67 protein-coding genes and 2 pseudogenes are annotated in these 55870 nt (G+C 44.8%); 43 read left to right on the forward strand and 26 right to left on the reverse strand.

The genetic code is table 11. The features are described 5' to 3' along the window. Both K2P83_RS02850 and K2P83_RS02855 read right to left on the reverse strand, forming a co-directional pair. A partial coding sequence (locus tag K2P83_RS02850) for a hypothetical protein (RefSeq protein WP_292926367.1) occupies window positions 1-488 on the reverse strand: 488 nt, incomplete at its 3' end. 171 nt (window positions 489-659) lie between these two features. Beyond that, window positions 660-1121, reverse strand: coding sequence for a YmfL family putative regulatory protein (locus K2P83_RS02855; RefSeq protein ID WP_292926368.1), 462 nt, complete (start codon window positions 1119-1121; stop codon window positions 660-662). 152 nt (window positions 1122-1273) lie between these two features. Between K2P83_RS02855 and K2P83_RS02860 the strand changes: the two genes are divergently transcribed. Beyond that, window positions 1274-1693 (forward strand): hypothetical protein, encoded by a 420-nt coding sequence (locus tag K2P83_RS02860; protein ID WP_292926369.1) that lies wholly within the window; start codon window positions 1274-1276, stop codon window positions 1691-1693. Between the two features lie 19 nt (window positions 1694-1712). Here K2P83_RS02860 and K2P83_RS02865 read toward each other — a convergent pair whose 3' ends face one another. Continuing rightward, a complete protein-coding gene (locus K2P83_RS02865; RefSeq protein WP_292926370.1) occupies window positions 1713-1979 on the reverse strand; it encodes a hypothetical protein in 267 nt (88 codons plus the stop codon). Window positions 1980-2055: 76 nt separating this feature from the next. Between K2P83_RS02865 and K2P83_RS02870 the strand changes: the two genes are divergently transcribed. The 27 genes from K2P83_RS02870 (at window position 2056) to trmB (ending at window position 18573) form a co-directional block, all read left to right on the forward strand. Further along, a complete protein-coding gene (locus tag K2P83_RS02870; protein ID WP_292926371.1) occupies window positions 2056-2478 on the forward strand; it encodes a hypothetical protein in 423 nt (140 codons plus the stop codon). A 332-nt stretch (window positions 2479-2810) separates the two neighbouring features. After that, a complete protein-coding gene (locus K2P83_RS02875) occupies window positions 2811-3185 on the forward strand; it encodes a hypothetical protein (RefSeq protein ID WP_292926372.1) in 375 nt (124 codons plus the stop codon). Between the two features lie 18 nt (window positions 3186-3203). Further along, window positions 3204-3512 (forward strand): hypothetical protein, encoded by a 309-nt coding sequence (locus tag K2P83_RS02880; protein ID WP_292926373.1) that lies wholly within the window; start codon window positions 3204-3206, stop codon window positions 3510-3512. A 285-nt stretch (window positions 3513-3797) separates the two neighbouring features. Then, the gene (locus tag K2P83_RS02885) at window positions 3798-4169 is read left to right on the forward strand and encodes a DUF2513 domain-containing protein (RefSeq protein ID WP_292926374.1); all 372 of its coding nucleotides are present in this window, start codon (window positions 3798-3800) and stop codon (window positions 4167-4169) included. 683 nt (window positions 4170-4852) lie between these two features. Then, window positions 4853-5179, forward strand: coding sequence for a hypothetical protein (locus K2P83_RS02890; RefSeq protein WP_292926375.1), 327 nt, complete (start codon window positions 4853-4855; stop codon window positions 5177-5179). An 11-nt stretch (window positions 5180-5190) separates the two neighbouring features. Continuing rightward, window positions 5191-5523, forward strand: a complete 333-nt coding sequence (locus K2P83_RS02895; protein ID WP_292926376.1) for a hypothetical protein — start codon at window positions 5191-5193, stop codon at window positions 5521-5523. Next, window positions 5520-5654 carry a hypothetical protein gene (locus K2P83_RS02900; protein ID WP_292926377.1) on the forward strand — a complete coding sequence of 45 codons (135 nt, stop codon included), beginning with the start codon at window positions 5520-5522 and terminating at the stop codon, window positions 5652-5654. Before K2P83_RS02895 ends, K2P83_RS02900 begins: the two co-directional genes overlap by 4 nt. Beyond that, window positions 5647-6195 carry an NUMOD4 domain-containing protein gene (locus K2P83_RS02905; protein ID WP_292926378.1) on the forward strand — a complete coding sequence of 183 codons (549 nt, stop codon included), beginning with the start codon at window positions 5647-5649 and terminating at the stop codon, window positions 6193-6195. Before K2P83_RS02900 ends, K2P83_RS02905 begins: the two co-directional genes overlap by 8 nt. Further along, complete coding sequence (locus K2P83_RS02910) at window positions 6188-7144, forward strand: lambda-exonuclease family protein (protein WP_292926379.1); 957 nt, start codon at window positions 6188-6190, stop codon at window positions 7142-7144. Before K2P83_RS02905 ends, K2P83_RS02910 begins: the two co-directional genes overlap by 8 nt. A 9-nt stretch (window positions 7145-7153) precedes the next feature. Beyond that, a complete protein-coding gene (locus K2P83_RS02915; RefSeq protein ID WP_292926380.1) occupies window positions 7154-8134 on the forward strand; it encodes a recombinase RecT in 981 nt (326 codons plus the stop codon). A 6-nt stretch (window positions 8135-8140) separates the two neighbouring features. Then, a complete protein-coding gene (locus tag K2P83_RS02920; protein ID WP_292926381.1) occupies window positions 8141-8416 on the forward strand; it encodes a hypothetical protein in 276 nt (91 codons plus the stop codon). Window positions 8417-8445: 29 nt separating this feature from the next. Continuing rightward, on the forward strand, window positions 8446-9141 hold the full coding sequence (locus K2P83_RS02925; RefSeq protein ID WP_292926382.1) for a ribosome modulation factor: 696 nt from the start codon (window positions 8446-8448) through the stop codon (window positions 9139-9141). A gap of 2 nt (window positions 9142-9143) precedes the next feature. After that, entirely contained in the window at window positions 9144-10913 is a 1770-nt protein-coding gene (locus tag K2P83_RS02930) for a hypothetical protein (RefSeq protein WP_292926383.1), read from the forward strand. 21 nt (window positions 10914-10934) lie between these two features. Further along, window positions 10935-11192, forward strand: a complete 258-nt coding sequence (locus K2P83_RS02935; protein WP_292926384.1) for a hypothetical protein — start codon at window positions 10935-10937, stop codon at window positions 11190-11192. Between the two features lie 230 nt (window positions 11193-11422). Then, window positions 11423-12001, forward strand: a complete 579-nt coding sequence (locus K2P83_RS02940) for a hypothetical protein (RefSeq protein WP_292926385.1) — start codon at window positions 11423-11425, stop codon at window positions 11999-12001. Further along, complete coding sequence (locus K2P83_RS02945; RefSeq protein ID WP_292926386.1) at window positions 11998-12540, forward strand: HNH endonuclease; 543 nt, start codon at window positions 11998-12000, stop codon at window positions 12538-12540. The genes K2P83_RS02940 and K2P83_RS02945 overlap by 4 nt, the downstream gene beginning before the upstream one ends. Beyond that, on the forward strand, window positions 12537-12917 hold the full coding sequence (locus K2P83_RS02950) for a hypothetical protein (RefSeq protein WP_292926387.1): 381 nt from the start codon (window positions 12537-12539) through the stop codon (window positions 12915-12917). The genes K2P83_RS02945 and K2P83_RS02950 overlap by 4 nt, the downstream gene beginning before the upstream one ends. 183 nt (window positions 12918-13100) lie before the next feature. Continuing rightward, entirely contained in the window at window positions 13101-13283 is a 183-nt protein-coding gene (locus K2P83_RS02955; protein ID WP_292926388.1) for a hypothetical protein, read from the forward strand. A gap of 133 nt (window positions 13284-13416) precedes the next feature. Continuing rightward, a complete protein-coding gene (locus K2P83_RS02960; RefSeq protein ID WP_292926389.1) occupies window positions 13417-13812 on the forward strand; it encodes a hypothetical protein in 396 nt (131 codons plus the stop codon). Next, window positions 13805-14122, forward strand: coding sequence for a hypothetical protein (locus K2P83_RS02965; protein WP_292926390.1), 318 nt, complete (start codon window positions 13805-13807; stop codon window positions 14120-14122). The genes K2P83_RS02960 and K2P83_RS02965 overlap by 8 nt, the downstream gene beginning before the upstream one ends. Next, entirely contained in the window at window positions 14119-14274 is a 156-nt protein-coding gene (locus K2P83_RS02970) for a hypothetical protein (protein WP_292926391.1), read from the forward strand. Before K2P83_RS02965 ends, K2P83_RS02970 begins: the two co-directional genes overlap by 4 nt. Window positions 14275-14278: 4 nt before the next feature. Then, window positions 14279-14494: a hypothetical protein gene (locus tag K2P83_RS02975; RefSeq protein WP_292926392.1), complete on the forward strand. Its 216-nt coding sequence runs from the start codon at window positions 14279-14281 to the stop codon at window positions 14492-14494. A 15-nt stretch (window positions 14495-14509) separates the two neighbouring features. After that, a complete protein-coding gene (locus K2P83_RS02980; protein WP_292926393.1) occupies window positions 14510-14833 on the forward strand; it encodes a hypothetical protein in 324 nt (107 codons plus the stop codon). Between the two features lie 765 nt (window positions 14834-15598). Then, window positions 15599-16453 carry a PA4780 family RIO1-like protein kinase gene (locus K2P83_RS02985; protein WP_292926394.1) on the forward strand — a complete coding sequence of 285 codons (855 nt, stop codon included), beginning with the start codon at window positions 15599-15601 and terminating at the stop codon, window positions 16451-16453. Window positions 16454-16799: 346 nt separating this feature from the next. Further along, window positions 16800-17003, forward strand: coding sequence for a sulfur carrier protein ThiS (gene thiS, locus K2P83_RS02990; RefSeq protein ID WP_292926395.1), 204 nt, complete (start codon window positions 16800-16802; stop codon window positions 17001-17003). 47 nt (window positions 17004-17050) lie between these two features. Next, window positions 17051-17875 carry a thiazole synthase gene (locus tag K2P83_RS02995; RefSeq protein ID WP_292926396.1) on the forward strand — a complete coding sequence of 275 codons (825 nt, stop codon included), beginning with the start codon at window positions 17051-17053 and terminating at the stop codon, window positions 17873-17875. 32 nt (window positions 17876-17907) lie between these two features. Further along, window positions 17908-18573, forward strand: a complete 666-nt coding sequence (gene trmB, locus K2P83_RS03000) for a tRNA (guanosine(46)-N7)-methyltransferase TrmB (protein ID WP_292926397.1) — start codon at window positions 17908-17910, stop codon at window positions 18571-18573. Between the two features lie 52 nt (window positions 18574-18625). On the opposite strand, the gene K2P83_RS03005 is transcribed toward trmB, so the two are convergent. From K2P83_RS03005 to K2P83_RS03025, 5 genes are all read right to left on the reverse strand, one after another. Further along, entirely contained in the window at window positions 18626-19825 is a 1200-nt protein-coding gene (locus K2P83_RS03005) for an HD-GYP domain-containing protein (RefSeq protein WP_292926398.1), read from the reverse strand. A 205-nt stretch (window positions 19826-20030) separates the two neighbouring features. Next, window positions 20031-20399: a hypothetical protein gene (locus tag K2P83_RS03010; RefSeq protein WP_292926399.1), complete on the reverse strand. Its 369-nt coding sequence runs from the start codon at window positions 20397-20399 to the stop codon at window positions 20031-20033. Continuing rightward, entirely contained in the window at window positions 20396-21703 is a 1308-nt protein-coding gene (gene pepP, locus K2P83_RS03015; protein ID WP_292926400.1) for a Xaa-Pro aminopeptidase, read from the reverse strand. The genes K2P83_RS03010 and pepP overlap by 4 nt, the downstream gene beginning before the upstream one ends. Before the next feature lie 40 nt (window positions 21704-21743). Beyond that, window positions 21744-22442 (reverse strand): N-acetylmuramate alpha-1-phosphate uridylyltransferase MurU, encoded by a 699-nt coding sequence (murU, locus tag K2P83_RS03020; RefSeq protein ID WP_292926433.1) that lies wholly within the window; start codon window positions 22440-22442, stop codon window positions 21744-21746. Window positions 22443-22461: 19 nt separating this feature from the next. Then, complete coding sequence (locus tag K2P83_RS03025) at window positions 22462-23466, reverse strand: phosphotransferase (RefSeq protein WP_292926401.1); 1005 nt, start codon at window positions 23464-23466, stop codon at window positions 22462-22464. Between the two features lie 222 nt (window positions 23467-23688). Here K2P83_RS03025 and K2P83_RS03030 point away from each other — a divergent pair, with 222 nt between their 5' ends. Together K2P83_RS03030 and K2P83_RS03035 are read left to right on the forward strand one after the other, a co-directional pair. After that, window positions 23689-23994: an accessory factor UbiK family protein gene (locus K2P83_RS03030; protein ID WP_292926402.1), complete on the forward strand. Its 306-nt coding sequence runs from the start codon at window positions 23689-23691 to the stop codon at window positions 23992-23994. A 77-nt stretch (window positions 23995-24071) separates the two neighbouring features. Further along, window positions 24072-25583 (forward strand): YifB family Mg chelatase-like AAA ATPase, encoded by a 1512-nt coding sequence (locus tag K2P83_RS03035; RefSeq protein ID WP_292926403.1) that lies wholly within the window; start codon window positions 24072-24074, stop codon window positions 25581-25583. 347 nt (window positions 25584-25930) lie between these two features. On the opposite strand, the gene K2P83_RS03040 is transcribed toward K2P83_RS03035, so the two are convergent. Beyond that, window positions 25931-26377: a hypothetical protein gene (locus tag K2P83_RS03040; RefSeq protein ID WP_292926404.1), complete on the reverse strand. Its 447-nt coding sequence runs from the start codon at window positions 26375-26377 to the stop codon at window positions 25931-25933. Between the two features lie 157 nt (window positions 26378-26534). Here K2P83_RS03040 and K2P83_RS03045 point away from each other — a divergent pair, with 157 nt between their 5' ends. Further along, window positions 26535-29111, forward strand: coding sequence for a hypothetical protein (locus tag K2P83_RS03045; protein ID WP_292926405.1), 2577 nt, complete (start codon window positions 26535-26537; stop codon window positions 29109-29111). 59 nt (window positions 29112-29170) lie between these two features. Here the strand turns inward: K2P83_RS03045 and K2P83_RS03050 are convergent, their stop codons facing one another. Together K2P83_RS03050 and K2P83_RS03055 are read right to left on the reverse strand one after the other, a co-directional pair. Beyond that, window positions 29171-30667, reverse strand: coding sequence for a hypothetical protein (locus K2P83_RS03050; RefSeq protein ID WP_292926406.1), 1497 nt, complete (start codon window positions 30665-30667; stop codon window positions 29171-29173). Window positions 30668-30746: 79 nt separating this feature from the next. Then, window positions 30747-31027, reverse strand: a pseudogene (locus tag K2P83_RS03055) (IS5/IS1182 family transposase); the annotation flags it as partial. A gap of 487 nt (window positions 31028-31514) precedes the next feature. On the opposite strand from K2P83_RS03055, the gene K2P83_RS03060 reads away from it, so the two are divergent. From K2P83_RS03060 to K2P83_RS03070, 3 genes are read left to right on the forward strand one after another with little or no spacing between them, the layout of a single operon-like run. After that, window positions 31515-31697, forward strand: a complete 183-nt coding sequence (locus K2P83_RS03060; protein WP_292926407.1) for a hypothetical protein — start codon at window positions 31515-31517, stop codon at window positions 31695-31697. After that, window positions 31697-31876 carry a transposase gene (locus K2P83_RS03065; protein WP_292926408.1) on the forward strand — a complete coding sequence of 60 codons (180 nt, stop codon included), beginning with the start codon at window positions 31697-31699 and terminating at the stop codon, window positions 31874-31876. The genes K2P83_RS03060 and K2P83_RS03065 overlap by 1 nt, the downstream gene beginning before the upstream one ends. Before the next feature lie 14 nt (window positions 31877-31890). After that, the gene (locus tag K2P83_RS03070) at window positions 31891-32094 is read left to right on the forward strand and encodes a hypothetical protein (protein WP_292926409.1); all 204 of its coding nucleotides are present in this window, start codon (window positions 31891-31893) and stop codon (window positions 32092-32094) included. A gap of 1004 nt (window positions 32095-33098) precedes the next feature. On the opposite strand, the gene K2P83_RS03075 is transcribed toward K2P83_RS03070, so the two are convergent. From K2P83_RS03075 to K2P83_RS03085, 3 genes are read right to left on the reverse strand one after another with little or no spacing between them, the layout of a single operon-like run. Further along, window positions 33099-34208, reverse strand: a complete 1110-nt coding sequence (locus tag K2P83_RS03075; protein WP_292926410.1) for a carotenoid 1,2-hydratase — start codon at window positions 34206-34208, stop codon at window positions 33099-33101. Continuing rightward, the gene (locus K2P83_RS03080) at window positions 34208-36757 is read right to left on the reverse strand and encodes an FtsX-like permease family protein (protein WP_292926411.1); all 2550 of its coding nucleotides are present in this window, start codon (window positions 36755-36757) and stop codon (window positions 34208-34210) included. The genes K2P83_RS03075 and K2P83_RS03080 overlap by 1 nt, the downstream gene beginning before the upstream one ends. 3 nt (window positions 36758-36760) lie before the next feature. Continuing rightward, window positions 36761-37420 (reverse strand): ABC transporter ATP-binding protein, encoded by a 660-nt coding sequence (locus tag K2P83_RS03085; RefSeq protein WP_292926412.1) that lies wholly within the window; start codon window positions 37418-37420, stop codon window positions 36761-36763. A 179-nt stretch (window positions 37421-37599) separates the two neighbouring features. Between K2P83_RS03085 and K2P83_RS03090 the strand changes: the two genes are divergently transcribed. The 3 genes from K2P83_RS03090 to K2P83_RS03100 all read left to right on the forward strand — a co-directional run bounded on the left by K2P83_RS03090 (window position 37600) and on the right by K2P83_RS03100 (window position 40513). Continuing rightward, complete coding sequence (locus K2P83_RS03090) at window positions 37600-37881, forward strand: peptidylprolyl isomerase (RefSeq protein WP_292926413.1); 282 nt, start codon at window positions 37600-37602, stop codon at window positions 37879-37881. A 39-nt stretch (window positions 37882-37920) separates the two neighbouring features. Then, window positions 37921-38439 carry a toxin-activating lysine-acyltransferase gene (locus K2P83_RS03095; RefSeq protein WP_292926414.1) on the forward strand — a complete coding sequence of 173 codons (519 nt, stop codon included), beginning with the start codon at window positions 37921-37923 and terminating at the stop codon, window positions 38437-38439. A 310-nt stretch (window positions 38440-38749) separates the two neighbouring features. Continuing rightward, a complete protein-coding gene (locus K2P83_RS03100) occupies window positions 38750-40513 on the forward strand; it encodes an ABC transporter transmembrane domain-containing protein (protein ID WP_292926415.1) in 1764 nt (587 codons plus the stop codon). A 44-nt stretch (window positions 40514-40557) separates the two neighbouring features. Here K2P83_RS03100 and K2P83_RS03105 read toward each other — a convergent pair whose 3' ends face one another. Then, the gene (locus K2P83_RS03105; RefSeq protein WP_292926416.1) at window positions 40558-40998 is read right to left on the reverse strand and encodes a helix-turn-helix domain-containing protein; all 441 of its coding nucleotides are present in this window, start codon (window positions 40996-40998) and stop codon (window positions 40558-40560) included. A gap of 138 nt (window positions 40999-41136) precedes the next feature. On the opposite strand from K2P83_RS03105, the gene tmpT reads away from it, so the two are divergent. Then, window positions 41137-41787, forward strand: a complete 651-nt coding sequence (tmpT, locus tag K2P83_RS03110; RefSeq protein ID WP_292926417.1) for a thiopurine S-methyltransferase — start codon at window positions 41137-41139, stop codon at window positions 41785-41787. Window positions 41788-41793: 6 nt separating this feature from the next. Continuing rightward, window positions 41794-42603 carry a sulfite exporter TauE/SafE family protein gene (locus K2P83_RS03115; RefSeq protein WP_292926418.1) on the forward strand — a complete coding sequence of 270 codons (810 nt, stop codon included), beginning with the start codon at window positions 41794-41796 and terminating at the stop codon, window positions 42601-42603. Between the two features lie 339 nt (window positions 42604-42942). Here K2P83_RS03115 and K2P83_RS03120 read toward each other — a convergent pair whose 3' ends face one another. The 6 genes and pseudogenes from K2P83_RS03120 to K2P83_RS03145 form a co-directional block, all read right to left on the reverse strand. Continuing rightward, window positions 42943-43281 (reverse strand): Plug domain-containing protein, encoded by a 339-nt coding sequence (locus K2P83_RS03120; protein WP_292926419.1) that lies wholly within the window; start codon window positions 43279-43281, stop codon window positions 42943-42945. A 40-nt stretch (window positions 43282-43321) separates the two neighbouring features. Then, window positions 43322-43695 (reverse strand): annotated as a pseudogene (locus tag K2P83_RS14295) (HupE/UreJ family protein). Window positions 43696-43993: 298 nt separating this feature from the next. Continuing rightward, window positions 43994-44731: a phosphorylase gene (locus K2P83_RS03130; RefSeq protein ID WP_292926421.1), complete on the reverse strand. Its 738-nt coding sequence runs from the start codon at window positions 44729-44731 to the stop codon at window positions 43994-43996. Continuing rightward, complete coding sequence (shc, locus tag K2P83_RS03135; RefSeq protein WP_292926422.1) at window positions 44722-46731, reverse strand: squalene--hopene cyclase; 2010 nt, start codon at window positions 46729-46731, stop codon at window positions 44722-44724. The genes K2P83_RS03130 and shc overlap by 10 nt, the downstream gene beginning before the upstream one ends. A 151-nt stretch (window positions 46732-46882) precedes the next feature. Further along, complete coding sequence (locus tag K2P83_RS03140) at window positions 46883-47737, reverse strand: VacJ family lipoprotein (protein ID WP_292926423.1); 855 nt, start codon at window positions 47735-47737, stop codon at window positions 46883-46885. 473 nt (window positions 47738-48210) lie between these two features. Then, window positions 48211-48819: a MotA/TolQ/ExbB proton channel family protein gene (locus K2P83_RS03145; protein ID WP_292926424.1), complete on the reverse strand. Its 609-nt coding sequence runs from the start codon at window positions 48817-48819 to the stop codon at window positions 48211-48213. A gap of 366 nt (window positions 48820-49185) precedes the next feature. On the opposite strand from K2P83_RS03145, the gene xseA reads away from it, so the two are divergent. From xseA to K2P83_RS03160, 3 genes are all read left to right on the forward strand, one after another. Then, the gene (gene xseA, locus K2P83_RS03150) at window positions 49186-50535 is read left to right on the forward strand and encodes an exodeoxyribonuclease VII large subunit (protein ID WP_292926425.1); all 1350 of its coding nucleotides are present in this window, start codon (window positions 49186-49188) and stop codon (window positions 50533-50535) included. Window positions 50536-50589: 54 nt separating this feature from the next. Beyond that, on the forward strand, window positions 50590-50964 hold the full coding sequence (locus tag K2P83_RS03155) for a DUF423 domain-containing protein (protein WP_292926434.1): 375 nt from the start codon (window positions 50590-50592) through the stop codon (window positions 50962-50964). Between the two features lie 259 nt (window positions 50965-51223). After that, on the forward strand, window positions 51224-51544 hold the full coding sequence (locus K2P83_RS03160) for a hypothetical protein (RefSeq protein ID WP_292926426.1): 321 nt from the start codon (window positions 51224-51226) through the stop codon (window positions 51542-51544). 250 nt (window positions 51545-51794) lie between these two features. On the opposite strand, the gene K2P83_RS03165 is transcribed toward K2P83_RS03160, so the two are convergent. Beyond that, on the reverse strand, window positions 51795-52148 hold the full coding sequence (locus tag K2P83_RS03165) for a hypothetical protein (RefSeq protein WP_292926427.1): 354 nt from the start codon (window positions 52146-52148) through the stop codon (window positions 51795-51797). Between the two features lie 249 nt (window positions 52149-52397). Between K2P83_RS03165 and K2P83_RS03170 the strand changes: the two genes are divergently transcribed. Beyond that, window positions 52398-52709 carry a DUF2934 domain-containing protein gene (locus K2P83_RS03170; RefSeq protein WP_292926428.1) on the forward strand — a complete coding sequence of 104 codons (312 nt, stop codon included), beginning with the start codon at window positions 52398-52400 and terminating at the stop codon, window positions 52707-52709. 178 nt (window positions 52710-52887) lie between these two features. Here K2P83_RS03170 and amrS read toward each other — a convergent pair whose 3' ends face one another. The 4 genes from amrS to K2P83_RS03190 all read right to left on the reverse strand — a co-directional run bounded on the left by amrS (window position 52888) and on the right by K2P83_RS03190 (window position 55771). Next, window positions 52888-53985, reverse strand: a complete 1098-nt coding sequence (amrS, locus tag K2P83_RS03175; protein WP_292926429.1) for an AmmeMemoRadiSam system radical SAM enzyme — start codon at window positions 53983-53985, stop codon at window positions 52888-52890. Further along, window positions 53978-54571: an AmmeMemoRadiSam system protein A gene (gene amrA, locus K2P83_RS03180; protein WP_292926430.1), complete on the reverse strand. Its 594-nt coding sequence runs from the start codon at window positions 54569-54571 to the stop codon at window positions 53978-53980. The genes amrS and amrA overlap by 8 nt, the downstream gene beginning before the upstream one ends. A 13-nt stretch (window positions 54572-54584) precedes the next feature. Further along, window positions 54585-55367 (reverse strand): AmmeMemoRadiSam system protein B, encoded by a 783-nt coding sequence (gene amrB, locus K2P83_RS03185; RefSeq protein ID WP_292926431.1) that lies wholly within the window; start codon window positions 55365-55367, stop codon window positions 54585-54587. Window positions 55368-55648: 281 nt separating this feature from the next. Next, window positions 55649-55771, reverse strand: a complete 123-nt coding sequence (locus tag K2P83_RS03190; RefSeq protein WP_292926432.1) for a hypothetical protein — start codon at window positions 55769-55771, stop codon at window positions 55649-55651. Window positions 55772-55870: the final 99 nt, after the last annotated feature.

The following is a 55870-nucleotide window of genomic DNA, read 5'->3' on the forward strand; positions in this document are numbered from 1 at the left end:
GGAATCAGAGAATCAGGAATCAGAGAATCAGGAATCAGAGAATCAGGAATCAGAGAATCAGGAATCAGAGAATCAGGGCGTTTATGTTCCGTTAATTCACGGCAGTCTAACGGTGAGATAACGGTTAAAGTATTTTCCCTATTAATTTCAAGATGTTCCGAAACATAATCAGGAAGCGTGCTAGCCTTTTCAGTGTTGTGAGGAGATTGATGCTCTTTGAATTTAACTACCTGGATTACCGCCAAACCACTAACCGAATAACGTCGAATGAAACCATGTTGAACAAGTTTCGTTAGATAACCGTTAATGTCTATATTTTCACGGTATGGAAATGTTTCAGCTTTGATTCTTAACGGTCTATCCTCTAACTTCCCTTCCTTGTCAGCTAAACACCAGAGGTTAACGAACAACAAAGTTAGCAAAGGATCTTCTACACCAAGAATTTCATTCTTGAACAAAGAAGGTTTTATATTTCTAGCGCGTGCCATTATGTTTTACCAAAAAATAGCCGGTCAAGGAAAGTGAGGGAACCATGACCGGCTGCAAGTGCGGTGGGTGCCGCGAGTAAACTTTGAATGAATCTGCCCATCCGTCTACGCAATGTAGGTTGCGCTGGGCAGTGCTGTGGCCTCGTCATGAAAGGAGAACAGGGTGAATTCTTAATCATCTGAGTCTTTCTCAGATTGACAATAAACGGTGAATGTAAGCGCCAAAAGTTCCTGGACATGCCGATGTATTAATTGACCTGTTTCGTTTAAATCTGCGCGCTCTTTCTTTGTTACGTGACCATCTTTGGTATGTACCTTGAACTTTGCTGAAAGCATCCCGATTTCTGCATGAAGATCGTTAAATTTACTTAGCAGTTCTTCCCGGTCGCAAATCTCAGATTCAGGCAATTGAATAAACACACCACCGGATTCAGCAGCGATTGCATCAGCAAAGAAAGTTGTTTCTGAAATCTTCTGCATTTGCAGTGAGTCATGCACAGAAACCGATTGATTCTTACGCTCATACACGCGGTTTTCCAGTGAATCACGCGACATGCCGAGAGCCGCCGCCATAGTTGGCCACCCCCCTTTGTTAGCAGTACACATCTTCCGATAAGAATCTCTCAGCTTCACAATATTCACCTAAATCCTGTGGTTATTTTTCTAAAACTCATTCGGTAAACTGCAGGCATGAAAAATCATTTCTCTACCTCACCAATTGGAAGCTTCCCCAATGTTGATAAACTAGGAAGTTCCACCAACCTAGAATCAACAAAGGAGAAACTATGAACATTTTTGAAGCTATTGATAAATTGATTACTGAGCACGGTTCAGCCTCGATACTTAAGGAGCACGTCTCTTTTCTGAGAAACAAGATTGACATGCTCACTTCTGAGAACAACGTCCTCAAAGACGAAATCAATTCGATGAAACTCAATACAACTTCTCTTGAAAAACAAATACAAGGCATTAACGAGGACAATAAAAATCTTGAAATTAATAATTCCAATCTCGAATCTCAACTTAATGCTGTTCATGGCAATAATCCTGATAAACATGCATGTGACCATTGTGGATCTGCTCGCTTAAAACGATCAGGTAGTCGACATTCTGGTAAGAAATTGGCAGGCATAACCATAAAAGACGCGTTATATACATGCGATGACTGTGGGAAAGAATCTGCTTTCACGATAATCCCAAAGTGATTTCTATATTAGCCATGACCTACGCCGCCTTATCTGAGTTTGTTTTGCCTTGCTGGAGAAGCTCTGGCCATAGCTCAGACCAATCATTTGGTCTCAGCTCTCGCCGATCAATTATTCCAGAAGATCGTTCTTCCATTTTTCTGCAAATAATTGGGCCGAAAAGCAACGAACCCTTTGAGCTAATTACTTTTCGAACGTAGCCAATAGTGGTGCCGCAAGATTTCGCGAATTCGACTCTCTCATCAGGAGATGAAAGAGATTTTAAATATTTTTTTAAATTTTCCATACAAAGTACATTACCAAATGGTAATCATTATGTCAACACCATGTGGTCATTTACTTTTTGGTAATGGAATCTCAATATGATGAAAATGGCATCCAAGAAAAAACCGCACAGAAATGAAAAGTTCAGGCAGCTTTTGCGAGAAAGATTTAATAACAACCAAAGGGCTATGTCAGAAGAACTGAATATAGCTCCCAGCCTCGTATCCAGATACGCGAAAGATAAAGGTGTTGGAGAAGATATGCGCATTCATATCGAAGATACATTGAGGCTTGGCTCAGGATGGTTTGATCAGGAATATTCTCCGATTTCAATCAAGGATGACAATTCATTGTTGAAAATGTTAGGGGCAACAAAAGATGGGATTTCCGTAACAGAGGTAGAAAAATTAAAAGTTTTCCTAAGCTCATCACCAGAACAACAGAACAAAGCTATAAATTTAATTGAAGAGATGAAAACAATTGGAATCCAGGATTCAGGAAAGGGGAACAAAGGTAAGTAGCATCAGGAATTGGTGCTACGTTGATAGCTGCTACTGTAAAAATTTGGAATAATAATGAATAATCTAATTGTTACACTTATTGTGCTTACCCTGCTTTCATCTTGCGCTAGCGTCCCCTTATCGGCTGGTGAAAATGCCGTTCGCATTTTACGCAAATCTGATCCACCACTGCACTGCAAAGAACTCGGGAAAGTATTTGCTTCTGGACTAGCATCTATGAGCGAAGTAGGCAGGGAATCAGATCTTAAAAGGGACACTTACAGGATCGGCGGAGATACGGTTACAATGGATCGCAGAGACGAACACCGAACTATCTACGGGACGGCGTTCAAATGCAATTAAACAAGGCATTAATCGCGATATCATTGCTTTTGTCATCGATGCAGTCATTCGCTGCTGGCCCGTATGATGGGATATGGATAGTTGATCCGATTGGTTATGCAACTATAAACGAGAATGATGGCGTGATGATTGTCGTAGTTGTATACCATGAAGATTATGGCGACATTTGGCGCGCATATCAGGGGGTTAGAACAGACAATAAAGCTAGGATCACAAATATTACAGGTGAAGGAAAATTAGTCCATGATATTGAAATAAAAACGGACATGATCGCTGAAATAACACAAGTATCTTGCATTCCACCGCCAGGATATGAGTGCTTACTGCCAAATGGTTACAAATTAACGGCGACAAAAGTATGGTGAGTATGAAGAAAAATTGTTATGAATGAAAATGATATTGATAAGCGATACCTGCTTCTGCTAAATACTTCAACCGTGCAGCCAGAGCACGCGAAAATTCAGACAACATTAAGCAAACTATCGAACGACACAAGCAAGCCAATTTATTTTGATAAGCACGGTGGGGCGTTTTTATTTGTAACAAAATTAAATGCTGGCCAAATTTCTGCAAGACTAGAAGGAATACTACTCAACGATGATAACTATATAATCGTTGAGGTTGGTAGTGACTGGTTTACATTTGGCAATACCAAGGCAGCAACATGGTTTCAGAAATATATTAATCGTTAATCTTTTTGAGCCTGAGTATTTGCATTATTGTTGGCTTTTCTTCTGCAAACAGAATTCTTACCTGCATATCTCTTAAATGCCCAATGAAATCCAAAAAATTCAATATCCTTGAGACAGATCTGCGTAATAAAAACCAATGTAGAAATTTTTTCATTTAATACTCCTTTTTAAAAATCAACCATAACCCGCTCCGGCGGGTTTTTTATCGCCAATAGCCAGCGTCCTGCTGGTTTTTTTACGTCCCGAGTTTGGTACTATCATGTTTCATAAAAAGGATAAATTAATATGAAACGTGATTTAAATCTTGTTCGCGAAATATTGCTTTGGGCTGAGGATCATAAGGATGCCAAGATTCACGAAAAACCTCCAATAAAAGACTACACAGACGCACAGATTTATTATCATATTCATATAATGTCTCAAGCTGGCTTGGTTTACGCTCTTGAATCAACTGAAATGAGCAGAAATCCGCAAGTAACTCTGGTTAGCGTCACTTGGGCTGGTCATGATTTTCTGTCAGCAGCAAGAGACGATGTTTTGTGGAAAAAAGCCATGAAAACAGTCTTAAAAGAAGGTGCTTCATTTACTTTTGACTATGTAAAGAATTGGCTGCGTGAGAACATTGATCAGATTCCTCAGATCCCTCCAATTGTTTGATTTCTCTTTCCAGTTCCCATGCGCAATTTCTATAATTCATTGCGCCATGTTCAATAAACTTTCTTCCGAATTCCCCTTCCTGGTAATTTTTTGCTGATGCAAATTTACAATTAGCTAGATGATGCCATTGGGCAGCAATCTTATTCAGTCTATCAATCACTTCCTGCCTTAATTTCTTTTGTTTTGAGTCTCCCTTAGTCGATAAATCCGCATCTTCAGTCATTTTCTCTCCCAAGTAATTTAGTCGCATTCAGCTTTTTTTCGTACAAATTTCACGATGAGTTTGGAGTATAGCAAAAAACATTACCATATGGTATTGACATATTAATTACCATTTGGTAATCTTCTCACATCAACACACCATAAGTCGTAAGCCGCATGAGATTGAGTTGATAAGCAAACAAACTAAGGGGGGCACATGAATATATTACGCTTCATGAATTTTGTGAACAAAAAGCACATTTACAATTTCTGCTACTGGCTTGGTAGAGGGTATTCGCCAATCAGAGCAGCAAGATACAGACGTCTATCATGAAAAGGCCGTTGATGTGCGAAATAACGATATGGACGGCTGCCGGTAGGCACAAACCGATTTATGGCCTGTTCAAATCAACAGCCGAGGCTGTCTGCCAAATGTATGCAGCGATGAATGAATTGTGCTGCGTGAAAGTAAAGGTGCTGTGATGAAACTTGAAAACCTTAACCAGATTGACAAGGAAGAAAAGGATCTCTTAGCGAAAGCAAATAGGCTTGACGAACAATCAAAGTATTTGGCTCGCCAAAGAAATGATATGCAAGTTTTGAGCAAATTTATTAAAGGTATGGATGATAGATATACCTTTGATGCCGAAATAAATGCAGAGGTGAGGAGAGTAACGGATTCGATATCTCACGATGTCTTTAGGGCCGTAGAAATGAAATTCGCAGCTGAAGCGCGTGAATTACGCATTGAAGCAAAACTAAAGAATCAACAGATAAAGAACTTTTTACCTGATAGCGAGGTGCAGTGATGGCAGTGCCAATGTTAAAAATTACTCCTCAAATCGCGGCCATGCGTATTCGTGAGAATAAATGGGACGCTCTTGAACGTGCGTTGAGCGATCTTTTTCTGGATCTTGAGTATGAAGTCAGCGTGCCAATGCTTTGCGATGCGGTTCAAGCGGCATTAACAGCAAGAATGGGGCTGCTCGATGACTGCTCAAATGAGCATAGCAATCTACAGCAGGACGTTGATATTTTTAACGCTATCGCTCCGCACATGGAGCGAAATTATCAGCACAACGCAACAATTACCAGGCTAGAAAAGCTTAATCAACTCAAGTCTGAAATCTCTAAATTGGAGCATGTGCTATGACTGATTCAAGATTGATTTGGATATTGTTGGTTGCTCTTGTATTCGTGCTTTTTATGGACGATGGCGCTGCTGAAAGATGGTGCGACACGTATCAATTTTGCGAAGAAATGGAGATTGCAAGTAATGAATGAATCACAACAAGACTTTGAGCTTATGCCCATACCATTGCCTGGATTAACTGGGAATTATTCCGCATCTTCAGATGGCCGCATATGGTCACACTTAAGCAATCGTTTTATGAAGAGCAGCATAAGGAAGGATGGTTATCACTATGTTGTTATTAGGAATAATGGCAGGTACGTGAATCATGTTGTACACAGACTTATTTGCGCTGCATGGCATGAAAACACGCATAACAAAAAACAGGTTAACCATAAAAATCTAGTTAAAACTGACAATCGCTCATCAAATCTTGAATGGGTAACGGTATCCGAAAATGCTCTTCACGCATGGGCAAATTTACCTAAACAAAAATTAGATCAATTAAAGCAAAGATCATCTTTGCTAGCAAAAGAAATGAATAGAAAAAAACGTAAATTAGATAAAAGTCAGGTTGATATTTTAAGAGAAATGGTGGCTTCTGGGGCAAGCAGGACTTACGCTGCCGCACACATAGGATTAAGCAGAGCGTCAGTTGACAGAATAATAAACGGGGAAACTTATCGTGACTGAGTTAATAGACAGGAAGAGTTGGATTGGAAGTTCTGATGCTGCGTCGATACTTGGTGTTTCTCCATGGAAAAGCCAGTTTGCCCTTTACCAAGAAAAGATCGGTGAATTCCACGAAGAAATAACGCCAGAGAAACAAAAGATTTTCAATCGTGGCAAGAAATTTGAACCACTCATACTTGAAATGTTGCTTGAGGAATTAGGCGACCGGGGCCATGACGTTGAAGTAATAACCAGAAATGAGCGGCTTCGTGATCCCGAATTGCCTTTCTTGGCTTCAGAGTCAGACATGGTACTGAGGATCGATGGTGAAGTTTTGAGCGCAGAAGCAAAGTCAGTGAATGGATTTGCTGCAAAACTTTGGGGTGAGCCTGAAACTGATGATTTCCCGGTCTATTACCAATGCCAGACCATGCATGATCTGATGGTTAAGCGCAGGAATAAATGCGTGGTTGCTGCATTGATTGGTACTGACGATCTACGAATTCACTGGATCGAGAGGAATGAGGAAATCATCCAGGCTATCAGGGCAAAAGAAGTTGAATTTTGGGACAGAGTTCAACGCAGGGACCCACCGGAATTAAGTGAGCCAGAAGATATTAAACGTGTGTACCAGATTGATTCTGGCGCTGTTCTTGAAGCAGATAATGAATTGCTTGAATTAATAGGCGAAGCATCGAACAAAAAAACCGAATTGAAGGCAGCAGAAACCAGGCTTGATGTGTTGACCACAATGATAAAGAAGCGCATGGGCGAAGCGGCAGTATTGATGCACAACGGCACCAAGCTAGCAACGTGGAAAACCAATAAAGATAGCGTTAAAACTGACTGGAAAGAAGCGTTTTTTGCTCTAGTGCTTGAATCAAAAGGATTGGGTAAGGCTGATATTGATTTGATCATCAAGAAGTTTACCGAAACAAAAACTGGCGCAAGGCCATTTTCGATTAAATAAGGGGAAATCATGAGCACTGATAGATTAAAAGATGCTGTAACCGGCAAGCAAGTAACAAAACCAAAAAACATCAACGAACTATCGCAGTTTTTGGCCGGAAGAATGGGTCAGATCAAGTCAGTTATTTCCAACAAATTAACACCGGAAAAAATGGCAAGAATTGCACTCAACGAACTGAGAAGCAATGCTTACTTGGCAAAGATAGCAATGGAAAACCCCGGAAGCTTTGTGAATGCGATTGTTCAAGCATCCCATCTTGGTCTTGAAATTGGCGGCACCTTGGGACAAGCATACCTTGTGCCATTCAAAGGCGAAATTAAGATGATGCCAGGATATCGAGGCTTGATATCTCTTGCCAGAAGATCAGGTGAGATAAGCAGCATCAAAGCAGAAGTTGTTTATGAGAAAGACACATTTGATCTGGTTCTAGGTCTTGAAACAAGGGTCACTCACATTCCTAATTTGGACGGTGAACGCGGTGAACCGAAACTTGCTTACATGGTTGCTAATTTCAAGGATGGTGGTCGGCACTTTGAATGGATGACTGTCGCAGAGGTTATGAAAATTAAAGCTCGCAGTTCTGCCGTGAAGTCTGGCAAAGAAACTCCATGGGATACTGACCGCGATGAAATGATAAAGAAAACCATCATTCGCCGTGGCTGGAAATATCTGCCAATGTCCATTGAAATGCAGGACGCTGAAAAGATCGACTCTGCGGTTGATCAAGGTAAGGGAGTAATCATTGAGGACGGTAACGTTATTTTTGATGAGTCTACTGGTGAGATTGTTGGGGAAAAGCCAGTTGACACCAAGCAGACCAAGCAAGTCGAGCAAGACAAGCCAGAAATAAAATCCGAAGATATCCAGGCAAAAACCTCCTATGAACCAACAGCAGAGGAAAAAGAGAAGATTCGGCAGAAGTTGATTGATGAGGCCAACGCTGAAAGGGAAAAATCCTACGAGAATCGTTCTTTCGGTGATGTTGAGTAGAAGGAAATGAAAACAAAAACCACGAATGAATTAATGAAAGCGCTAGGAGTGGCAAGGCGAAGTGTTGCGAGAATCGCTACCAGAGAAAAATGGGTGCGATTAGATAACGCGGATCACGGACAACATATTTATGAGGTAACTGATGCGCAGATAAAAGTATTTCTTGATCGCCCGGTAATGAATGAAGATGCTCGGCTAAGGATGCAAGGAGAATCGACAGATTTCTTAATAGGATTGATTGACAGAAAGTTGTGCCCGGTAAGTTTTAATGCCTCAAATTAACTATTAAAAATTAACATAGGAATTTAATCATGAGCAAAGCGCAAGATTTTAGACAGATCACAGCAGAAACAGCAGGAAAAGACTTGCTTGGAGCGCTGGTTACAGAAATAAAACTGTTACCTGATGCATGGCAAAAATTGTCGAAAGCGAAACAGGACGATGTGATTGACCGACTGCGTACCAGGGTGGAAGAAAACGTGAAAATGGTTGTATTTACAATCGCATCGCATGGCCGGACGGTTGTGGCCGGCAGTCTTGACAAGGTTACCATCAAGGGAAATGTCGAAGCAGTAATCAAGTTCGGGATTAACACAGGAAATTTGCCGGAATTATTTTCAGCCGCAGCGGGACAAGAAAGCAAGACGGTCCTGGTCGTTGTGGCCGGCGCGGAAGAATACACCCAGGGAATGGATGAAGTTCAGGGCGAAGATGATCAGCGCGCTATGGAACTAGGCCACGAATACAACCAGAACGATGGTGGCGGCATGGAGAACGTTTCCGATGTTGATCCTGAAAACGGAGAAATTAAAGGGCTACCATCCCCGGATCAAGTTAAGCCAAGCAATGAAGAATTAGAAGCGGCGTTCTCGGATGGTTATCAAGCAGCAGAAGAAGGAAAGCCGCAAAGCGATTGCCCGATCATTAGGAGTGAATTGGTTGTTGAATGGGTAAAAGGCTGGAAAGCTTACCAGGCAGAACAATCAAACGACAAGGATGCTGCTTAATCATGAAAATCCAGAAAATATCATCCCACGGCACAGTTGCCGTGAAAGAAGTGGAAATAAAAGTAAACACTCCGATCACGCTAATCTGCGGGAGTAACCGGGCCGGAAAGACAAGTTTGCGTGATGGGATATACCAGGCGTTTACCGGGGAAAATCCAAAGGTACAATTGAAGAAGAACTACAAACATCTTATTAACGAGGCTGAAGGAAATTCAGTGGGTTACACCTACGTTGAATTCGATGGCGAGAAGAAAGCAGCAATCACTCTACCGAACGGAACGCACGAATTAACCGCACCACTGCACCCGGCACTGCCTTATGTTCTGGATCCATCGCTATTTCCCACCAGCAAAGCGGATGAACGCCGTAGTTTTCTGTTTAATCTTGGCAATCTGAGAAGCGATGGCGTGGAGGTAAAAGGCAAGCTGCTTGAACGGAAATGCGATGCTGACAAGGTTGAAATGGTTATGCCATTCCTCAAGTCTAGTTTCGATACCGCAAAACAACACGCTGACAAAAAAACCACGGAAGCGCGCGCAAACTGGAAAGCGATAACCGGGGAAGCATACGGGAGTTTAAAGGCCGCGGATTGGAAGGCGCAAAAGCCGGTAGAAGTTGAATCTCAGGAAGAAATTGAGGGGCGCAGTAAAGCTTTATTGGCGTTATCTAATGAGATTGAAGAAACCGCTCAAAAACTTGGATCGTATACCGCAAAGCTTGCTGGCTCTAAAAATAAGAATGCTGAAATTGTCCGGTTGCGAGACACGGCAGAAAAGGCAACCAGGATCAAGGAAAAGCTTTCACTGGATAAAAAAGACTTGGCTATATGGACAGTCAAAGTTGAGGATGCGCGACGCCTTTCCCAAGGATTAAAAGAAGGGAATGTTGATTGCACATGCCCGAGTTGCGGAACCATGCTGACATTCAACGGCGAAGCATTGGTTGAGCGCACATCAGTAGAAAATAACCAGCACAAAGAAGATGCTGCGAAGAATTTGCCAGAGTACACAAAATCGCTGGAAGTTTTAAAGAACGCGGTTCTGAACGGCGAACGTGACTTGATAGAATCTGAGCGTGCAAGCAAAGCCCTGGAAGCACTGAAAAAAGAAGATGCTGAGGTTATTACGGAAGAAATGATCACCGCTCTCAAGGCCGATATTGAATCACTGAAGGTCGAGAAAAAAGAAGCACAGGAAATATTCGATCAAAAATCCAAAGACCGGAAACTCGCTGCGGAAGCGGATGAAAAAACCAAGAAAGCAGCCGGGTATCACGCTGATGTTCAGGCATGGGATTTGATATCTGGCTCACTGGCACCGGATGGAATACCGAGCGAAATGCTATCTGCAGCGCTCGATCCTATCAACGCGCGAATTGCTGAGAGCGTGAAAATGCTTAGTAATGTTAATCCTGCATTACCGGCCAAGGTATTTATCGGTGATGACATGACAATTTTCGAGGATGGGAATTTATACAACCTCTCATCCAAGGCGACTAAATTTCTAATCGATTCAGTAATTGCAGAGGCAATAAGTTACGTTTCTGGTATCAAATTCGTGATGATCGATGAGTTTGATTTGCTGGATATACCAAGCCGGAAAGCCTATTTAACCTGGCTATTCAGCATCGCGGATTATGGGCACATTGAAACCGTATTGCTGTTCGGAACATTGAAGCAATTGCCATCCGGATTACCAGAGGACTTGATCAAGTGTTATTGGCTGGAAGATGGCGTTATTGCCGATCAGGATCTGAAAGCGGAAGCGGCTTAAATATTTATAGCACCATTCATTATGACAATTACCTTATCAATACTCAGAAAGCACATTCCAAAGTTTCGGGAGTGGCTTTCTGAAAGGGGTGCTCAGGTATTAGAGCCAACGAATGAATGGGAGTTGATCAGATTCAAATCCGGACAAGAAACATCAGTAATTTACAAGAACAAGGCCGGGGCTTTAACTTTTGTTGGAATATCCAAAGAAGCGTTTGAAAAATTCAGAATTAACGGTGATTGGAGAGCGGTACCGGCAACAAAGCGGAGAAAGAACTGAGCAAGTCATGAAATAAGATTCTTGCTTAAACGGGACGGTGATAAATGCTTTTTCTGTAATGAAGTCATGACACCAGATGATATCTCGCGCGAGCATTTAATAGCCATCACTCATGGCGGTCCGGATCATGTAAGCAATATTGTTCTTGCGCATATTAAGTGCAACCAGGACGCCGGCCATTTGAGTTTGATGGAAAAGATAAGAATTCATGTTGAAGAAAGGAGAAGCAAATGGAAAGTAAAGAACGTCCTATTTTATTTAATGGAGAAATGGTTAGAGCCTTGCTGGATGGCAGGAAAACTCAGACGCGCAGAGTTTGCAAAGGTCAGAGAGAACTATCGAATAATCATGATTTTCAACTTGATAGATGCCCATTCGGAAAATCAGGTGATAGGCTTTGGGTGAGGGAGACATGGCAAGGACCTTTATTTGACGATGAAATTCCAGAAGATTGGAACAGCGATAAATACAAGACACCAGAATATTGCTATTACAAAGCATCTGGTGATAGCTGTGATTTCACTGATGCTGATGATAACTTCGTGGAACGTTGGAGTCCATCAATTCACATGCCCCGATGGGCATCAAGAATCCTTCTTGAGGTGACAAATGTGCGGGTTGAGCGGTTACAGGATATCAGTGAGGAAGATGCGATTGCGGAGGGAATTATTTCTCCCATGTTTGGTAGTGATCTTGATCGCATGCAGTATAGAGCAGGATTCCAAAACCTTTGGGAATCAATCAACGGCAAAGGATCCTGGGATTTGAATCCGTGGGTTTGGTGCATAACTTTTGAGATATTGAAATGAAAATTTGCCCATCATTCCAAGGGTATTCAGCCACATCTGATGGGTCTATCGTATCTCATCGCAGGAGAGGCGTAAGGGTTCCTGGTCATGGCGGCACAAAATCTGTAATTGATTATGATCATAACTACTTATTAAGTCAGTTAACGACCAAAAAGGGATATAAAACAGTCTGTATTATGCTAGAAAACGGCAAGACAAGGCCGGTCGGAGTTCATAGGATGGTTGCAGATGCATATCATGGAGTATGCCCTACTGGATTGCAGGTTAGACATATTGACGGCAATGCGTCCAATAATACACCTGATAATTTATGTTATGGAGATGCGCTACAAAATGCATCTGATCGTATATTGCACGGTCGATATAAGTCCGGTTCTGAGCATCATAATTCAAAACTAACCAAACAGCAGGTAGAAGATATAAAAATAAGAAGATCTTCTGGAGTTAAGGTTAAAGATTTGGCATTGGCGAATGGTGTAAGTATTGCAACCATAGAAGCTGTGATTTACGGGAAACATTATAAGGTGATATCAAAATGACAAAGCAAACGATTGAATTACCGTTACACAAAGGCCTTGAAGTTTACGGATATTATGCAAATAGAATTTCTGACGAAGAAATACAAGTAACTTTTAGAACAAGAAAAATACAGCCGCGCAGGATAGTGCTTGAGGAAACAGAAGATACCGATGGTGCCGATACTTTTATAAGAATTGGTAATAAATGGTGGCGCGAAGTAAAGGAAACCTACATTCCCTTACATGGCGGTGAGCCCAAGTTAAGTTTGAGTGGTTTTAGTGTTCAGGAGTGCCAATCAATACTGGGAATTATCGAGACTTTCAGCAAAACCTTTGGCTGTTGGGATAATCTGGTATCTGCCTGCAAAAAGTTACGCGAGTTCATCGAGGATAAATGATGGCTATTAGATTTATAGATTGCGATGGTTATACAAATTATATTGCTGAAAATATTAAGGGAGATACTTAAATTGGCAGCATAGACATAGAAGCAGATGGCCTTGTTACACTTTTTGAATTAGGTATAACTGAAGTTGAGCAAATCCTAGCAAAAATGAAAGAGTTGCAGAGCGAGGTTAAAGATGCCAACAGTAATTGAAATACTTAAACAGCACTTGGTTGATAACGATTTTGATGGCCTTGTTAATGGTGATTTGGAGTGCGGATGCGAATTAAGTGATCTGCACCCATGCGGTGAAAGCTTCGCTGACTGCAAGCCTGCTTATAAGCATGTCGATTCGTCTGGACAATATGACTATGACTGAGAAATGAAAGAAGAAAAGCAGGTGCAGGATTCCCGGGATTCTAATGGGTGAACGCGTGATGATGAAGATTGGTTCTTCGATGACAAGGATGGGGACTGAAAGATGGGATTAACTTGCACAAGGTGCGAAGGGTTTGGATTCATTAACTTACATCAAATACCGGAAAAACAACTTGATGCTATGGATGATGATCTTGTTGGCAAGATTCCCGCTTGGATATCAAGCAATTCAGATCATGATGTTTCTGTATGCGACTGCTGTGGCAATGGAAGTGAATGGCACGGCATTCCTGGTCAGCATTACAACAATGAGGATCCACAAGGAAGGAACGGTCCTTATTCATATAATGGGGGTTATTGTGAGTGCCATTGAAATAACCTGGACTAAAATACTCTGCTTCATGTGGGGACATCATATGGAGGAGAAGTTACATTTCCCCGCCCTACGGGAATTTTTTTGTGTAGGTGGTTGCGGCCCAATTGTTAGGATAAACGTTTGCAAACACTGCGGAGCTCATAAACATGACTGAAGGAATAAGCAAGGAATATCTAGAGAACTCTATAAAAACAATAACAGAAGTCAGTGGTATTGATGAAACTTCACGCTCACTTATGCTTATAGTCTTTAACGATTTGCTTAAAAGGTGTTATGAACTCGACCCATGGATCCCGATTGATGAGAATACGCCGAGGAATCAGGATATTTTAATAACAGATAAATCAAAACGTAAATATATAGGCAGACTATTCAGCTCAGGCATATGGTGTACACAAGGGAAACTAGATTTTATTCCAACACACTACAAACTATTACAGGAAGATCCAAAGGAAAAAATATGAACGAGCATCCACAAAAAGCCAAGTCATTAAGTGACGCACAGATTGCAGAAATTAAGAGAATAGTTAACGGCAAGAGCACATCAAGAAGTGGTTTATGCTGGATGTATGGGATCACTGAGGAACAACTCGATCAAGTATTGGCGCACAAATAGAACAATGAGCACTAAAGACCTTTACGCCTTGGCGGTAGAAAACGGCATGACCGATGAAGAATTCGTTAAGGAAGTCAGGGAATGCTTCGCAACGCACATGTCGCTTATTCTGGCTGGAATGGATCAAGGTACGGAATACACACACGAATTCTATTTTACCGATCACACCATAATGATTGAATGCCGGAAAGTAGAAAATAGCAATATAACGATTAATTGAGCAAGGAAAAATTATATGCAGCCACAAGAAATTGAAGTTTTGGAGCGGCACACTCAGGCGCTGAATGCATTGGCAGACGCACTCAGAAGCAAGGGAGTCGATGTGCCAGACGATAAAAGGCTATGGACTGCACAAATATGCGCTGATTATCTAGGGATAAAGAGCGCAAGATCATTCATAGAACACACCGCATCACTTCCAGATTTTCCCGACGCGGTGCCAATTCCATCGGTCCGGAGCTCATCAACCGCACAACGCAGATGGATTGCAAAAGAAGTACAGGATTGGGTATTATCGAATCGGGATAAAGTGCAGGCTCGAAGGAAGTCACGTAAGTGATTACGTTTAAATTACGGAACACGCGACGAAAACCAGCATAAAAGCTGGTTTCCCGATTCCGGCCCCGGGCACCACCAAAGAATTTCAATTAGTTTCATATCGTATCAAATCCATTGTAATTATTAAGAATTGATTGTATCAAGAGATAGCATAACATTTCTTGATATACCGTCATGCAAGATACCGTCAAATGCTCACCGATACCGCGATAAGAAACGCTAAATCGCGAGATAAATTTTACAAAGTAAGCGACAGCAGCGGGCGCTCAGACGCTTCAGGTCGATGCCAATGGTGATGCACAGCCGACATGGAAATCAAGGTGATCGGCACGCCACTTGCCGCTGGTGACTTCATCTATTCACCTTTCGGTGGGCCTAGCGGTTTCGGTATCTGATCCCACAAGGGGTTGCATAATTGCAAGCTTGGGTTCGCTATTTGGCGTGCCCCGGTTTCAATTTAATGTCGCTTGTGCCGCAATGATGAGAGATAATGGTTATCCATCAAACAACTGCCATGACACAGTCCGTTAAAATAAGCCACACCGGTTCCAAGGAGTTCTAAAGACCTTCGTCGGTCATCATTGTCTTCAAAAATGGTTTCACTGTGATCTCCATGCGAAGTCACGTATACAGCGACTCGGAAATTCCAATCGGAGTGGTCTTTTCATGGTTAGGGTATACAGCTATTTTTCTGTGTTCGCGTTCCCTTTTGTGCTATAAATTGTATCTAAGATGAATATCAAAATATAAGCGTAGTATTACACGAATGAAAACTCCAAAAAGAATTGAGCCACTGATCCAGGACGGCTTCATCGATGAAGTTATCCGTCAATTAATGAGTGGCAAGGAAGCTTCGGTTTATGTGGTTCGCTGTGGCGAAGAGATACGTTGCGCTAAAGTATACAAAGAAGCCAACAAACGCAGTTTCCGCCAAAGCACGGATTACACCGAAGGCCGCAAAGTAAAGAACAGCCGTCGCGCCCGCGCCATGGAAAAAGGTACCCGATATGGCCGAAAGGCACAGGAAGAATCCTGGCAAAGTGCCGAGGTAGATGCTCTGTATCGACTCGCTGCTGCTGGAGTGCGTGTACCCAAGCCGCATCATTTCCATGAGGGCGTACTACTGATGGATCTGGTCACTGACAGCAATGGCAACGCGGCGCCGCGGCTCAACGAACTTGTACTGACTGCGGAGCTATCTCGTGAATATCACCGTATACTAATTACGCAGGTTGTTCTGATGCTGTGCGCTGGGGTTATCCACGGTGACCTATCTGAGTACAACGTGCTAGTCGACAGCACCGGCCCAGTTATTATCGATTTGCCACAAGCTATCGACGCAGCCGCCAATAACCAAGCCTGTAAAATGCTGCTACGTGATGTAGAAAACTTGGCTGTTTATTTCGGCCAGTTTGCACCCGAATTGCTAGCCACCAGTTATGGTATGGAGTTATGGACACTTTATCAGAGCGGACAACTACATCCGGATAGTGTTTTGACCGGGCACTTCGAACGTATTGAGAAACCAGTTAACATTCAAAGTGTTCTGCGTGAAATCGATGACACACTAAAGGAAGAAGAAGCGAGGAAGCTTTATCGTGCACTAAATGCACATCAATGATGTTCAGTGCAAGTGTATGCTGTCAAAAATGGAGTTCGACAGATCAAGCGGCTTAACAATGTCACTGCTGCCGAAATTAATCGTATCGAAAAACGACTCAACAATCGGCCCAGAAAATGTTTAAATTTCAAAATACCCTACTAGATCTTCAGGGTCAGATACCGAATCACGAATCTAATACCGATAACGCAGATAATTTTTCAATAGCCTACTAAGTGGAACTGAACCGACTCGTAGTAATATTCATAAATTTCTCAAATTACCCAATCTCCACATGATAAAATTCATCCTGAATTTTGATTGTTTGTCTGGCTAACCTGAAATATCAATCCCAACTTTATCATCAATGATACAACTCACCATTAATGGACAACCGCAGCAATTTGAGTCGCCGATCAACGTGACACAACTTATCGACCATCTCGCATTGCACGGCAAGCGCATCGCTATCGAATGCAATGGTGAGATTATTCCACGCAGCCAATTCTCAGAACAAATTTTGGATCATGGGGATCAACTGGAAGTTGTCGTTGCAGTGGGCGGCGGTTAAATCCCGCGCTATTCAACAAATATACCTTGGGTACAAAAAAGAATTTCATGGATAACTTAGTGATTGCCGGTAAAACCTATACATCCCGCTTACTGGTTGGCACCGGTAAATACAAGGATTTCAGCGAAACCCGTGCAGCCGTTGAAGCCAGTGGTGCTGAGATCATTACCGTCGCGATCCGGCGTACGAATATCGGGCAAAATTTTAATGAACCCAATTTGTTGGAGGTTTTGCCGCCCTCGCAATACACCTTATTACCCAACACAGCGGGCTGCTATACCGTTGAAGACGCGGTGCGCACACTACGCCTGGCGCGTGAATTACTAGATGGGCACAGTCTGGTCAAACTGGAAGTGCTGGGTGATCCCAAAACACTGTACCCGAACATGGTGGAAACCCTGAAAGCCGCGGAGATTCTGATCAAGGAGGATTTTCAGGTGATGGTATACACTTCGGACGATCCGATTATTGCCAAACAACTGGAAGACATGGGTTGTGTCGCCGTCATGCCGCTGGCTTCGTTGATTGGTTCGGGCATGGGCATTTTGAATCCGTGGAATCTGCAAATCATCATCGACAATGCCAAAATCCCGGTATTGGTCGATGCGGGTGTCGGCACGGCTTCAGATGCAACCATTGCGATGGAGTTGGGTTGCGATGGCGTGCTGATGAACACTGCGATTGCTGCAGCTAGAGACCCTGTATTAATGGCATCCGCGATGCGTAAAGCCGTTGAAGCCGGACGCGAAGCGTATTTGGCCGGACGCATGGCGAAGAAACTCTACAGCGCCAACCCCAGCTCACCAACGGATGGCGTCATCGCCCGCGCGGACACCACTACAAAAAAATCGGCAACGGGTAAATCCGCTTGAGTGCTCAACTTGTTGTTGCCATTTAGTTGCTGATGCAACAAACCATCCGCAGTTTTGTGCTTCGTCAAGGGCGCTTATCCAATGCACAACGCCGCGCCTGTGAAACTTTGCTGCCTCAGTATGGCATTCCTTTTGGCGAGAACCGGATAGATCTAAATCAAATTTTCGGCCGCCCGGCACCTAAAATTCTCGAAATCGGGTTTGGTATGGGCGAGAGCACCGCAACTATCGCAAAAGCGCATCCTGAAAATGATTATCTTGGAATTGAAGTGCATACGCCCGGAGTCGGCAGTCTGCTCAATCAAATCGAGCATCTCGAATTGACGAATTTACGCATCATTCAACATGATGCCGTCGAAGTACTGCAACACATGCTGCCAGCGGAATGTTTAGATGGCGTTCACATTTTCTTTCCCGATCCGTGGCCAAAAGCCAAGCACCACAAACGCAGATTGATCCAACCGGCTCTGGTTACTCGCTTGTGTGAGCATTTAAAAACAGATGGGTATATCCATGTGGCCACCGACTGGGAAGACTATGCCGTACAAATTCTTCAGGTTTTAAGTCAGGAATCCCGGCTCGCCAACACCGCGGCAGATTATGCACCAAGACCGGAATACCGGTCATTAACCAAGTTTGAACAAAGGGGAATCAAACTTGGTCACGGTGTATGGGATTTGATTTTTCAGAAAAACTGAATTACCGATGTTTGTAGCAGAAATTCTGTTCAAGTGCAGAGAGCTGAACTACTCATATTCCTTGTATTTTATTGTTATCAAAACCCCACTTAAGCGGGTCTTCAATATTTTCAATACTGTCCGTTCCTTTTGATAAATCTAAAATTTCTACTGGAATATGCGCGTTCGCTCGCGTAGAAAAGAAAATCTTAATGATGGGTGCTGTCAATTTCTTCTGGGATTGTTCAATCACCACGCCCAATCGTCCGGATTTGAGCTTTACCAAAGTACTGGTCGGATAAATACCAATGGTTTTAACAAAAGCCTGAAAAATCTTCTCATCAAAATGACCGGCCCATGTCGCCATTTTGTGGATTGATTCAGCAGGCGACCATGCAGGCTTGTAACAACGGCTTGAAGAAACGGCATCATAGACATCACAAACCGCCCCCATACGTGCAAACAAAGTAAGCGCGTCGCCGGATATTTTTTCCGGATAACCTTGCCCATCCACACGTTCATGATGATGCAAACAAACATCCAAAGCTGTTTCATGAACTTGATAACAGGATTTGAGGATTTCCCAGCCACGCTGTGGATGACTTTTTATAATTGCGAACTCATCATCCGTCAATTTTCCTGGCTTATCCAGTACTTCACTGGGGATCGCCATTTTCCCGACATCATGGAGTAGCCCAGCAACACCGGCTTGTCTGAGCTGTTCACCACTTAACCCTAATTGTCTTCCCACTGCAACCATCAGCATACAAACCGCAACAGAATGTAAGTAAGTATACTCATTGACAGTTTTTAGCCGGATCAAGCTGAGTAATGCGTTCGAGTTCCGTTCCATGGATTGATTAATCTCATCAACCAATGATACCGCTTCCTCGATTTCAAGCGCTTTACCCATGCGAACATCGCTGAACATGGTCGTAACCGCTTCTTTTGCCTTTTTATGTATTTTTTTAGCAGCGTCCAGCTCTTCACCTACCGAAACTTTTTTAGCTGGCCGTGGTGTTTCAGTTTTTGGTTTATCTGAGTCAGGATTAACAACAGTTGTAGTTTGCGTTTGTTCGCTTACGGCAACATCAAGACCTTTACTGGTATCAATCCATATTTCATCCAGGGGACAACTCAGGAGCTTATCCAAATCTTTCTGCTGATCCAGCAGAAATGATTTCCTCCAAAACGGATGCTCTAACCAGTTCCCCTTAATTTCATGAATATACATTCCCAGTCGAACGTCACCAGCTTGCACTTTTTTTATCATAGAACTCAATATCGAAAGTAGAAAAGAAACAGCGGATTCAGGAACCTACCACCCCAGCTTATGCTGACAAATTAAATCAAAATACCCCAACGGATCCTGAGTTTTAAAATGGTCTCATTAGTAACGGTCAACCCAAGAATTTATAAAGCAATATAATGACCTGATGCCACTCTTTCTTTAAATTTCAGAGATGAATCATGCAGCTTCAGTGTTTCTTTTGCTCAGTCCGGTGAACTTCCGTTTCTTCTATAATTTGTGCATCTTCGATAATAACCGTGTGATCTGCCTCAGCCTGTCGATTTATATCATCGGGTTGTTGCATTGCATTTTCAATTTTTCTGCGCAGCCACCAGAAGCGTATTCCAACCACCACGACAGCCACTGCAAGTAAAGCAAGAAAAGCCGCAAAAAAGAAAATGCCCAACACAACCATAAGCGCAACAACCGGGATGAGTATTGCAATGGTGATCCAGCGGTTAACCGGAGAAACCGGCACACGGTGAAATTCTCCCGATTCATTTTGACGGTATTCAGAAACCTTGCTGATAACTATTTTCCTTTCTTCATCGTTCATTGCATCAGCTCCTCTATTTCGGCTATGGTTTTAGGTGCTGCCAGCGTCAAAAGTTCATAGCCGGTTTGTGTGACGATCACATCGTCTTCGATTCGTATCCCGATATTCCAGAAATGTTGCGGAACATTATCCGCCGGGCGGATATAACATCCCGGCTCAACGGTCAGCACCATGCCGGGTTGCAGCAGACGCCAATCGCCTTTTTGTTTGTACTCACCGGCATCATGCACATCCATTCCCAGCCAGTGCCCAGTCCGGTGCATATAAAAGCGTTTGTAATCTCCCGATTCCAGCACGGCATCCACGCTGCCCTGACATAATCCCAGATCAATAAAGCCTTGCGCCAATACATGTAAAGCAGCTTTATGCGGATCGTTCCAGTTATTTTCCGGTTTCACTTGAGAAATGGCCGCGGCCTGTGCCGCCAAAACCAGTTGATAAACATCCTTTTGGGCAGCGGTAAATTTTCCATTAACCGGGAATGTCCGCGTAATATCCGATGCATAGCCATCCAATTCACAACCGGCATCAATCAGTAATAAATCCCCCGATTTCAACTCGGCATTGTTCTCCACATAATGTAACACGCAGGCGTTGGCGCCACCGGCAACAATGGATGTGTAGGCTGGCGCTTGCGCACCGTGCCGGTAGAAGGTGTAAAGCAATTCCGCTTCAATCTCATACTCACGCATTCCCGGACGGGTTGTCTGCATCGCACGCTGATGCGCCTGGGTCGAAATATCTGCCGCCCGCTGCATTATTTGTAATTCATCCGTCCCTTTAATCAGACGCATTTCATCCAATAATGCACGGTAATCATGAATTTCACCCGGTGCAACCACACCCGTGCGCGATTGTTCCCGCACTCGGTTTAACCAACCGACGATACGTTGATCCCAGGCATGATCCTGTCCCAATGCAGTATAAACAGCAGGCTGATCCGCCAATAGTTTAGGGAGCAATTCATCCAGTTTGACAATCGAATACGCTTCATCAAAACCAAACGTCTCTTTGGCAGCTTCCGGACCATAGCGAAAACCATCCCATATCTCGCGTTCCATGTCTTTATCGCGGCAAAACAGAACATGCTTTGCCGGTGTTTTTTCTGTCGCGGCAATGAGCACCAGCACAGCCTCAGGCTCGCGAAAACCGGTCAAATAATAAAAATAGCTGTCAAACCGGTAAGAATAATGTGCATCCCGATTACGCAACCGTTCCGGAGCCGTTGGGACAATAGCGACACCGCCATGCATCTTGGATGCCAAAAGCTGCCGACGCGTGATAAAAGGTTGAATGTGTGTCATAGCGAGATACTTTGAATTTTTAGACTGCGTCCATTGTTGATCATTCTAATTGAGACTTGAGTTGCTGATCCAGTAATCCAAGCCGTTCCGGCGTTCCCACATCAACCCATTGCCCGGAAAAATATTCACCGCTTACCTTTCCTGCTTGCATTGCCTGCCGCAGCAGCGGCGCCAGTTTTACCGGAAAGCCTGGTTTTATTTCGTTAAAAAGCTGTGATTGGTAAATACCGACACCGCTAAAAGTCAGTTTGTTATCTCCAGTCAGCATCACCTGATCTCCCTGCAACACAAAATCACCTTCGACATGATGCGGCGGATTGCCGACCAAGACAAGGTGTGCAAGCCGCTGGTTTGTACTTGATTGCATCGCACGCATTGTCGGTAATAGCGATGCATAATCCATTTCACTATAAATATCCGCGTTGACAACCAGAAAAGGCAAATTGCCGGATTGGTCCGTCAAAAGCGGTAAAGCATTGGCAATCCCGCCCGCGGTTTCCAATACAATTTTCTCAGGAGAATACTGAATGTTAACACCATACCGCTCCCCATTACCCAAAGCATTTTCGATCATTTCACCGAGATACGCATGGTTGATCACAATATCGATAAAACCCGCGCCTGCCAGATTTCTTAACTGATACTCGATTAATGCGTGACCCCCCGCCTTTAACAAAGGCTTCGGCAAAGAATCAGTGAGCGGACGCATGCGTTCTCCGCGCCCCGCCGCGAGAATCATGGCTTTATAGGGAATAGTATTAGAAGGTGTAGCCAATTTTCTGGTCTGATTCAGCCGGGTTCAGTTCATCCAGCAAGTTCAGCAGCAGATGAAGTTCCCGGTAGCGTTTACAAGTTTTACGTAAATATTCCATCACCAGCGGCAGATCATTCAGATAATTCTCTTTACCATCACGGTAATACAGGCGGGAAAAAACCCCCAAAATCTTAATATGCCGCTGCACGCCCATCCATTCAAAATCCCGGTAGAATTCCGCAAAATCGGTGGACACAGGTAATCCGGCCTTGCGGGCTTTTTCCCAATAACGAATCATCCAATCCAGAATCCGCTCCTCGTCCCACCGGATATAGGCATCCTTAAATAGCGACACCAAGTCATACGTGATCGGCCCCACCACGGCATCCTGAAAATCGATAATGCCTGGATTGGGGGATGTCACCATCAGATTACGCGAATGAAAATCGCGGTGCACCAATACTCTGGGCTGCGCAATATTGTTTTGTATAATTCGCGTAAAAATTGACTGCAGAACGGCTTGCTGTTTTTCCGTTATAGTTACCCGCAAATGTTTTGCGACATACCAATCCGGAAACAAGTTGAGTTCTTTCAGCAATAATACCTCATCGTAACCGGGCAAACCTTCCACCTGTTGCGACAATTGCAGCTTAATCAGCGCATCAATCGCATCGCCATAAAGCTGATCAGCGCTATCCATTTGATTATTGAGTGCCTGCAAGAAAGTCGTATCACCCAGATCAGATAATAATAAGAAGCCCTGATCCAGATTTTTCGCTACTATTTTTGGCACGTGCACGCCGGTTGCAGCCAGAATCTTCGCCACTTGAATAAATGGTGTGCAATCCTCCTGTTGCGGGGGCGCATCCATAGCAATCAGTGTCTGGCCCTTGAAGAAAACACGAAAATATCGCCGGAAACTGGCATCAGCAGACGCTGGTTGCAAAGTAAACGGCTTTTCCGGAAATTGCTCCTTCACCCAATTTTCAAGTAGTCGTATGCGTTCCATTTATGTATCCGGACAATTAACCGTTAATCAAAAAGACGATTCTCCAATGCATAACTGATCAAAGGGAGTGGCCTGGGAAATATCCCCTGCTTCTTAATACTGGAACCCTTCTCAATAACAGTGGATAATCAGATCTTGTAAAGCTTTATCACATTCTGAGATTTTATCACGTCACTATCATCAGCTGATCAAGTGCTGGATCAGTCAACAAGGAGAACAGCAATGCTTAATAAAAATGTAATCGACGAAATCAATGCCAAAGTCAGCGAAGTACTGCACAACAGTCCGGCCAAAGACATCGAAAGAAATATCCGGATGCTGTTATCAGGCGCCTTTACTCGGCTTGATTTAGTAACACGTGATGAGTTTGATGTACAACAGGAAGTTTTACAACGTACCCGCGAAAAATTAATGGTCCTCGAAGGTAAAGTTTCCGAATTGGAAGCGTTGTTAAAAAAATCTACCAGCCTATCACCCTCTCATACCGTAGAAGAAAAACAGGATAGTGAAGATATGCATGAAAAGTAAGTTTATTTAACTTATCTTTTATCATCTTTAAGTGAATTTCTGCTCGTACCAGCACACCCAGGATTACTAGCCCTCAAATGTCACTCGCTGTCCTGTATAGCCGGGCACTTTCAGGGATACAAGCGCCATTGGTGACAGTGGAAACGCATATCGCCAACGGTTTGCCTAGCTTCACCATTGTTGGACTCCCTGATACGGAAGTGAAAGAAAGCAAAGACCGCGTCAGGGCCGCATTGCAAAATGCGCAATTCAAGATTCCTGCTCAGCGCATCACCATTAATCTGGCGCCCGCCGACCTACCCAAAGAAAGCGGGCGCTTTGATTTACCCATCGCCCTGGGAATCCTGGCAGCTACCGGACAAATTCCCAAAGACAAATTGGATCAATATGAATGGGCGGGCGAGCTCGCTCTAACCGGGGAATTGCGCCCGATCCATGGCGCATTGGCGATGACTTACAATGCATCCCAATCCGGCCGTAGTTTTGTATTACCTCAACAAAATGCCGCGGAAGCTGCACTGGTAAATAAAGCCACCATTTATGCCGCCAAATCACTGTTACAGATCTGTGCGCATCTGAGCGGACGCGAACCCTTACAAATTTACAAAAATCTATTCAAAAACAACACCGAAAGCGGTGATTCGGCTTATCCTGATTTTGACGAAGTCAAAGGCCAAATCCATGCAAAACGCGCACTCGAAACAGCCGCTTCCGGTGGTCACAGTCTTCTGATGATCGGCCCGCCCGGTACTGGAAAATCCATGCTGGCCTCTCGCTTTCCCGGTATCCTGCCGCCCATGACCGAAGCGGAAGCACTAGAATCTGCAGCCATACAATCGCTCAGTTACGGCAGCTTCAATATCAGCAACTGGAAACGCCGTCCCTTCCGTTCCCCGCACCACACCGCATCCGGCGTGGCACTAGTGGGCGGCGGCAGCCACCCGCGCCCAGGCGAAATTTCACTCGCGATGCACGGCGTATTATTTTTGGATGAATTGGCAGAGTTTGACCGCAAAGTACTGGAGGTACTGCGCGAACCGCTGGAATCAGGAAAAATCACCATCTCCCGCGCGGCACGCCAAGCCGAATTTCCGGCACAATTCCAATTGATCGCAGCGATGAACCCCTGTTTGTGCGGCTATTTTGGCCACCCTAACGGGAAATGTCATTGTACACCTGACCAAGTTGCCCGCTACCGCGCAAGAATTTCAGGCCCATTGCTGGATCGCATCGATATGCAAATCGAAGTTCCGGCGGTGCCGCAGAATGAACTAATGCGACAACAAATAACCAGCGAGAAAAGCAGCACCATCCGCCAGCGCGTAGAAAAAGCTTACCAATTACAGCTTGACCGGCAAGGCAAAACCAACAGTCGCTTGAGCGTCAAAGAAATTGACCAACATTGTGCGCTGGATACCACCAGTGAAACTCTGCTCAAAAATGCCATCAGTCGTTTGAACCTATCTGCCCGCGCGTATCATCGAATTCTTAAAGTAGCGCGAACTATTGCGGATTTATCAGGTACCAAGAAAATCAATAATCAGCATATTGCGGAAGCAATTCAATATCGCAGATTGGATAAGCATTAGGTTTCATGCTGCATCTGCTTTTAAAACCAAATTAGAAAACCTGATATTTGTTTTTTTATTCTTCATTCTAGACCTGACACCGGCTTTCTGACACCGGCTTTCAGGCTTGACAATGTCGCACAATCAAGTGGGTGTGAAACCCGCCTTGGTAACTGCGAGTCGCATTGGTAGGGGATAAAGCCAGCCGTGAAGCTGGGGAGTTCGGAGGCACCCATAGTAGCGATGAACGCTGGCAATTTGGCGGGAGGGGAGTGAAGGGGCACCAGATTGAGATAGAGAATAGGAGAAACATGCCCCGAGACACCGAGCTGACTATGCACTGAACTTGGACGCAAAGCTTGCCGCGCTTAGCCAACAAGTGCGACTGGGTGCCTATCGCCCCCGCCCCGACGAAATATATCCCCAAGGACAATGGCAAAACGCGCCCGCTGGGCATAATCGCATCGTGCAAAATCGCCTGTCTGGGATCTTGCAAGCGATATGAGAACCTGAGTATGGCTTGAAAGGCACTTTGCCAGAAGCTGTAGAGGACGGGCAAAACTGATACGATACGCGGACGACTTCGTGGTCTGCTTCACCCACGAAAAAGATGCCAAGCAATTTTCGATAGCGCTGATCGAATGGCTGGCGGATTTGCACTCGAAGTAGAGCCGAGTAAAACCGCACTGTTGCGATTTAGCAGCTATGCCAAGCGGCACATACAAGAACACATTGCGTACTTTGGTGTCAGCGGCAACAGCCTCAGCCTGAGAACGTATGCCTATCAAGTGAGCCGAGTTCTGCTCAAGGAACACACAAGGGGCCGGTTCGCAGATTGAGAATATTGCCGATGAATTAAGTATATTTTTTGTTTTGTGGTCTTATGATGCGCGCAGTGCTTGCGCTGGATTCACAATTCCGGATCTGATACTGAAAATAATGTCTGTTCTTCTCAAATTTTTAAGGTTTAGCATGAAAATTTTATTGCAACTAGGTCTCACCTCTTTATTCATACTATTGATGACGCAAGAAAGTTTTGCACAAAAACGGATTTATCTGGCACCTGACGATCATACCGATTATATGTGGACGGCGAACGAAGAAGAATATCATGATACTTTTCTGACAATGACCGATTTTTATCTTGACCAGATGGATGCGACAAAGAATAGTCCTCCGCCATACCAAGCGCGTTGGAATGCAGATGGTAGTTTCTGGATGTGGATTTACCAAAAGAACCGGAGTTCTGTACAGTTTCAGAGATTAATAAACCGAATCAAGAGCGGTCACTTCAGCATGCCTCTCAATGCATTGGTGCTATCCAATGGCGGCACTCCCGCAGAAGCTGTTTTGCGCGGAATGTATTATCCGGGACAGATTCAACGTGCATATGACGTTGATTTTCCGATTGCCGTCGCAATGGAAAATCAAACCTTACCATATGGCCTATCATCGCTTTGGGCAGGATCGGGCGCAAAATATTCGTGGAAAGGTGTTTGTGGATGTTCTACGCATGTACCTCACCTGGGAAACCGCGAACGCGAGACTTATTATCTCGGCGGTCGGGATGAAAGTCGCGTCCTGATGAAATGGAATTCTCTTCATTTGCATAATAACGATAATACTTCAATGGGTAGTTATGCCGAAGGACGTAACCCATATACAGTAGTCGATTTTGTCGATACTGATGCTCAATTCAAATCGCGCTATCCTTTCCCAGTCATCGGAATTTTTGGAAAAGGTGAGGACGACCTAATAACAACTGACGATGAATTTATCATTGCCGCAAAACAATTAACGAATGCAAATCGTAAGGTCATCGTATCCAATCAACTGGATTTCTTTCAAGATTTCGAAGCTAATCACGGCGCAGACTTGGAAACCTTTGCAGCCAGCTACGGCAATGAATGGGAACTGTACTCTGCATCCATGTCGGAAGTCTCCGCGCGGGTTAAGCGTGCTCTAGAAAAACTACGTAGCGCGGATGCGTTAGCGACACTCGTTTCACTGCAAGACCCTACCTTTATGGATAGTCGAATTGAAGCACGCAATAAGGCAATGCTCAATTTTGGCTTGTATTATGAACATAATTGGACTGCGGATGGCCCTGTTACGCGCAATGCCCGGGCAGAATGGCAGCGTAAGATCGAAGGTGAGATTACATCGTACGTCAATACGTTATATAGTGATGCAAAAAACCAGCTGGGTACAATGATAACCCGAAGTGGTGCAAATCCAAGATTCTACGTGTTCAATAGCTTAAGCTGGGCACGTACCGATTATGCAGATTTCCCCGTCATCAATCAAAACTTGGTACACGTCGTTGATACCTCCACTGGAGAACAAGTCCCTTCCCAATATGTATTCATTAACGAAAAACCTCATCTCAGAATTTTGGCTAAAGACGTCCCTTCGGTCGGCTATAAGGTATTTGAAATCAGGAATGGCGCAGGCACTTCTTTTCCCAACGCAGCAACCATCAATGGAAATATTATCGAAAACGATTTCTATCGCATTTCCGTTTCAAATTCAGGTGCTATCACGAGTTTGATTGACAAAAAACGCGGCGATCGTCAATTTGTGCGCGCAGTTGAAGGCAAAACGGTCAACGACCTAGGTGGCACTGATGGAAATCTTACAGTCGAAAGCATCGGTGCAGTCAGCGTAACTTTGCAGATAATTTCTGCTGATCCGCACTTGCGTACCACACACATCACGCTGATTCGTGATTCAAACCGCATTGAGATTCGAAATGTTATCACGCAAAATTTCAGCGATATGCTGACATGGAATTATTCCTTCAATATTGATTCACCCGACATCTGGCATGAAGAAGTGGGAGCAGTCATTCGTGCCAAACTTCTGCCAGATGGCGGGCATTATTCACCCAGAAATGCGCGCTATGATTGGTTGACAATCAACCATTTTGCCGATGTATCCGGAGGCGGTGTAGGTGTTACGCTATCAAACGCCGATACGTATTTCATGAAACTGGGCGACAGTACACATACTGTGTTTGATACCGCTACACCACAAATCAATATCCTGGCTGGCGGACAAGTCGATGGCCCTACTCTGGGAATTCCCAATCAAGGCGGCGATTCGTGGTTTCTGCAACGATTCGCATTGCAAACACACGATGCGTTTAACCAAACCTCGGCGATGAAATTTTCGCTCGAACACCAAAACACACTTGTGACCGGCACAGTAACGGGAACAAATCCGGCATACAACGAAAATAAATATTCATTCCTAACGATTTCAGATCCGGACGTTCTACTGTGGGCTCTGAAACCAGCCGAAGATGGCATTAATCAGGGGGTAATCACACGGGTGTGGAATCAAGCCAATGCAGCAAAAAATTATACATTGTCACTCGATCCCGGTATTTTATCGGGTAAGAAAACAACACACATCGAAACCGACATTGCTAATGCCACAATCGTAAACGGAAATTTGTCAGCATCACTCACAGCGAATCAAATACAAACGCACCGGTTACAACCTCGAACTCTTTCGGCGACAATAAATAAACTTACTCAACAATAATGACGCTTTGAGGATTGCGAATGGCAGCAATTTATTATTAATCCGTACCGTATTGAGATTTATAACTGCGAATTCTTTTTATACCACTTTCCATTTTCAACTATGTCATATTCAGAATAGTCATTGATTATTAATTCCCAAAGCCTTTCAACTTTTGATTCAATCAGCTTGTCATAATCATTTTTTACAAATAAATATACCGGTGGCTTATTTTTAAATTCTTCATAGAATGCTTCCCACTGATAGTCCAAATAATACTCCAGTATCCAACCATTTGTACTTAACTCGGGCAAATTGGAAGTCAATACGTACATTCTTGGATTCCCACAAATAAAGACGGCCTCTTCTGGCTTAATCACCTTCATGATTTTAGCAGCGTCATCCTTTGCGTAATCGAAACTATCTAATTTTGTATAATTCTTTGACATTATTCCTTGTCTAAGGGAAGTAATTTGATTATTAAGAACGAGTGCCACAACTGCAATAACTATTAAGTTTGCAATAAATTGTCTTTTGGGATTTGCTATCAGCAATAAATGATAAAGAACAAAATCTAAACCCAGTAATGCTAGTAAACCGATCGGAACATACAACAACTGAAGCTGGTATGACCACCAGGAGGTTTTCTGCATGAGAATCACTACTAAACCTACAATACCCCACGATAGTACTAAGCCGAAGAAATGAAATTCTCTTTTTGGAATAAGAAAAAAAGCAATAGCAGCCAATAAAACCAGCAGAATCATTTTTCTCCCAAACCAGCTAATCGATCCATATAGTCTACTCGGATCGATTTGATCAGCTAGGCCTATCACACTTGCCGGTATTATAAAAAAAATATCTAGAACGAGATTCTCGATCTGGTGAGTAAAAATATACACTAGGAACATCGATACCGGGAGCATTAATCCTAGGATAATAGGAAGTAATTGCTTATTAATTATGTACCTAAAGTTTTTGTATTTGATTGTGAATATGAAATGGATAAGAAGAAAAGAAAAAATGATCGGAGCAAAAACTAATTTACTTAAGATCACAATACCGATTAGAACACCTACTGCCAAATAGGTAACAAATAGGTTGTTATCTGTTTTGTATGCTTTATCTAATAACCAAACAATGAGGAATAGCGGGAAATTAATCAGTGCTTCCAGCTGGGTTAATTGAAAGAATGTTGCGTTACAATAATATACTCCAACAATAAATAAGGGTAGAAGAGCATTAAAATAGTCTAATCGGAAAAGCTGGTATTCTTTAATTGAATGAAACAAAATAGCTGAAAATAACACCCAATATCCTAATTCGAATAAATGAATACTGATATCACTCCAGCCGATGGTTTTGCCTGCTGCCAAATAAAATAAAAAAATACCGGGTTGTTTATAGTCAAATAAATCTTTATAAAGTACCTTTCCGGAATCTAATAATTGGGCAATAACTACAAACAAGGATTGATCTCCCCCCAATACAGTAGGGCTTTTAATTAAGCCTACAGTTATTATGAGTAACAGGGTTGTAATAATCGCCAGTCGGCTTTCAATATATTGAAGAATCATAATTATCAAATACGCTTAGAGGAAATAATGGATATTCACACTTGCTTGTTAACATTTTCATAGATAACCGCAGATATCCACAAGCCATGGCAACCATACTTTCGTAATTTCTCCTCAGTTTGTCATATCGTGGCCACTGCACGATACTGCTGTAATCGCGCAAAAGCGTTTTCCACCAAATGCCGATACTTATACATACAAGCCCCAGTCCTTGTAGTTCTTGTCTGCATTACCTTTCAAGGAATTGCACTTTCTTGGTATTACAGGCCTAGTTCCCCTCTTTGTTATCTGCTCCCGTATACAATCATCCACTTCTCCATTGGTAATCACAAGTTCAACTGGCAAGCCATAACTGTCAACCAGTCCGCATTCGATGCTGCTGACCTGGTCATACAGACATTCTACCGTCAGGCGAAAATTACGCTTGAAATAAATAGCTTCTTCAAGCAGATCCTTCTCCGGCTTCGACCAGAACTCATCACTGAGCACCAATCGGGGGCATCGCAAGTTCAGACTTTCTTAGATACCCTCATTTATTTCGATAAATTCCCAAGAAATCTCATGTCTATATCAAGTGCAACAAATGAAAATAGCAAATCCATATAGCAGTGAAAAGTAACACGTCAGCTATCTCTCAAATCCTCAAATAAAGGTCATTACAAGAGCCTATTTCGTGCCAAAAATACCTTTCGGATCAGGTCTAGCGAACAATGAAAAGGTTATGTAATCAGCCATGGAACACCTACAAGCACTTGATATTATTTATAAATGTACTGATTTTCAGTGATCATAACGACCGGAAATATTAAAATATCCATGTGTTATCTGGTCGAAATGGTGATTAGAAATGCTAAGACGTAGCAGTACGATTCATCGACCGAATTTGTTTGAAACAGAATTGTTGGTGCAACTTGATCCCAATGATCCACTGCTGAAGCTTGCATCAGCGATACCCTGGCAAGATTTGAGGAATCATTTTCCATCCATTACACCGCAACGACAGGTGCGCCGAGTAAGCCGATCCGATTGATGGTTGGGTTATTGATACTGAAGCGGTTAGAGAGTTTGAGTGACGAATCGGTAGTATTACAGCGGAAGCGCAATCCTTATTACCAGGCTTTTTGTGGCATGAAAGATTTCCAACAGAAGCTGCCTTGCCATAGCACGGAACTGGTGCATTTTCGCAAGCGCATAGGTACTCAGGTGTAGAGCGGATTTTCCGGATGAGCGTTGGTTTACATGGAGAGTCGGCGCTGGAAGATGTGGCTCATGTCGACACGACCGTGCATGAGAAGAACATCACATACCCAACGGATAGCAAACTGGCGATCAAGATTATTAATCGCCTCAACAAGATTGGCCCTGCCCACGACAATATGAGTACGGCAGCAAAGCATCAATCACCAGTACCGCAAAAGGTAATCTGATCGTCGGTGTAATCAGTCACGAACAGAACCTGCATGACAGACACACATTACCAGCGATAATGCGTCATGTAGAGATTTCGCGCGGGAAAGCCGCCAAGCAAGCCGTGTGCGATCGCGGCTACCGCGGCAAAGTTGAAATCAATGGAACGCAGATCATCTTGCCTGGGAAGGCGGGCAAGAAGGATGCCAGGTACCAGAACACAGCGCACACCCGTTATATGCGACCGTATTGCACATCCACCACAAAGCAACTGCGGTAGTCAAACAAGCAGAATGCATGACATTTGAGAGAGGATCGGACATCAATTTCTTGATGTGCCTTTAGACGAGAAAACCCATCTAGCGGATATTACTTATCCGCTAGATGGGTTTTATGGTTTTTGTTTTTGGAAACATTTGACTGACTCTGCCCTGTCTACCACTTTTACTTGCAGTGATTGGAAAAGTTCTGATAGCGCTAAAAAACCAATTACTAGCAAAACTTAAGCCACTAAGGACATCAATAAAATTTATTCAGTCTAGAAAACGCCGTAAACAACTGCTCCAATAACGATAAAAGCTGCTGTCGAAATGAAGAACAATCTTAGTACTTGTGCATCTGTTTCTCTTCTGTTGATTTCGCTCATAACTAATCTCCTTATTTAAGATATTTCTTTGATTAAGAATTAAAGTCGACAATAATCGACCCCCCCTGCATACACGATCACAAAATTTTTATGATCGTGAAACTTTATCTCGCTCCTAAGATTCACTATACAATGAATCTTAATTGATGGAACCGAGTATTTGCTTCGCAACCATCTCACTTCGTTTGATTATTGCGGTGACAAATTCTAACTCACATTTAACAACAATGAAAGTATTGAAATCAAGCAGCTCTTCTATTTACTGTAAAAACTCATTCAGTCCGGCAACATTTTTTCACAGAAAACCCCATTCCATAACGTTCACAGCCTTTTGAAACCATATTCATCCAATGATTTTTGAATCATTACTAATGAGACTCATAATGCTAAAGGCTTCACGTAACCCGTTAGTTCAAGATAGCCACGGCCAGCGGGTTGATCATCTCTGGTCAGTGTCACTGCGCCTTCCCAGTATACCGATCCGGTAGATTGGCGTGAATCGAGTTCCTGGTCATCCAGCAGTGGCGTAAGCTGCCATTCAATCTCACCAGTGCGAATATGCATCGCGACAGGATAAATTGCCTCTGTGTGGGGTGATTGCCAGGTACGAGTAGGGGTAAATTCCACTTCTTCCGGATTAAAAAATTTAATATCGCCCGACACACTGCGCAATGCAGCATAGGCCCAAACTTTACCACCATTCTTTTTACGTATTTGAAAAACCATCAAGGATGACCCGTCATCCAGATTGGCACCGACCCAATCCCAACCGTCAGCCTCCGGATCCAGATAAGCAGTCGACCATTCGTGATCAAGCCAGGCACGGCCAGTGACAGCAGTCGGCCTGTTTTGCCGAAAAACCGTACCGGTTACACTTAAATGCGGTTCGCTATAGTAGTAACTTGCTTGTTCCGGTTTCGGGCCTTTGCGGGAAAAACCGTTTTGATCCTGCAGCATCACCATTTGCGTCGGAGTCAAGGATAATCGCAAACCAAAATCACCGGTCCGCATATCCACCTGATAGTGCCCATCCTCTTCACGCACCAGGGTCCAATCATCCAGCTTCACATCGGTATTGCCTGACCTGGCATAAGCCAGATCAAAACCTTCACGAGCAGACTTTTCAGTATGCATCAGCTTGCCCGCGGCAGGATCGGATAATGCCAGATGCGCGATAATTAAATATTTCGCTGCAAAGCGGCTTGGATTGTCCTGATTTTGGTCAGTCGCATAACGAAAAAAGGTAACCTGAAAGCCCAGTGGCTTCTTATCCGCCGTCTCCAACCAGCCGGTGATATACCACCATTCAATACGAAAATCCTGATGCGCACCGTAATCATGTGGAAAAGTTAGCTTATAGTCGGGCACGACCGGCAACAACCGGGAAGATTCAGCGATCGTCTCCGCAGCAACCAAGCTTAGAATCACCATAATCACGCTGACAAAACGCAAGAAATAACGCCTACCGGCAGTTTTATTCCTCTTCATTACCAATCCTCCCGCACCGCACGTATCACATTACCGGATACGACCTGCCTCCCGGTCAGCAGTGCCGTCAGCGCCGCTGAAACCAACATAATCCCGGCGATCATCGTCAACCAACCCCATGGCAGATGCAATTGCATGGTCCAATGGAAGGATTGCGGATTGACAATAAAAACCAGAATTAGACTGATACCCCACCCCAATACAAAGCCCAACACAATTCCAAGCAGCGTTAACAAACCACCTTCCGCAGCCAGCATCGCAAAAATTTGCCGCCGCATGACACCAATATGGCGCAACATACCGAATTCTTTCGCGCGCGCCAATGTTTGCGCCGAGAAACTGGCCGCCACGCCCATTAATCCAATCACCACCGCCACCATTTCCAATATATAAGTCACCGCAAAACTGCGATCAAATATTTCCAAGCTTAATGCACGCATATCACTCGACCGGGAGATCTCCAGCGCCGCGCCAAATGGCAATTGCCGTAAATTCGCGATGGCTGCATCCGCTGTCATTTCAGCTTGCAACCACAAAGCGACCGTATTAACACTCAAATCCCCAGTTAATCTCTGATAATCCGCCAGTTGCATCTGTACCGCGCCAAATTGACGGCCATAATCACGCCACACACCGGCAACCAGAAACTCACTGGATGTTGCGCCGATCGGCAATGTCACTTTTCCTCCTACCCGGTAACCATATAAATCAACCATCGCTTCCGACACCCAGACCGGCATTACATTTTCGGGCAGTGCTCCTGGCGCAATCCTATCATCCGTCAACGGCAGCGTATTCCGCGCATCGGTTTTATCGATAGGGCGAGCAAACAAGGTGATTTCCGGCCGGTTCGCGTCGAGTGACAGTTGCTGCGTACGGAAAAAATCCACACGATCAAAACCGGGTAGCTCGGCTATCGCCTTTTGCGTGTCGGGTTGGAAACCGCCTTGATCACCGTTTGCCGCAGCGCGCACATATAAATCGGCCGGTAACACATGCCCCAGCCAGTCATCGATCGATACGCGGAAACTCGTCACCATGATCGCCATTGCCACCATCAGACTAAAACTAGCCAGTATCCCGCCCAGCGCGATAGCAGCCTGGTTAGGCGCATTTGCCAGGCGCGCCAGCACCAGTGTAAAAACAGCGCTTAACCGGTAACGCTGCAATTGGCTCAATAGCTTCGAAAAAGTCCATGCTGCAAAACGCGGCATCAATGCAATGCCACCGATCAACAGCAATGCAATGGCCAAATAGCCGAATACCGGCAGTCCAAAAATGGGCGGCAGTTGCGTGAACAGCAGGGCGACCGATAAACAAATCACAGCAAACCAAGGCGGTGAGAATTTTGCCATGGCCACATCCTCACTGCCGGACCGCAAAGCCAGCGCAGGCCTAGCACGCGCCGACTCTAATGCTGGTGCAATACTTCCCAACATTGTCACAATGATCCCAACCAGAAAGAATATCAATGCAGCCATTGGATCAAAATAAATGCTGGGCTTAACACCCGGAAAGAAGTTAGTGCCTAAATCTCCGCCCAGTAACTGAATCGCCGTGGCGGCAATAGCATATCCTAAGCCCAATCCCAGCAGCGAACCGATCACCCCGAGGATTGCCCCTTCGGTAATGATTTGCTGCAACAATTGCTGCCGTGTAAAGCCCAGGACACGTAACAATGCAAATTGCTGCCGCCTCCGGATGACTGAGAGCACCTGCGTGGAAAACACCAGAAACGTACCAGTAAACAACGCCACCAGCGCCAGCATGTTCAAGTTAACCCGGTATGCGCGCGACATATTGGCAATCCGCTTTTCCTGATCGATGGCTTCAGTAACCCGATACGATTCGCCCAGTTCCTCAGCCAGCTTGATTTTAAACGCTGCATGATTGACACCATTCTGTAGTTTCAACTCGACCCGTGACAATAAACCAAGCTGCTGGAAACGCCACTGCGCCACGCCAATATCCATCACCGCAATGCGTTGCCCTGCCCGTGCCCGCACCAAACCACCGGCCACGCGCAAGGTAATGGTCTGCAATCCCACATGCAAGGATAGCGAATCGCCTTGCTTCACTTGCAACCATTCCATGGCTGCTGGTGACAGAAAAATAGCATCGCTTGCTAGCCGATCCAGCGTTTTTCCTTCCTCAGTCAATCCCAGTAAATCCGGTGAAATCTGCACCGCCCGGAACATATCAATACCGATGATTTTCAGTTTGTGATCATTTCTGTTTTGCAGTTTACCCGGCACCACCACATCCAATTCCAAAACCGGATTCGCTAACGCCACGCCTTCAGTATTGGCCAGCAAGGGATAAAGCGATTCATCAAAAAATGCTTTCCGGCCATATACCTGCAAATCCGATTGCCCGGAAAGGCTCTTACTGGCCGCAGAAAACTCATTAAAAGCCGCCGTATTGATCAAATGGATTGAAAACGCCATAGCGACACCGATGGCAATGGCAACGAGTGCCACGATCATTTGTATAAAATGCGCACGCCATTCACCGAATAACAGCCAGCGGGATAACGATGCCGTACTCATTCGCTACACTCTGATTTCACTGGATGCAAGCCCATCCTTGGTCAAATTCAACACAAAATCCGCCGTTGCAGCCGCAGCATGCGAATGCGTCACGAGAATACCCGTAGCGCCGTTGGTTTTGATTTCCGCGCGCATTAACTGGAGAATCTCGTGCGCCGTATCCGGATCGAGATTACCCGTCGGTTCGTCCGCCAGCATCAATTTAGGCCGGTGTATCAGTGCCCGCGCAATCGCAACACGCTGCAACTCCCCGCCGGATAACTGATGCGGAAAATGATGCCCGCGATCGCGCAAACCCACACCAGCCAGCATCTGTTCCACACGATCCGTTGGCGCGCCATTCAGCAATAAAGGTAAGGCGATATTCTGAGACAGGGTCAGATGGGGCAGCACATGAAACGCCTGAAATATGAAGCCAAACTGCTCACGCCGCAGTTGTGTGGCGGCATCATCATTCAGCGATGAAATCGCCACGCCGTTAATGCGAATCTCACCCGAATCGGGCGTATCCAACCCGGCAATCAGATTCAACAGCGTCGATTTGCCCACACCCGAATCACCCATGATGGCCACATACTCGCCAGCTTTCAGGGTATACGTTAAATTGGTCAGCACCTTCCGCCCTTCCGCATAGGCCTTATTGATATGACATAATTCAAGCATTTGCATTGACACCACTGGATGTTGGATTACTTTTTAAATTCATTGAAACATACCTCTATGACCCGGATAAACTGTAGAAAGAATACAACCGTGCTTTAACAAACCTATCGATTTATGCTTAAATGTACCACGTAACAAAAATTAATTTTAAGCACTTCTAAAAATACAGGAGAAATCTTATGGCAAAAGCCAGCGCACGTCACATTTTGGTAAAGACCGAAGAACAATGTAACAACCTGAAAGCGGAAATTGAAAATGGCGCAGAATTCAGCCAATTGGCACAACAACATTCGTTATGCCCATCCGGCAAACAAGGCGGCGACTTGGGTGAATTTGGCCGCGGACAAATGGTGAAGGAATTTGATACCGTCGTTTTCAGTGCCCCGGTGGGTGAAGTGCAAGGCCCGGTTAAAACCCAATTTGGGTATCATTTGCTGGAAGTGACAAAACGTAGCGATTAGAACGCCTATTTGTCTCAATCAACCGCCAGTGATCAGATCATGCCAGATACTGCTCCGTCATTACCTATTGATAAGACCAAGATCCGTCTTTTGACGGGAATCAACCCCGCGCAAGCGCTGGGATTCGCTGTCAGCTATTTAATGACCAAACCGGCTTTTGCATGTCTGCAATTCGGACACTGGTCTCGCATTCTAGTCGGACAAATTAATCGCGGCCACTATCTGATTGCCTCAGATAGCGGACGTATCGTCGGGTTTATCGGCTGGGCACTGACCACTCAGGAGAAGGGCGATATGTGGCTTGCTGGGCAGGGTGAGCTCTCCTTCGAGGACAGCAAAGCCGGCGAGATCATGCTGATTAACGCGTGGGCGGCAGAAACTAACGATGTGACGAAAATCATCCTTGAGCGACTACGCGTGATCGGCCGGGTTCAGAAGATGGTCTATTTCAAGCGCCTCTATCCGGATGGGCGCATCCATTCCGGGCGGCTCAGTGTCAACGCCTTCGTCGACGCGCATATCCGCTCCGCTCGATCCGGCGAAAAATCCAGTAACTGAGACTCTCCAAAAAGCACATAATTCGCCCGTACATAATGTCGGCTCGCACACCGGATCCAAACTAAATCCTGTAATTAGGAGTCATCCAGATTTGTCTAATCTCAGCAACAATCCCTCATTAAGCAAACCTCACACACATCAAAGTTTGGGTAGGACTGTCCATGCTCAGAGAGCCGTTTTTGTATCGGGTCGCGTGGAGGAGGGTATGCATCACATCAGGCGGCAACAAACGCTATGGAGTGTGAGAACAATACCGTTATCCCTCATCGCCGTGTTCGTAAAAGAGCCATATTTTCAGCACTAGTGATCCATGGCAGAACTTCCACACACCACTCAAACCCGCTGGCAATCCATCAAAAAAGCAGCACAATTTATCGCACCTTACCAGCGCCAGGTCGTCTACAGCTTGCTGGCTCTGTTATTTACGGCGACGATTACCTTATCCATCGGACAAGGTATCCGGCTGCTCATTGATCAAGGATTTGCGACGCAGTCCAAAGATCTGTTGAGTCAATATGTGGTGATTTTTGTACTGCTGGTGATCGCCTTGGCCATCGGCACGTTTACCCGGTACTACTGGGTTACCTGGCTGGGCGAGCGGGTGATTGCCGATATTCGCAGTAAAGTATTCAACCATCTGATTCATCTGCATCCAGGATTTTTTGAGGAAAACCGCAGCCTTGAAATCCAATCGCGCCTGACCGCCGATATGACGTTACTGCAAACTGTGATCGGCTCATCCGTATCGTTTGCGTTACGTAATCTGATCATGATGATAGGCGGCATTATCTGGTTATTTATCACCAATGCGAAGCTGGCCGCATTAGTAACAATTTGCGTGCCGCTGGTGGTGGTGCCGATATTGATTTATGGCCGCCGCGTGCGGCATTTGTCACGCCAAAGCCAGGATAAAATTGCTGCGGTCGGCGCGTATGTCGGTGAAGTACTTGGCCAGATCAAAACAGTTCAAGCCTACAATCATCAATCCATTGATCAACGCAAATTTTATGATCATGTAGAAGAAGCCTTTGCCGTCGCCAAACAGCGCGCCACGCAACGCGCATTACTGATCGCCATCGTCATCCTGCTGGTGCTGGGTGCCGTGGGATTCATGCTATGGGTGGGTGGCATTGATGTGATCGAAGGTCGTATCAGTGCGGGTGAATTGGCTGCTTTTGTGTTCTATAGCGTCATCGTCGGTTCGGCCGTTGCCTCTATTTCGGAAGTGATTGGTGAGTTACAGCGCGCAGCCGGTGCGGCCGAGCGGACGATAGAATTATTACAAGCGCAAAATCTGATCCAATCGCCTGAAAAACCCCATCCTTTGCCGAAAGTATCCGGAAATATCACCATTGATCAGCTGTGCTTCGCCTACCCTTCGCGTCCCGATGTGCTTGCTATCGATCATTTGACGCTGACTATCCGGGCGGGAGAAACGCTGGCCTTGGTAGGCCCTTCGGGTGCGGGAAAATCTACGTTGTTTGATTTGTTGCTACGCTTCTTTGACAATCAATCCGGCAGTATCAAATTGGAGGGTATTGATATCCGGAACCTGGATATTTTTGTCTTACGCCGGTGCTTTGCCCTAGTCGCACAAAACCCGGCTTTATTTTATGGCACCATCAGCGACAACCTGCGCTATGCCCGTCCCGATGCCAGTGATGCAGAAGTCGAAGCTGCGGCCGATGCGGCCTACGCGCACGACTTTATCAGCAAATTGCCACAAGGCTATCAAACCCTGCTGGGAGATTCCGGATTGGGGCTATCGGGCGGGCAAAAGCAACGACTGGCCATTGCACGCGCCATATTAGCTGATGCACCGATACTTTTATTAGATGAAGCCACCAGCGCGCTGGATGCGCAAAGTGAGTTTTGGGTGCAGCAAGCATTGCAACGATTGATGCGCAACCGCACCACACTAGTCATCGCGCATCGTCTGGCAACGGTACAATCCGCCGACCGCATTGCAGTGTTGGATCATGGGCGGCTGGATGCGCTGGGAACACATGCTGAGTTACTGCAATCGAGTGCATTGTATGCAAGATTAGCTGCTTTGCAATTGCAGCCGGAATAAGAAAAAAGGTTTAAGCGTCTCATGCGCATTTAAAATCGCCTGTCTTACGTTTTCTTCACTCCGCGCTTCAGCTTGTTTTCCTTCAATCTATTGGGTTGCCTAAACCGATTTTTACCAGCAATACGGAGGAGGCGAAGAAATTTTGGACATTCAAAATGGTTTGGTGCTTTGCAGACCGCTGCGTGACGAAGCCCATCACGCATAGCAGTCAATTCTTCAATTGTCTTGTCCAGCTCATCCGCTTTGGTCAAAAGCAGCGCTCTATTAATGTCGGGACCATCAGGAGTAAACATTTCAGCAATCTCATCAAGCGAAAAACCGGCGTTGCGCCCCAAAGCTATTAAAGCCAGCCGTTCTATCACATTGGCGCTGAATAAACGGCGTAATCCACTCCGGCCATTTGATTGAATCAATCCTTTTTCTTCATAAAATCGTAATGTTGAGGCTGGTAATCCAGATGCCTTTGCGACCTCGGTTATATCCATTATTTCACCTGCTGTAATTAATACTTGACTTCAAGTCGACTTGAGCTTTTATCCTAGCTCAGTGCATAAATTTGTACAACACCTGAGCAATTAAATTGATGGCTTGTCATTAATCTTTTAAGAATTTAAGGAGCTGCTATGGAAGCAAGTTTTTGGCATCAAAAATGGGAACAAGGGGATATTGGTTTTCATGAAAGTGAGGCAAATCCGTTTTTAATAGAACATTTTGAAGCATTAAATCTGACAAAGGGAAGCCGTATATTCCTGCCGTTGTGCGGCAAAACACGTGATGCGGCATGGTTGCTTGCCTGCGGTTATCGAGTTGTTTGCGCAGAATTGAGCGAACTGGCTATTAAAGAGTTGTTTAAAGAACTTGGTTTAGAACCAGAAATTTCCAAAATTGGTCAATTGGCTCGTTATCGTGCTGAAGATATTGAAATATTAGTAGGTGATATTTTTGCCGTGTCTGCTGAATATCTTGGGCCCATAAGCGCGATATACGATCGTGCTGCTTTAGTTGCTCTGCCTGCGTGCATACGAAAGCACTATACGTCACACCTGATGAACATAACCGGCACTGCGCCACAGTTGCTGATCACTTATGAATACGATCAACTGCTCATGGATGGCCCGCCGTTTTCAGTGAACCAGGACGAAGTAAAACAACACTATGGCACTTCTTATCAATTGGAATCTGTTGGGAGCAAGAATGTTGCGGGCGGATTGAAAGGAAAAGTTGCGTCAACGGAGACCGCTTGGTTGTTAAGAAAAAACAAGATAATAGGATAGATTTATATGCCGGGAATTGAATGGATATTGTTGTATCTTGTCTTGGGTGCCTTAGTTGGCTTTTTGGCAGGCTTACTCGGGCTTGGTGGCGGTGGAATATTGGTTCCTTTGCTGGCATCCATTTTTACTTACCAGGGTATAAGCGGAGATAACGCAATTCACTTGGCATTAGGAACGTCGCTGGCTTGCATGATCATTTCTTCAACGGCAAGCATTCGCGCACATGCTTCTCGAGGTACCGTTGTGTGGCAGGTGGTTGGCGGAATGGCACCCGGAATTATTCTGGGCGCTTTTCTGGCTACACAAGCCGCCGTCCACGTTAACTCAGCCTACATCGCTATGTTTTTTGCATTGTTCATGGCACTTGTAGCGGGACAAATGTTTCTTAATTGGCAACCGAAACCCAACTCAAAACCGGCAACCTTTCTCGGATTGATTGCGGCTGGAATTGGGATCGGATCTGTATCAGCGCTTGCCGCAGTGGGTGGTGGTTTCCTCGCCGTTGCTTACCTCGGCTATAAGAATGTCAACATAAAAAGCGCCATTGGTACTTCCGCCGCAATTGGATTTCCGATTGCCATCACGGGTACTGCCGGCTACATGATGAGCGGCTGGTCTATCACATTAAGTGATCCCTATACTCTTGGATTCATTGATGTGCCAGCATTTTTGGCAATTGCGATTACAAGCTCTATTGCGGTCTCCTATGGCGCGCGCTGCTCCCATAGTTTGCCAGAGGCTTATTTAAAAAAGATATTTGCGGTTATCTCGCTGCTTTTGAGTATCAAGATGTTAATTTCGCTTGTTCATTTTTGACCGAAGGGTGCATGCGTATTCTTTGGAAGCATTTTCATAGTATTTACACCCAATACGCATGACAAGGCATTACACCGGGAAAGCCTGTGAACATGACTTACGGTTGACCCCAGCTTTCCCCCCAAGGAGCGGGGAATTGAATCCGCGGAGATTAAAAGAATTCTGCGTAAGATCATGTTTCTCGCCTCTTGGTTATGAATTGCTGGTTTCCGGATTAACTTAAATCCACGGTAATAGTCAAAGCTACCACCGGTGAATCTGATCATAGTTTCTGGCAACTTTTTAAAATAGCGGATATTGGCTGAATCCGTGCTGGCAAAATCACCATTTTCAGCATAGTTAATGCTTTTTTTTGTATTCCAGCGCTTCGATTAACTCAGGAATGAGAAAGTTGGTGTCTGTCCAGCCTTGTCCATGTGAATGCGATAATTGATTGATAGGTACGCCTTCAATTTGGGTTAAAAAATCGGTGCCATGATCGAGGTTAAACCCGCGTAGAAAATACTGATGGGCTTTACCTTCGCCGCTGTGTTGCGTGGCAATCATGCCGGGTATGGTTTCCAGCACTTCTCCCGGCCGAGTGATCGGCCGATATCTGATCTGGGCTTGCCCCACATTACCTTGAGAAGCGCTGTCAGCAATGCCAATCATTAGACTGGCCCGTTCAGTAATCAGCATTTCGCTAAATACAACCGATTTTACTTTACTGGTTTCAGACTTAATTTCTGTCGTTGTCTTGGCGTTTGTAATTTTTTAATTTATCGGTTTCCTGAGCATTCACATTACTACCGACAGAAAAAACAAGAACCAATACGGCCAAACGCGCAATCAATATGCCGCTACCATGCGATAACAAGATAGCAAATACAAAGCCAGCCGTGTAGGAAATCAGATTTGCCGAAGTCGATATTTCCTGGCCATGCGCATAGCCATGAAAAAAACAAAGAATGCGATGATTTGGACATTAAGCGGAGCACTAAACTGAGTCTTGCGGATAATGAGTACGCTTAGTATCAGAACGGACAGCAGAATTCTGATTTCCGCATTAGGTACTTCAAAGTTAGCTGCTTCGACGAATTCACCAAAACTCATAATGCTGGCAAATACCACAGGTTACAGACAGCTTGCCTATGCGACTGTGCAGCCCGACTCCTACCGCAATCATGATCAGAATATGAACCCATCCTTTTAATGGATGATGAAAACTATCACGCCAGCCACTACCAATGACAAGAAACATTGTTGGAATTTTCAGAAGAGATAAAGACAACAACATGAATAGTCCCAATGAGAGGAAAAAACCTCTGAGGCTGTCCACGAATAGCGCAATCTGCTGCAGAAAAGCTATTTTGGCTATATTTTCCGATTATTTCTAATTGTTAGTGCCGATTTAAAAATGATCAGATGCGCTTGTTTGTACCGGTTGAAATTTGGCCAGTCCTGTTCCCGCAGATTGAATAACCTTTGATAAAGTTTTGCGTGCGGCGCGCATCCCCGCCCCCATTTGCATGAGCGTAGTTAAATGGACAGAACGTTTTAGTATCAATGCCGTCAGACGAATGGGATTTACCCCGCCATCCGGATAGACGGCGCCGAGAAGTGCTTCCGGGGGTGAGAATTGAAGCGGATCGATGATGGCGCGTACCGCGATAAACGGAATGCCAGCCGCCGCCGCTACTGCTGCAATCGCAGCGCTTTCCATATCCACCGCACAGGCACCCGTTGCTTGCGCCAAATCCAGTTTTGCTTTGGTACCTGTCAATGGCACATCACTGTTCGCTAAGACACCATTTCGCACGGTAATCTCTGCCGGTAGCAAATTTTGCAACCGGTCTCGCCAGGCTATGTTCACCGGCAACGGAGTACCCGCATATATCGCATCCGGCAAGATCAAATCACCAGGCTTCAGATCGGGACTCAGTGCACCGGAAACACCGAAACTCACCAATGCCGTTACGCCATGCTGATGTAATCCTTCAGCCGCTGTCCGAGCGGCCTGTGCACCCATACCGCTGAGCCACAAAACTGCCCGGTCACCAACCGGCATGATTGTATTGAACGGAACACGCGCGGAAGACACGCAACTGGCCTCAGCCCGTAAGGCTGTCACCAGCCCGGTTATAGGCACGCAGCGACTGTTCTGGTCAACGCACGGTAACGCGCCAGCGCCCATAATGGGAAAAATTTTGAATATCCGTGATAGCGGAGATAAAAAACGCGCGGAAAGCCAGGCGCAGTGAACCAGGGTTCTTCCCACAAATGATCACTCGATTGATTGCGCAACAAGTAATTAATGCCTCTGCGTACCGATTCGCTGTTTACCTCACCGGCCGCCATCAAACCCAGCACAGCCCAAGCGGTTTGAAACGCGGTACTGGTCTCGGGAAACTTACCAGCAAGCTGGGTATCCAGATAAGAGTCGTTGGTTTCACCCCAACCGCCATCCGCTCTTTGTACGGATTCTAACCACTGTACGGCGCTGCGTACCGATTTATGTTGCATATCAAACTTAGCCAAACGGAATGCTTCCAGGACAGACCATGTGCCATAAATATAATTAGTCCCCCAGCGCCCAAACCAGGCGCCATTGGATTCCTGTTCCCGCAACAAATAACTGATACCGCGCAGCACAGCATGCTGATGATGCGATTTCCCATATTTTCCGAGAAAACCAACACAACGCGCGGTCACATCGCTGGTCGGCGGATCAATCAACGCACCATGATCAGCAAAAGGAATCTCATTGAGATAGTGATAAGTATTATCAATATTAAAGGCTGCGAAACCGCCATTACGCGATTGCATACCACACAGCCAGTTAGCCGCGCGTTCCAGAGGCTTCTGATAACGTTCTGCATCGCCTTGATCCATTGCCCAGGCAACTGCAGCAGTATCATCGAGGTCAGGATAATGCGGATTCGCGTATTGAAAAGCCCAACCACCGCCTGGCAAATCCGGGCAGTTATCGCGCCAGTCACCCGGCTCATCCAGAATCTGTTGTTCCACCAGCCAATCCAGCGCCTGCAGCACCGGTTTCTGATCCGTCGTTGGATCTTCTTGTAACGCCAGACTTGTCAACACGGTATCCCAGACCGGTGAGGTACAAGGCTGACACCAAACACGTTCTCCTTCATCGACTAACAATCCGCGCAATGCATTGCGACACTGCACGCGATTGGGATGATCATACGCATAGCCTAATAATGCCAATGATTCATGCGCATTGACCATGGCTGGAAAAATAGCACCGATGCCACATTCTCCGTTCAAGCGCTCAAGGGTCCAGCTTTCTGCGCGACGTATGGCGTATTGACGTACTGACTGGGGAAGTCTGGGTTCCACTCGCGACAATACGCGCTCAGTCAACATAAAAATGCGTTTCAGCAGCGTTCCCGCCTTTGGGAAATAATTCTTTTCTTCTTCCGGTGGAATGATAAACAGCTCACGAAGGTGCACTTGCCGCGGATTAACAGCGCGCGCCTTCATCGTACACAGAATCGACAAAGGCACCATCACGGTACGTGACCAGTAAGAAACTTTGCTGAGATGAAAAGGAAACCAGCGCGGTAGCAAAACAAGTTCTGCTGGCACAACGGGCACGCCACGCCATGGAATCTGGTCATACATTGCCAGCAGCAAACGGGTGAAGACATTCGCTTTGGCTGCACCGCCGCGTTCCAGAATGGCTTCCCGTGCACGCACCATATGGGCTGCCTCGGGAGAGTCACCCACCAGTTTCAAGGCATAATACGCTTTAATGGTGCAACTGATATCAAAAGCACCGCCATAATACAACGGCCAGCCACCATGACTCAGATCCTGTTTATCACGGATAAAACGCGCTATTCTTGTTTCTAATAAAACATCCACTTCATCCATGAAATGCATCATCAAAATATATTCTGCGGGGATTGTGCAATCCGCTTCCAGCGGGAAACACCAATGCCCATCTGCATTTTGTAAAGACAACATGGCTGCGCGAGCTTGGGTAAATTTAATTTCCAGCTCACTGGTATTGACTGCTTCCTGATTCAGGTTTAATGCCGTCTTCGAAAAAGGTGCCTCATCTTCAAGAGTAGAATCAACTTGTTGCTGCGATATATTCGATATTCTTTGAAACCCGTCCATATTCCTAAGCGCCCTGTCTGTTACAAATATCCCAATAGATTTAATGCCTATTATCAATCCTGTTTGGCCTAAATGGATTCTTCACATAAGATTTCTTCCTGTAAATATCTAACAAACTCTTTTAAACAAAATGGCTATCAAGCCTCATTAATCATAATTTCTTTTCTTTTTTTGTTTTTGTTTTTGTTTTTGTTTTTTCTAATTCATTTTCAAATGGATTATCTTGAAAAGGATCATAGTAAAGGTCTAATGGCAGTTTACCATCATGAATCAGAAATTCACGTTGCTGCAGCGATGCTTCACGTACAAACAAGTAGGGGTCCAGAGCGGCTTCATCACGAATACGCATTGGACCGGATAAACGAGCACGCTTGTCGATAGCGCCTAGAATAGTTAAAGGAGCAGCAAATGATGTCCCCACTGCGAGACCCGCGTAGAAAAGCACATTAGTCAAAAGTCCTACTGGAATATTGGTTACATCACGCTCACTACTGGGACCTAAAAGCGGAATAAACAAATAAGACCCAGTATTCACACCCCATACACCTAATGTTTGACCGAAATCTTCATCATGCTTTTGTAACCCCATGTGGGTTGCCATATCGAAAAAGCCAAACATTCCGACCGTTGAGTTCACAAAAAAACGTAGCGTGTCTTCAGTCCCCTGCTTTACTTTGCCTTGCAGGAAAGAATTCAGCACGACGTTGGGATAGGACAAGTTTTCGTAGAAATTTCCAATCGACCGCTGCGCAGCATCAGGAACATAGTCGATGTAAGCATTCACAATGGGAACAAACACGGCTCGATCTACCTTGTCAGTAAAATCATAGGAAGCGCGATTAATTTGTTCGTGTGGATCAACCGGGTCCAAATGCTGATCACTATTCTTTGTCGTTGTTGCACAACCCTGCAAAATTGTGAAGAACAAAGTTAATACAATAATAATTATATGGTTATGATTTACTATTGAACTTATATTTCTCAAGATTCTGATCTTCTCACTCATTTACTTATAAAACAATCAGCCTGCAAATTTTTTCAGCAATGACAGATGTCGTATTATTATTCCGTTACTCCGTAGCCATTTCATTAACAAATGGCGAGCTGCCAGGTAAGCTGGGGTTTTATTTTTGAACCTTTCGAGCTGCAGTCAGATAAACTTTAACGTCGGTTCCATACTCGCTTCTACTAGCCTGTTCTTACGTGCATTTCCAGTCAAAATAATTCAGCCGCAGTATACACTACTCCTTCAATATCCTGCTTCGCTATCCCTGCAAAAATAACCAGAATTCATTCATATTTGATGAGGTTAAATCCATTTTCCCGGTGAAAATAAATGTGAATTAACTGCCAAATGTCAGAATCTTCGAATTCTTAAAAACAGCATACGAATCACTACAGATCCAGAATTACTCAGACTTGATAGCTACTCATACAACAAACGACTAGCGACAATGACCTAATCAATCAATAAACCATTTACCCTTCTCGCTCTCCATGCACAATCTCGACTAATTTTAAAGCCTGCAACTCCATTTCAATCACAAAATCGTCGACTTTTGCACGAAAATGGCGATAAAAGATCATGCTGGGAATCGCCACGAGTATGCCAAACGCTGCATTATACAAAGCGACAGAAATCCCATATGCAAGCTGCGCCGGGTTACTTCCGGCAGGCGAATTCGAACCGAAGATTTCTATCATACCGACCAAAGTACCAAACAACCCCATCAAAGGACTCAACGCAGCAATAGTCCCCAAAGTAGTCAAGTAGCGGCTCAGATCATGCGCAACCACACGACCAGATTCTTCAATCGACTCTTTCATGATTTCACGAGAGCTTTTCACATTTTTAAGCCCGGCAGCAAGAATTCTTCCCAGTGGAGAATGTTTCTGCAAATGCGCAAGCATCTCCGAATTGACGCCTCCGCGTTTATACTCACTGAGTACTTTAGGCAATAATTCTTTTGGTGAAATAACACTTAAACGCAATGTCCACATCCGTTCCCCAATAATGCCTAAGGCAACTACGGAAGCGAAAATGATTGGCCAGATCGGCCAGCCAGCCGCTTGAATTAAAGATAACACGTGATAGTCTCCTCACTCACTGTAGATCCAGGTATTATTCTGTGGCGTACTATATTACCTGATTTGTTTATTTTATAACTAAGTAACCAATTCGGCTCGAATGAATCTTGATCGCGTATTTTCAGCCAAGGAAAATGGTTGATTTTTTATCCACAATTTCTGTGGATAAGTTTGTGAATAGGTAACAAGTTTAAGAATTAAGTTATCAGTCCTAAACATCTTTTCTGGATTGACTGTTTTTTAATCTCATACAAATACACTAACAAACATTAACTTAACTTACACTTCCCGATCAGCACGTACTCTACCCATCACATCGGGCCACGCTGTTTCAACAATAGATGCGGATTATTACACAATATCAAAATGAGTCTGCTTCCAATCTCAAATCTTCTCCATAAAGTGCTTACGGTAAGCGAGTTAAACAGCAACACCAAGCAATTTCTGGAACAGAACATACCGTTACTGTGGGTTAAAGGTGAAATTTCAAATTTAAAGTGTTATCAGTCGGGCCACTGGTATTTCTCTCTAAAAGACGCCAGCGCACAAATACGCTGTGTCCTATTCAGCCACAAGAATCAATACATTGACTGGCAGCCAAAAGATGGTATGCAAGTCGAAGTGCTGGCGCTAGTTACATTGTATGAGCCGCGCGGCGATTTTCAGTTGAACATTGAAACCATGCGCCGAGCCGGTTCAGGTGAGTTATTTGAAGCATTTGAGAAACTTAAATCCAGATTGGAAAAAGCCGGGTTATTCAACCCCGCAAATAAAAAACCGTTACCCGCATTCCCCAAACAGATCGGCATCATCACATCGCTGGATACTGCCGCATTACGTGATGTATTGTCGACATTACAACGCCGCATGCCGTCGTTGCCGGTCATCATCTATCCTACCCTGGTGCAGGGAAAGACAGCAGCCAATTCTATTGCTGATACTATTAAAATAGCGGGTCAACGAGCGGAATGCGATGCGCTGATACTCTGCCGGGGTGGTGGCAGCATTGAAGATCTATGGGCATTCAACGAAGAAATTGTAGCGCTTGCGATTGCCGCTAGCTCAATACCGGTCATCAGTGGCATCGGCCATGAAACAGACTTTACCATTGCAGACTTTGTCGCCGACATCCGTGCTCCCACGCCGACCGGAGCTGCTGAACTGGCCAGCAAGGATCATAAGGAATTAAGCCGCCACCTGAAAACCTTGCACCAGCGCATGTATCGCATCACTTTGCATCATATTGAATACGCAATGCAGAAAATGGACATTCTGGCGCATCGTTTAATTCATCCTGGTGACCGGATCAAACAGCAATATGTTCATTTACAACATTTGCAGAATCGGTATATCAAGACTTGGACACATCAGATCGAAAAACAGCACTGGAAATTACTCGAATTTAATCAACGGCTAGCAGCCGCAAGCCCGGGCATTGTTCGTCTGGAGGTGCAGCAAAAAGAACTCGCCGCACGTTTCCGCTACTCATTTTCACGCTATTTCGAAACACTGTCAGTCAACCTGCAGCATTTACAAACACAGTTATCACACCTAAATCCGCAGTCGGTTCTGGAACGCGGCTACAGCATCTCCTATACCCTGCAAAACACCGTAATCCGTGACAGCAAACAAATTCATTCCGGCGATAGAATTCAGGTAAAATTCGCGCACGGAATGTGTGAAGCTGATGTCAGCAAAACAAAAGATTCTTCATAAAAGCACAGGGATCTTATATTAATTCCACTTTATTTAATAAGGACAAGATTGTTGATGCCAAAAACTTTTCTGATTCTGGGTGCCATAAATGCCTTTTTATGCATCGCACTGGGCGCCTTTGGCGCACACGGCCTGAAACAAACACTATCAGAAAGTATGCTGGCAGTGTATCAAACCGGAATTCAATATCATTTTTATCATGCCTTCGGGATTCTCATCATTGGCTTGTTATTGCTGCATTTTCCCAAGTCCCGCTTAATCCCGATATCCGGCTGGTTGATGATGGCCGGGATTATTTTATTCAGTTTCAGCCTTTACACATTAAGCCTGACCGGAATGCGCGCACTGGGCATGATCACACCATTCGGTGGCATTTCGTTTCTCAGTGCATGGGCTTTACTTGTCTATGCCATCTGGAAAGAAAAATAGAAATGACTCGTTAGCTTTATTGTTAACATTTAATTTTTTCATGTGCAGCCTTAGTCAGACCTGAAAATATTCTACTCAAGTAGATAGCATGCTATATAAAAAAGCCAATATTATTAAAGCTATATTTTGTTACCTATTTGATAGGCCAAGATATATATCTATGGCAGTAGCTCATAACATGGCAATTAATCTAGAGGCAAGGGATCTTAGAAAATTGTATGAAGAAGGAAAATACCCAACAGAATAATCACTTAAGGAAATGGAAAGCAGCATTATTAATGCTGCCAATCTTCTTCAAGAAAAGATAGTTAAATCTTTATTTTTGGTTACTTTTCTTCTTGTATTAATGCTGGTAGCTGGGTATTTTACAGATGCAATCCACCCATCTCTATCATTTGATACCAAATATGTTTTATCTGTTCTAGGTGCTCTACTGCTTGTATGGAGCTCCTTAATATCATTAGGCCCTGAGTTAGGAACATACAAAGGAGAAGCTCTACATGAAGTATTCTTTGCTGCCTTTAGAAACACTTTACTAATAAGTGGGACATTATGTTTGGTATTGGTATTTGCTTTTTAGCAAATACCAATACGCATTACAATGCAAAGAACTGAAATGTATAGTTATGTGTTACGACAAGACTACCTTTTACTTCGTTTTGGAATGAAGCTAAGTGTGCACTGAGAAAACTCGGCAGGGTTCCAAAGAAACTATTCCCAATACTTTTTAAAGAAAGCGAATAAGATTTAATTATGGAACCCCAAAACAACGACTGAAATGACTGACTGCCAAAAAAAGTTAGGCTAAATCCAGCACTAATCTACTACAATCACTTAACTTTCTTTGACATGTTTCGATGGGAAACAGCCATTTCATTATTCCGTTCTGTCGCTTTTGTATATTCTCTTAATAAAGCTTCATGGTGTGACTCAAATTCTTGACCTTCTCGCCCATAGTATTCGCTATGATTTTGATACTCTTCCAGCAACTTTCTTTGTTCTTCTGCTTTTGCCTTCAATGCATTTGCTTCATTTTCATAATACTCAGCTAATTTAATATGATCGAAGCTGGTTTTAGCTTTCGCTTCAGCATTACTTACGTTTGCAGAGTCTGCAGCCATTGCTGCACCGAATGTCAGGAAAGTGAAGATAAACAGAACTACGAAAAATAGTTTTGATTGCATGGTGAGTCTCCTTGTATGAGATAAATGAAAAGGGATTCCACTTCTACTACAAATTTTCAACCAGTTTGAAACATTTCCTCCATTCGTTACTTGTTTCAGAAAGTCATGAATTTAAATTGATACTTTTTTACTCTCTATTTCCATCATAACAAATTGAATGAAATCTACAAGAATTAGTTTGATTTTATACGACGAGTATTGATCTACCGGCAACCAGATCATTAGCGCAAAAAAACCGATCATCAGGGAATGATCGCTACCATTGCTTATTACCGTGCTGAAAAGCTCGGCCTCGCAGGCAATGAAGCTGATGCTGTGCAAGACTGGCTTGAGGCTGAAATAAAAATAGAAACAAACTACCCAAAGCAATTAAAGCAATCGATTACCCTGATAAATCATAAGCACATCAACCTTATTGCAAATACTGCAAGAACCATTTGGCTGCAAGCTGTGCAACCTGTTCTAAGGTACCCGGTTCTTCAAATAAATGTGTTGCACCAGGTACGAACATTAATTCTTTCTCGCATTTCATCAAAGCAAAAGCCTTTGTTTCAGAATTAGCCTGCAGCTAAGCTGTCGCAGCAAGCAGGCGGCGCGTCAGCAGGTCGATATCGAAACGCATAATCTTGATTTGGCGCATGTCAGCAAATCGAATTGCAACGTACCATTGCCTTGTTGCTTTAGCACATGGGCAACAAAAGTATTGCAAGGACTAAAACGGTTGGAATTTTTACGGTATTCATACTATCGCTCCGATCCTAACCGGGACGCGTTGCCTGCCGAATTGACTGGTAAATTGCCCGTAACGGCCCGCAATGACGGTATTGCAATCTTCACAACGTCCCTCCGGAGTCAGATGGTAATGTTTGATTTCGTACCAGTCGCGCACGATAACAGCGTTCCCGCATGCCGGACAATATGTCGTATCGCCTTCAAGATTATGCACATTGCCGGTGTACACATACTGCAACCCGGCTTCCAGCGCAATCTTACGTGCCTGAATCAATGTTTCAGGCGGTGTAGACGGTATATCATTCAGTTTGTAATCCGGATGAAAAGCACTGAAATGCAGCGGCACATCGGTACCCAATTCTTTTACGATCCACTCGCTCATCGCACTGATTTCCTGACTGGAATCATTCAGACCTGGAATCAATAACGTAGTCAACTCAAGCCACACATCAGTTTCATGTTTGAGATACTTCAATGTCTCCAGCACAGGCTGCAGGCGCGACCCGGTTTGCTTGACATAAAACTCATCGGCAAATGCCTTGAGATCAACATTGGCGGCGTCCATCTTGGCAAAAAAGTCACGCCGCGGTTGCGCATGAATATAACCCGCCGTCACGGCCACAGTTTTGATGTCCCTGGCATGACAAGCATCCGCCACGTCCATCGCATACTCGGCAAAAATCACCGGATCGTTGTAAGTGAATGCAACACTCTTGCAGCCCTGTTTTTCCGCAGAGCGCGCAATAGCTTCGGGACTGGCTTGATCCAGTAGCTTGTCAAAGCTGCGCGATTTGGAAATATCCCAGTTCTGGCAAAATTTGCAGGCAAGGTTACAACCCGCAGTGCCGAATGACAAAACACTGCTACCGGGATAAAACTGGTTTAATGGCTTTTTCTCGATGGGATCGACACAAAAACCGGACGAACGCCCATAAGTAGTCAATACCATCGCATCGCCAACACGGCCCCGAACGAAACAAGCACCACGCTGCCCCTCATGCAATTTACAATCGCGCGGACACAAATCACATTGGATCCGGCCATCATTAAGCTGATGCCAATATTTTGCTGGGTATTGCTCAGCGGCACTAATCGGTTCATCCATGCGCACACTCCTTGGAATAACCCGTCTCACACCATTTACTCACGGTATAGCGGGATAACTTAACATCTTCAGCCCAGAAATCTTCAGACAATCGGGCTTTGGACTTGAGCTTGGCGAGAAACTGCTGTGGTTGCGGAAGACTTTCCCATACCTGCGGTAAGAATGTGCTGCGATAAGGCCCATACTCGAACACAACCCCGTCAATATCCGGACGCAATTGCGCCAGCGCATCGGCTTCACTGGTAAAACCAAGCAGTTGCAACTCGGAGAGTAGTGATACTTCCAAGCTGACTGTATCCAATTCATCAGCAGCCAAGGGCGCAAAACGGGGATCGTACAAGGCAGCCGATACCGCATTATTGCTCACATCCTCAATCAATGGATCACAAGCTTGCAGCGAACCGATACAACCCCGCAATTCACCCCATTGCGTCAAGGTGACAAACGTTGCCCCCGGCTTGGATAGCCACGGCATATTTTCATCAACCTCTGCCGCAGATACACCAGATACATGCAAAGCACGGGAAATAGCCGCACGTGCAATTTGCAACAGTATTTTCCCTTGCTCATTTTTCTCAAGTGACATACGCATATCCCCATTAGTTAAATGCAATCGCCGCATAACCGACCACTTGATCGCGTAAACCTGCGGTATCTCCGGAGTTTCTCAGATCTAGCAAATGTGGTGTTAGATGATGCTGTTGAGCGGCGAGGATCAAGCCGTTAATAGCCGTACTCCCACATGCCTGATCATGGTCAATCGGCTGCCGTAACTTCATTATGGATTGAACCGTTGCACTGTCCACACGCTGCGCCGTTGCATACGGTAAATAATGCGACAGATCCGAACTGATCACAATCAAGGTTTCTTCCCCGCCCCATAGTAGCTCCAATACTTCCGCCACTGCTTCTGCCGATGTCATGCCAACCGCCAGGGGCAGCAAAGTAAAATCACCCAGCACCTTTTGCAGGAATGGCAATTGCACTTCCAAGGAGTGTTCCAGGACGTGCGCTTCCTTACTGACGGTCACTTGGGGTAAATGGGAAATCGCGTTGGCTAAATCCGAATCCAGTTCCACGCTACCCAGCGGCGTATCAAAAACATCCACTCCGGGTAAAGCCAAACCATACACGGCAACACGATGCGCAGGGCCGAGCAATACGACACGCTGGATTACTGATGCAACAGAATGCAAGCTGGCATACGCTGTCGCAGCGATTGCACCGGAATACACATACCCCGCGTGCGGAACAATCAGTGCTTTGGGTTTGGAATCGTGAAATTCCGCTTTTGCAAGTAAATGCTGAACATCCTGTTCAAGCTGCCATGCATCAGCGGGATAAAACAAACCTGCCACCGCAGGCGAACGAATCGTAGTCATAGTTCTTTCTTCTCCAGCAGCCTTATTAATATAGGCATAAGACACAAAATCAAGAAAAAGATTGCAACTGTCTGGTCAACTCACATTCAACGTTCCTATGAAATTCTATTCATTTTTTCAAAATATTAATTGCACGCCGCTGATGATGCAAGCATAGATCATTCGAATCCGAAGCAGCGGCGTGCAAATGGCTTAAATTCCCTACATTATGATCCAGAAAGGCTTGACTCTGACTGCAGGCAACTACTTGTAAACTTCTACTGCATCCAGATACCATTTAGTTAAACGCTCAGTTGCGTCGAATATCGTCCACCAAACTCAGGGATCAGCGATAGCGGATCCCGTGGTTTATCCTGTGGCTCAGAAGATGGATGAAGTATTTTTGCATCGATTAAATCACTCATCGATCATTTTGCAGTTGGGCTGAATGGATTTGAAGGCAATACTTCCGGTCACCAGCCATCCCGATAAGTATTCATCAGATTGGTCGCATTATTGGCAAA

The sequence above is a fragment of the Nitrosomonas sp. genome, from assembly GCF_019752415.1.
Lineage (GTDB): Bacteria > Pseudomonadota > Gammaproteobacteria > Burkholderiales > Nitrosomonadaceae > Nitrosomonas.

What these genes read in the sequence shown, in the direction of transcription:
- K2P83_RS02860 (WP_292926369.1), top strand. Translation starts at nt 1,274, where the DNA reads ATGAACATTTTTGAAGCTATTGATAAATTGATTACTGAGCACGGTTCA.
- K2P83_RS02865 (WP_292926370.1), bottom strand. Translation starts at nt 1,979, where the DNA reads ATGGAAAATTTAAAAAAATATTTAAAATCTCTTTCATCTCCTGATGAG.
- K2P83_RS02870 (WP_292926371.1), top strand. Translation starts at nt 2,056, where the DNA reads ATGATGAAAATGGCATCCAAGAAAAAACCGCACAGAAATGAAAAGTTC.
- K2P83_RS02875 (WP_292926372.1), top strand. Translation starts at nt 2,811, where the DNA reads ATGCAATTAAACAAGGCATTAATCGCGATATCATTGCTTTTGTCATCG.
- K2P83_RS02880 (WP_292926373.1), top strand. Translation starts at nt 3,204, where the DNA reads ATGAATGAAAATGATATTGATAAGCGATACCTGCTTCTGCTAAATACT.
- K2P83_RS02885 (WP_292926374.1), top strand. Translation starts at nt 3,798, where the DNA reads ATGAAACGTGATTTAAATCTTGTTCGCGAAATATTGCTTTGGGCTGAG.
- K2P83_RS02890 (WP_292926375.1), top strand. Translation starts at nt 4,853, where the DNA reads ATGAAACTTGAAAACCTTAACCAGATTGACAAGGAAGAAAAGGATCTC.
- K2P83_RS02895 (WP_292926376.1), top strand. Translation starts at nt 5,191, where the DNA reads ATGTTAAAAATTACTCCTCAAATCGCGGCCATGCGTATTCGTGAGAAT.
- K2P83_RS02900 (WP_292926377.1), top strand. Translation starts at nt 5,520, where the DNA reads ATGACTGATTCAAGATTGATTTGGATATTGTTGGTTGCTCTTGTATTC.
- K2P83_RS02905 (WP_292926378.1), top strand. Translation starts at nt 5,647, where the DNA reads ATGAATGAATCACAACAAGACTTTGAGCTTATGCCCATACCATTGCCT.
- K2P83_RS02915 (WP_292926380.1), top strand. Translation starts at nt 7,154, where the DNA reads ATGAGCACTGATAGATTAAAAGATGCTGTAACCGGCAAGCAAGTAACA.
- K2P83_RS02920 (WP_292926381.1), top strand. Translation starts at nt 8,141, where the DNA reads ATGAAAACAAAAACCACGAATGAATTAATGAAAGCGCTAGGAGTGGCA.
- K2P83_RS02925 (WP_292926382.1), top strand. Translation starts at nt 8,446, where the DNA reads ATGAGCAAAGCGCAAGATTTTAGACAGATCACAGCAGAAACAGCAGGA.
- K2P83_RS02930 (WP_292926383.1), top strand. Translation starts at nt 9,144, where the DNA reads ATGAAAATCCAGAAAATATCATCCCACGGCACAGTTGCCGTGAAAGAA.
- K2P83_RS02935 (WP_292926384.1), top strand. Translation starts at nt 10,935, where the DNA reads ATGACAATTACCTTATCAATACTCAGAAAGCACATTCCAAAGTTTCGG.
- K2P83_RS02940 (WP_292926385.1), top strand. Translation starts at nt 11,423, where the DNA reads ATGGAAAGTAAAGAACGTCCTATTTTATTTAATGGAGAAATGGTTAGA.
- K2P83_RS02945 (WP_292926386.1), top strand. Translation starts at nt 11,998, where the DNA reads ATGAAAATTTGCCCATCATTCCAAGGGTATTCAGCCACATCTGATGGG.
- K2P83_RS02950 (WP_292926387.1), top strand. Translation starts at nt 12,537, where the DNA reads ATGACAAAGCAAACGATTGAATTACCGTTACACAAAGGCCTTGAAGTT.
- K2P83_RS02955 (WP_292926388.1), top strand. Translation starts at nt 13,101, where the DNA reads ATGCCAACAGTAATTGAAATACTTAAACAGCACTTGGTTGATAACGAT.
- K2P83_RS02965 (WP_292926390.1), top strand. Translation starts at nt 13,805, where the DNA reads ATGACTGAAGGAATAAGCAAGGAATATCTAGAGAACTCTATAAAAACA.
- K2P83_RS02970 (WP_292926391.1), top strand. Translation starts at nt 14,119, where the DNA reads ATGAACGAGCATCCACAAAAAGCCAAGTCATTAAGTGACGCACAGATT.
- K2P83_RS02975 (WP_292926392.1), top strand. Translation starts at nt 14,279, where the DNA reads ATGAGCACTAAAGACCTTTACGCCTTGGCGGTAGAAAACGGCATGACC.
- K2P83_RS02980 (WP_292926393.1), top strand. Translation starts at nt 14,510, where the DNA reads ATGCAGCCACAAGAAATTGAAGTTTTGGAGCGGCACACTCAGGCGCTG.
- K2P83_RS02985 (WP_292926394.1), top strand. Translation starts at nt 15,599, where the DNA reads ATGAAAACTCCAAAAAGAATTGAGCCACTGATCCAGGACGGCTTCATC.
- thiS (WP_292926395.1), top strand. Translation starts at nt 16,800, where the DNA reads ATGATACAACTCACCATTAATGGACAACCGCAGCAATTTGAGTCGCCG.
- K2P83_RS02995 (WP_292926396.1), top strand. Translation starts at nt 17,051, where the DNA reads ATGGATAACTTAGTGATTGCCGGTAAAACCTATACATCCCGCTTACTG.
- trmB (WP_292926397.1), top strand. Translation starts at nt 17,908, where the DNA reads ATGCAACAAACCATCCGCAGTTTTGTGCTTCGTCAAGGGCGCTTATCC.
- K2P83_RS03005 (WP_292926398.1), bottom strand. Translation starts at nt 19,825, where the DNA reads ATGATAAAAAAAGTGCAAGCTGGTGACGTTCGACTGGGAATGTATATT.
- K2P83_RS03010 (WP_292926399.1), bottom strand. Translation starts at nt 20,399, where the DNA reads ATGAACGATGAAGAAAGGAAAATAGTTATCAGCAAGGTTTCTGAATAC.
- pepP (WP_292926400.1), bottom strand. Translation starts at nt 21,703, where the DNA reads ATGACACACATTCAACCTTTTATCACGCGTCGGCAGCTTTTGGCATCC.
- murU (WP_292926433.1), bottom strand. Translation starts at nt 22,442, where the DNA reads ATGATTCTCGCGGCGGGGCGCGGAGAACGCATGCGTCCGCTCACTGAT.
- K2P83_RS03025 (WP_292926401.1), bottom strand. Translation starts at nt 23,466, where the DNA reads ATGGAACGCATACGACTACTTGAAAATTGGGTGAAGGAGCAATTTCCG.
- K2P83_RS03030 (WP_292926402.1), top strand. Translation starts at nt 23,689, where the DNA reads ATGCTTAATAAAAATGTAATCGACGAAATCAATGCCAAAGTCAGCGAA.
- K2P83_RS03035 (WP_292926403.1), top strand. Translation starts at nt 24,072, where the DNA reads ATGTCACTCGCTGTCCTGTATAGCCGGGCACTTTCAGGGATACAAGCG.
- K2P83_RS03045 (WP_292926405.1), top strand. Translation starts at nt 26,535, where the DNA reads ATGAAAATTTTATTGCAACTAGGTCTCACCTCTTTATTCATACTATTG.
- K2P83_RS03050 (WP_292926406.1), bottom strand. Translation starts at nt 30,667, where the DNA reads ATGATTCTTCAATATATTGAAAGCCGACTGGCGATTATTACAACCCTG.
- K2P83_RS03060 (WP_292926407.1), top strand. Translation starts at nt 31,515, where the DNA reads ATGCTAAGACGTAGCAGTACGATTCATCGACCGAATTTGTTTGAAACA.
- K2P83_RS03065 (WP_292926408.1), top strand. Translation starts at nt 31,697, where the DNA reads ATGGTTGGGTTATTGATACTGAAGCGGTTAGAGAGTTTGAGTGACGAA.
- K2P83_RS03070 (WP_292926409.1), top strand. Translation starts at nt 31,891, where the DNA reads ATGAGCGTTGGTTTACATGGAGAGTCGGCGCTGGAAGATGTGGCTCAT.
- K2P83_RS03075 (WP_292926410.1), bottom strand. Translation starts at nt 34,208, where the DNA reads ATGAAGAGGAATAAAACTGCCGGTAGGCGTTATTTCTTGCGTTTTGTC.
- K2P83_RS03080 (WP_292926411.1), bottom strand. Translation starts at nt 36,757, where the DNA reads ATGAGTACGGCATCGTTATCCCGCTGGCTGTTATTCGGTGAATGGCGT.
- K2P83_RS03085 (WP_292926412.1), bottom strand. Translation starts at nt 37,420, where the DNA reads ATGCTTGAATTATGTCATATCAATAAGGCCTATGCGGAAGGGCGGAAG.
- K2P83_RS03090 (WP_292926413.1), top strand. Translation starts at nt 37,600, where the DNA reads ATGGCAAAAGCCAGCGCACGTCACATTTTGGTAAAGACCGAAGAACAA.
- K2P83_RS03095 (WP_292926414.1), top strand. Translation starts at nt 37,921, where the DNA reads ATGCCAGATACTGCTCCGTCATTACCTATTGATAAGACCAAGATCCGT.
- K2P83_RS03100 (WP_292926415.1), top strand. Translation starts at nt 38,750, where the DNA reads ATGGCAGAACTTCCACACACCACTCAAACCCGCTGGCAATCCATCAAA.
- K2P83_RS03105 (WP_292926416.1), bottom strand. Translation starts at nt 40,998, where the DNA reads ATGGATATAACCGAGGTCGCAAAGGCATCTGGATTACCAGCCTCAACA.
- tmpT (WP_292926417.1), top strand. Translation starts at nt 41,137, where the DNA reads ATGGAAGCAAGTTTTTGGCATCAAAAATGGGAACAAGGGGATATTGGT.
- K2P83_RS03115 (WP_292926418.1), top strand. Translation starts at nt 41,794, where the DNA reads ATGCCGGGAATTGAATGGATATTGTTGTATCTTGTCTTGGGTGCCTTA.
- K2P83_RS03120 (WP_292926419.1), bottom strand. Translation starts at nt 43,281, where the DNA reads ATGCTGATTACTGAACGGGCCAGTCTAATGATTGGCATTGCTGACAGC.
- shc (WP_292926422.1), bottom strand. Translation starts at nt 46,731, where the DNA reads ATGGACGGGTTTCAAAGAATATCGAATATATCGCAGCAACAAGTTGAT.
- K2P83_RS03140 (WP_292926423.1), bottom strand. Translation starts at nt 47,737, where the DNA reads ATGAGTGAGAAGATCAGAATCTTGAGAAATATAAGTTCAATAGTAAAT.
- xseA (WP_292926425.1), top strand. Translation starts at nt 49,186, where the DNA reads ATGAGTCTGCTTCCAATCTCAAATCTTCTCCATAAAGTGCTTACGGTA.
- K2P83_RS03155 (WP_292926434.1), top strand. Translation starts at nt 50,590, where the DNA reads ATGCCAAAAACTTTTCTGATTCTGGGTGCCATAAATGCCTTTTTATGC.
- K2P83_RS03160 (WP_292926426.1), top strand. Translation starts at nt 51,224, where the DNA reads ATGGAAAGCAGCATTATTAATGCTGCCAATCTTCTTCAAGAAAAGATA.
- K2P83_RS03165 (WP_292926427.1), bottom strand. Translation starts at nt 52,148, where the DNA reads ATGCAATCAAAACTATTTTTCGTAGTTCTGTTTATCTTCACTTTCCTG.
- K2P83_RS03170 (WP_292926428.1), top strand. Translation starts at nt 52,398, where the DNA reads ATGATCGCTACCATTGCTTATTACCGTGCTGAAAAGCTCGGCCTCGCA.
- amrS (WP_292926429.1), bottom strand. Translation starts at nt 53,985, where the DNA reads ATGGATGAACCGATTAGTGCCGCTGAGCAATACCCAGCAAAATATTGG.
- amrA (WP_292926430.1), bottom strand. Translation starts at nt 54,571, where the DNA reads ATGTCACTTGAGAAAAATGAGCAAGGGAAAATACTGTTGCAAATTGCA.
- amrB (WP_292926431.1), bottom strand. Translation starts at nt 55,367, where the DNA reads ATGACTACGATTCGTTCGCCTGCGGTGGCAGGTTTGTTTTATCCCGCT.
- K2P83_RS03190 (WP_292926432.1), bottom strand. Translation starts at nt 55,771, where the DNA reads ATGAGTGATTTAATCGATGCAAAAATACTTCATCCATCTTCTGAGCCA.